Origin of the sequence: Mucilaginibacter xinganensis, assembly GCF_002257585.1 — a bacterium.
Classification (GTDB): domain Bacteria; phylum Bacteroidota; class Bacteroidia; order Sphingobacteriales; family Sphingobacteriaceae; genus Mucilaginibacter; species Mucilaginibacter xinganensis.
In genome coordinates this window covers 2,652,889-2,703,488 of record NZ_CP022743.1, presented here as the reverse complement: position 1 = coordinate 2,703,488, position 50,600 = coordinate 2,652,889, and the positions used below count along the sequence as shown (strand labels likewise).

The following is a 50,600-nucleotide window of genomic DNA, read 5'->3' as shown; positions in this document are numbered from 1 at the left end:
ATTTGCTGCTGTATAGATAATTCTTCCTGCTTTGATTTTAACAAGTTGGCCGCATTTTTACCTTCAATAGAATCAAGTTCAGCCTGTATTTTTTTTTGCTCTGCAATATTTTTGTTAACCTGTTCTTGTGTTTTAAGATACGGTTCTATTGCCTTTAAATTAGCAAGTTGCTTTTCAAGACTATTTATTAATCCGCTGTTTTTACCGGCATCGGCAGCACTTTGATTATTAACAGCTATTTTATTAAACGCATCAGTTTGTGCCCTTGCTGTAGCTACTGCAACGTTATAAGTATGAATCTTATCGTTTAAATCATCATATTGCTTTTTTAATACGCTTAAATTAGATGCTGCTACAGAAGCACCTCCTTGTCCTGGACCTGAAAAACTTTGACTGAATTGCGCCCCATTTTTGTTGAATTCTTTTGTAGCGTCTTCAAGTTCCTTTTTAACTTTTTGAAGCGGTGCAAGTAAAGCATCAGCTGCTACCTGGTTTTGAACCTGTGATTTATTACTTTCACCTGATAATTGTAAAGCTGCTGTAACTAAGCCTAAAGCTTTTATTGCTTCACCCGCATTTTTATAAGCCTCCGTTAATGCATTTGTTTTAGCAGCAGCGGTATCTATATTAGCAAAGAATTGCGGGAAAGCATTTTGTAGATCTGTTAATTGTGAAGTATAGTCATTACCAGCACTAACTTGCTGTTCTAAAGCTGTGTATAATTCGTTAAGCTTTGCTATTTGGTCACTGTAAATTTCAGATGCTTTTGCCTCTACACGCTGTTGCGCATTAAGAGTTGACAATACATCTTCCAATGCTTGTTTTTGTTCGCGTAATGCCTTTAAATGCTCCGTTGCTGCCTGTGCAGCCGTTTTTTGATGCCTTTCATAAGCAAGTAACCCTCCACCTAACAACGCTACACCTAATATTATTAGGTTAACCGGTGTTAATAACGACGAAAATGCAGCTCCTAATGCAGCTGTACTTATGCCGGATGATGCTGCAACTGTTCCTTCCGCTGCTATTGCACCAGTTGCTACAGTAGTCGCTCCGGCTGCAAATTGGGCGTTTTGAGCATAGTAAAGAAAATCAACAGCTAACAAACCTATTCCTTTGGCAACTCCTGCAAGGTTACTGCTATCGAGTGTTCTTACCACATCCTTCGCAATTTGACGGGCACCAAATAGGTTATTTGATAAAGCTATTATTTGGCCGTTTACATTTTGCAATGAAACTCCCTTAATAGCATTACCCATTTCATCAAATCCAACCTTACCTATATTTTTTGCTTGCTGTAAGCTAATTTCTACCTGCTGTATTTCAGCATTTAAAGCTACTAAGTCTTGAGCAGGTGCGATTAATCGCTGTGAATTAAGATCAGCTAATGCTTGTTTTAAACCAATAACATAGCCATCTGCAACTGCTATTTGTTCAGCAGTTTGTTGAGTTGTTTGTCCTAAAGTTTGCGCTGTTGAATTTGCCCCGGCCAATGCCTGTGAGTATTCTTGTGCATTTATTGCCCCGGATGCGAGTTGTTGATTAAGTGCTGTTACAAATGCTGATTCTCCTTGAACGGATCCTATTAATTGAGGACGGGATAAGTTTTCTGCACTTGGCGTATTTGATGTATCATTTACAAATGACCTATTTACTTTAGGAGTTGAGGCAATAGAAGCATTCAAATCATCTATTTGACCTTTTAATCTTTGAATATCAGCGCTCATGGGGTCATACCCATTTGCAAGCAAAGAATTTATTGCAGATTGGTACGCTGATATTTGTTGAGTTTGATTGCCAATACTATCACCAAATAAAGTAGCGTTTCCCTGTGCAACTAAAAGCTTTTGCCCTAACGTATCTAAGGCTGCAATTCCGTTTTTAAATTGCAGTGAAATGTTCGCATTATTTATGGCATTTGTGAGATTTTCAATGTTGCCAATTGCTCTATCCGTGGCCGCAATTAACCCGGAGTTATCACCTGATATCGAATATTCTAACTGTGGCATATTAATGTAAATATAAAACAAAAAAACCGCCTTATAATAGCGGTCTTTTTTATCAAAATTCTTTCAATAATTCGAGTGCCATTTTTAGCGTTGAAATCATTTGTTTCTCATCTTCCCTATCCATATTTAAAGGCCATATATCGCGAGGGGTATCTTTATCAGGATTACCCATACCGCCGAAATGTTTAATGTAAAACATGATATTTCTTGCAAGGTTGGCATCCCTCTCTTGCTTGCGGTAATAACCCGAAATTATCATGTTGTAATCCCGGTATAAAATTTGGTCTATCTCCCAGGGCTTATAACCAATTTCGTAAAGAATCAGGATTTTTTTGTGGATTGGGATTTTTTTTTAACCTGGGCTTGAATAGGTGCTGGGGTTAATCCCAAAACTTCACTTACCAGGCGACCGTTAATCATTGAGTTTGAGAAGTCTTCCCTTATTTTATTAAACTCTTCGCTGGGGGTAATGTCGCAATAGTTCTCTACTTCGTAAATGGTTACATCAGGGGCCTCTAATCTGTTTAGACGGGCATAATGATTCATTGCACATAATATTGCAACTGCGCTTGCTTTTGCCCGTTTAAATGGCGTGTGTTCGCCTCCACCAACTATTAATTCAATGCAAGTTTCAATTGAGATATCGAGCGCCTCACACATGTCGCCCAAAGCTGGCATACCCCAATGAATACCATGGTCTTTACCGTTTATTTTTATCTTCATCGATGATTTTTAAAGCTTGTTCTAAAGAAGGTTCGCCCTGGACTTGCAGAACGAACCTATTATAATAACACCCACATTCAGCCCAAAGCTTGTAATTGATTAGCCAAGTATTTTTTGAATGGTGACTAATCCGGGCCAGTTCTGCGCGGCGTTGGGGCATTTTTTAGGTTGTTGCTGGTATAAGCGTAAATGTTGGCTCCCCGTTACCTGTAATTGTTACATCGTAAGTTGAAGCGCCGGTAGATGGAGCATTAACTTTTACTGTGGTAAGCAATCCTGCACCTTCAAATAGGAAATCATGATCATAATTTTCCTGCGATGTTAAATCTGCACTTGTTAAAAACTGTGCTTCAACCCGCAAATCACCTGAGATGAATTTTGCCAGTAGGTCATTGTTGTTTTTAGTACCTGTGATACTATCCAAAAATGATTGTGCTGAAAAAGTCAGTTGCCAGTTCTTAGCATCTACGTTTGATGTTTCCCAACTTATTGAAGTTGTGCCATTTGGATTGGGTTTGCAAATTGGATTTTTAGTCAGCGAAGTACCTAATGTTAGATCAGCTGCTGTTTGGCAATTATAGTAATCCCCGTCAAGGGTAATACCGATTAATCTGCCGGGTAAATTAGTTGTGTTTGCCATGATTTTTTATTTTATTTAAAATTTGTTCGTACCGTTCTGATTTTAATAATTCGTGTATCACTGTGAGCTGCTTTCCCCTGCTTTTTACAGTGCCAATGAATGCATATTTTTTATCATCATCCGATTTAAATAAACACTCAACTTTATCGCCCTCAATCAGTTGTCCTGATACATCAAAAATACAATTTATTTTTATGGTTAATATTTGTTTAGAATATCTTTTTTCACCCTCAACAACAAGGTGTTTATCAGCATCAAAAATTGTATCATTTGAGATGCTCCAACCGCCTTCATGTGATATTGCGCAAATGCCTGTCATACGTCAAATATAAAACAAAAAACCTGCAATTTCTTGCAGGCCTTTCGTACCTTTATAACGCTAATTTAAAAGAGTATGACAAAGGTAAACAAAGAAACTATTCTTACTCAAGAATATGTTAAATCATTATTCGATTATCGGGAAGGTTTTTTATACAGAATAAAGCGCCATCCTTTGGATAATAATGGCAAATCAAAAATAGGCGAAAAGGCTGGTTGGGTATCTAAAACACATAGTGGAGAACGCCGTTTAATTAGGATAGGTAAATACGCCTATTATTCGTCAAGACTAATTTTCTTTTATCATAATAATTGTTGGCCTGAAATAGTTGACCATAGGGATCGAGATAAGTTAAATGACAAAATAGAAAATTTAAGAGCCGCATCCAATTGTCAAAACGCCCGAAATGTTAGCAAGCAAAAGAATAAGACCTCTCAATATTTAGGGGTTAATCTTAAAATGTGTAAGACTACAAGAAAGTTGAAAACAACAGGCGAAACAAAAACATGGGTTACATACAGGTGGTGCGCACAAGCGGTTCTCAACAAAAAGAAAATTGCACTTGGTAATTTCGATACAGAGTTAGAGGCAGCAATAGCATATAATAAGCATGCTAAAAAGCATTATGGCGAATTTGCCAATCTTAATAATATTTAAGTAGTAAATCCCCCGCTTTCGTCTACTATGATTGGGTACAAGGCTTCCGATGGCATACTATCAATAAGCAATGAAAAATCCTGATAAGTTGGAGTCAATTTCCCGGTTCCCTGAAGCGTTGCCGTCCAATTAGCTACCCCAGTGCTTGCAGCCGAAATACTTGCTGTATTGAATAAAACTGCGCCACTAAATTTTAACTGTATATCACTTGACGGCCTTGTGCTAAACTCTGCAAACATTGGCAGTTGGTTAATGTACCCTGATTGAATTAAAGCCTTTATATCGCTTCCAACGGCCTCTAAAAGTAAATTACCATTTACCGATACAGTCCATGATCTTAACCCTGCTACAAATTCACCCCAACCACCGCTATCAATTGCGCTGGAGGCTATCATTACCTGATTAAAATTAATTTGGCAGCTGGTTTCACAGGAAACAAAAGCCCCGTTTACCATTAAGCCGATTAAGGATCCTGCTATCATTTTTCAGATGGTTCGTTTAAGAGATGTATTAAATCAGAAACAAGTTCTTTAGCCGCATCTTCTGTTAATGATATTTTGATTCCATCAGCAGATATACGGTAATTAACCCCAAATTTTTGAGTTGAAATATCTTCTTTATCTAAGCATATTACTATTTCCATAATCTATAGTTTTTCAATCCAATGTTGATAGGTTAAAACCCGTCTGTTAATGTAATTGGTTGGTGTGTTTACCGGCAGCGGGATTGATTGCACCTGTACCCGTGATTTTATGGCCCATCCTGGTACTTCTACAGTTTCAGCAACATTTATAATCTGCTGTTCGATATCATCAACTGCCCCGGGATTTGAAAAACCACTGGGTGAAAAATACTGAATGTCAAAAACAATAGATGAGAGCCATCCAAAATTGTCAGACAGGTTAGATGATGCTGTAGGCTTTGCAACTGCTATACGTGTCTTAGTTTGGCTTGTGAGCAATATGTAAGACGTTGGGGTTTGGATATTTTTAGGCACTAAATCAGGAAACACACCAACGCCAGTAGCTATTTGCAAAGCTGTGATATATGCGGTTCTTAAAGGCTTATCTGGTGAGTAAATCATTTTGTTAATTTTTCAAGTTCTTTTTCAACTTCAGGTATTAATTCGGGTATATGCTGCTGAACTGCCGGGTAAAAAAATGGATGTGCTTGTGAATGTCCCTCTCCGTTAACAAAAAACTTCATTGCCTCATCTTTCCATGATTCGGGTAACTCTGCAACATAATCGGCAGCGAATGGACCCGTCCCAAACTCGACGTAACCGCTATAAGGAGCGCCAACAATTACACTGCTTCCTCTATCTGTTTCCAAAATTTCTATGCTTTCAACCAATTTTGAAGTGTTTTCAGGTGCTAAGGCAATAGCAGTTAAAGCGATATTGTTATTCACAGTAAATTCAGCCCTTTTCATGGCTTCTTTACTGCCTTTGGCTAAATCTTGTAACTGTTGTATTGCTTGTTGTGGGGTCATGTTGTGATTATCTTATCAGTTTTTACACATAATAGCTTCCAATAATTAGCCGGTTCATCAAGTTCAGGAATTGCGTTAACTGTAAATATTCCATCAGGTGTTGATAATAACATATCTTTTGCCGGGACAAATCCATTTCTTATAAATCGAATAGTATAATAATAATAGTCATTTAGCAATGTCGCCCCCGCTGATAATATAATATCTCCCATTGGGGAAAATCGCTTTGTTACAGCCTCTCTAATGGCTCTGGTTGAAAGAATAGCTGAATATGATACAATCATACTTCCATCGGCTTGCGTAGCTGTAATCTCTTGTAAAAAGGTCACAGGATAACGAAACCTACCTGGATCTAAATGTGTCTTATTTTCAAACCTTGCTTTACTCATATTGAAGCTGATCTTCTAAGTTGATTAATCATTACCTGGACATCATAAGGAATGGTAGCATCGTAAGCATCTTTATTTTCAAAAAGGTAGGTTATGATTTTATAACAGGCCCCGATTAATGGATGAGGTATTTTAGTAACATCATCATAACCTACAGTTGCATTTATTACAGAATTACGCCATGTTGAGCACTCTACAATGACAGATAAAGTGCGTTGGCATGTTGTGTATATCTGCGCGATTGAGTTGTTTAAAACGCCTGTAATGCTTATTGGGAACAAGGCTATTTCTTGTTTGCAGCTAACCATTGGAATTACAACATCACGCTTGTAAAGGCGATAGTCGGTATATTGCTCAACCATACCGACTGCCGTTTTAATTATCCCGGTGATTTGAGCGTCATAAAAGGTATCATTCAGTACTACTAAGTGATTTTTTGCCTGTTCTAATGATATTACTGAAAGCTCATCCATAATTTTAACTTTTATTAAAAAAAGTCCGGTAACCAGCCGGACTTTTCAATTAACAACCCTATGAAAAACAAAACCGGCTTAGGTAGTTACAGTAAGCTGCAAACGTTTGAACGATTCAGGATAGAAAATCGGCAGTGCTGTACGTCCTTCCAAACGGATAGTAACAACGTTCTTTTCAACGTTATCCTTGTTTTGGTCAAAGTAACCGATCTGCATTGCTTTACGTTGGAAGATAGCTGTACCATGTGCAAAGTCACCTACCAAACCTTCTCCATCAGCAAAAACGTTTGACCAGAAGATTGGTACACCGCCGATACGCATAACGCCCATAGCGTCAAGTATAATCGGGTAAGTGTATTCTTTGGTAGTGCCTTTGTTAATAAAGATTTCCTGCCATGCAACAGGTGATAACACAACTGCGCTGGTAGCACGTTTAAGTTTACGCACTTCGGTAATACCAGCGGTTATTTTATCAATGGTATTTGAAGCTGCGGTTACGCTGCCTTGTGGGAATGATTGGTTTGAAGCCTGATACCATAAACCTAAATGGTTTTCCCCGGTGCCATCGCCTTTGTAGTAAAGCAAATCTTCAGCATCCATATAAGCTTTTGGAAGCTCATAAGCAATCCAGGCGCGGAAACCTACAACGTCATCCAATAACTCATCAGGTACATCCAACAAACCTGCGATTTTATGAACGTTGGCGGTTTTAACAGTTGGGATGTAGTTTACTGATGGTTTTTGCGCTCCAACCGCAACCGTACCAAAGCCTAATCCGGGTGTGCCATCAACAACGTATTGAATGAACTTTATTGCGTTGCTTGTAGTTGGGAACACCGGTATGATGTTACGGGCGTGGAACTCATCGTGACCTGGGCCTACAATTGGTGTGAATTCAGGTGCAACACCACCGGCAGGTACACCCATTGCCTTTATTGTTGCATCAAATTCAGGGTCAAGGTCATCTCCGATCTTAACCTGGAACTTAGATTTTTGACCAGCGAAGAATTCTTTTATCATTGCTTCACCTTCAGGTGTAGAAAGCTTTTCAATGATATGATCACTGAAGCCTTTCATACGAAGCTTGCCTTCGCCTTTTTTGGCGCGTTTCATTGCAACTTCCAGTGCGTCAAGCTTTTCTTTATTTTCAGCAGAAAGCGCGTCAAGTGCTGTTTTATTTTCGGCTTTTAAGGCATCGATAAGCTTTTGGTTTTCGGCCTGTATTTCTGCTTTCATAGCATCGACAGCCACTTTTGCCGAATCGTCAGCTAATTTCTTCGCCTCTTTATCATCATGCTCCTTTTTTTGTTGCATGTAATAATTCTGCTGTGCATGTGTAAGAGCGTCAAATTCGTCTTTTGTTAGAATCTTAAACATCTTTTTAATTTTTAAATAGTGAAATAATAATTTGATTTGACTACCGTACTGCGATCCTGCGGGTTCGGCGTTTCTTTATTTTCGAGAGTGGATTTACCCGGCTCTGAATTTCTTATATTGCCTGTAGCTGGGTTACTCCCAAACACTACTAGGCTACTTTCTCTGACATTTTTTGCCTCTTTTACAATGAAGTAGTAAAGGATATATTCAAAGTCAGCCTTATTTGCTATTTGAGACAAATACTCGTCATAGTTCTTTTTAAGTGTAGCGTCTTCAGGGTCATTGCTATCCATAGCAAAAAGGATAGTAATATATTGCATCCTTACGCTGGCTTCGATATCATCACCGCTTTCAAGCCACTCTTTAGCTTTTGAGTGGATTACCTTGTCTTTAGGCACCTTGTAGATTAGAGCCTCGGTATTTCCATCATACGCTTTGCCTAACATTGCAAAAGGCAGTTCGGCGGTAAACATTTCGATATATTCCTTACGAACTATTACATTATCAATGCATAATTCGTGGTCGGCAACAAGGTAGTTTTGTCCCTGCTGTTCTTTTACCGATTTATTCCAAATGCCGGGAATATGTAAGTCTTCGTGGCTATCTAAAATATTGGTTGTGTTAACAGCAATGTAGTAGTAAGCGCTATCAACTTTTAAAGCCTTAACATGTTGCTTTAATTTATCGATGTCCAGTGACTTACAAGTGACAGCTAAACCCTTTTCACAAGACTTTTGAATTTCAGCCTTTTTGAAAGCTATTAAATCATTATAATTCTTTCGCAGATCAGCAAACAAAGCATCTTTCGAAGCGAATTCTTTTTCAGGGAAATATCTTGATTTTAAAATGCTCATTTGTTGAATGGTTTATTCAAGCCTTTAACCTTTTCATTAATGGCTTTTCGCACTTTTTCAGGGGCATTTTTAACCGCTTTTTTTAGCTTATTTTCCTGTTCTATTTGTTGTTGCTTATCCATTGTTGTAAAAGTAAGGCAAAAGCAAAAATTTTATTGAATAATTCGTTAAACAAAACAGTGTATATTTGTGGTCATGACAGCAATAGAAGTTTTCAATTTAATCACAAGCGAGCCGAAGTGGTATGCTGGATTTACAAGTCCTCAAAATGCTTCGAATATTAAGAAGCGATTTGAGGCAAAAACATTAAAGCAAAAAGTGTTGGAAAAGATGTTTAATTACTACGGTTATCAGCTTAACGAATCATGGGAAAAGAAGTAATTAAAATTGGTATTGCTATTTCAAGCCATAACCGACCAGAAGTGAGCCGGCAAACATTCGACATCCTCGACAAGTTGCGCCCTAAGAATTCTTTAATTGGATTAGTTGATGACGCAAGCATTAATCCACCTTTTGGGTTTAGCAATAGCTACATTAACCAATATAGATTTGAAAGGCATGTAGGCGTTAGTATGGTAAAAAACAAGTGCCTAGAACTGCTCTATAGTGCTTGCTGCACGCACTTCTTTTTATTCGATGATGATTGCCGGCCGGTTTTAGCTAATTGGTGGAAACCTTACATTAATTCCCGGCTTGAGCATGCAACATGGACTTTTGATAGGCCTTTAGTAAGTGAGGTTGAAAATCAGTACCGTGAATTTGAAAAGCCAAACGGATGTATGATGTACTTTACCCGTACGGCAGTAAACACCATCGGCGGATGGGATATGTCATTTACAGGCTATGGTTATGAGCATGTGAACGTGAGCGACCGCGCTTTTAATGCAGGGTTAACGCCTCGTAGGTATGTGGATGTATGGCATAATTCACCATTATTTGAATTAGCTGATTGCCAATCATCATTTACACCGGAAGACCGAGCATGTATCCCCTCAAATTTCAAATTATATCAGGAAAAATATTTAAGTAAAGAATTTAAACCGTTTAAATAACCATGGAAATTAACAATGATGTACCTGAAAATTTCAGCGCTTTAGACGCGGCTGAATTAACCCTTAAAGGGTTTCCCGAAATGAAAAGCATTTTAAAAAGCATTCATACACAGGCTAAAAACGGGCAACGATGTATTAAATTATTTGACATGATAATGCCCTTTAATATTATACAAGAGCTTTTAAAAAAGGGTTTTATTTTAAGCAAACAAGTAGGCATGATGGGTGAAGATATTACTGTTATTTCTTGGTCATGATGATCAGTATCATACACCCAACCAAAAACAGGCAGGAATTAAGTTGGAAAACCTATAATGAATGGATAAGAAAAGCCGATAGCCTTGTAGGTATTCAATACATATTATCCGTAGATACAGATGATAAAATAAATTATGAGCAAACCTTTCTTTGCGATGTTCTGCGTATGAATAACAATTCAGCTATTGAAGCAATTAATAATGCTGCAAAAATTGCTGTTGGTGATTTGATAATTGTAATATCAGATGATTTTTCATGTCCTGAACATTGGGATACTTTGCTTTTAGAGTTACTAAAAGGTAAATCAGACTTCCTTGTTAAAACTAAAGATGGACTGCAAAAAACGCTTATCACCCTTCCAATAATGGACCGTACGTATTACACTCGCTTCGGCTATATCTATCATCCTGATTATTTACACATGCACTGCGATGAGGAAATGACCATTGTCGGGCACATGTTAGGCAGGGTTATTACACTTGACCTTTCGTTTCCGCATAATCACTACACCACTGGTAAAATGGCTATGGATGCTATTAATGTTAAAAACAATTCTACCTGGGCTCATGGTCAAGCAACTTTAGACCGCCGTTCAAAGGATAATTTTGGAATTATTAATCCATTAATTAAAAAGGAATATATACTATGGAAATAATGCTTTCAATATGTATTTGCACTATGCCATCAAGAAGATCAGATTTAAATAATTTGCTTAAATGCTTACAGGCTAACGGGGATGAATTCCCAAATGTTCAAGTTGGCATTAATGATTCAATGGAATACAACATAGGAACTAAGCGTAATATTATGCTTAAAGAAGCTTTAGGTAAGTATGTTGTTTTCATAGACGATGATGATGAAGTATCACCAAACTACGTTTCGCTTATACTTGAAGCATGCAAACAGGATCCTGACTGCATAGGTATTAACGGAACCATCACAACAAACGGGCATGATTTACGCAAATGGTTTATCAGTAAAGAATTCGGAAAATGGTACACTGGACCTGATGGAACATATTATAGGACACCGAATCATATTTCACCTGTTCGACGGGAATTGGCTTTGCAGGCTGGCTTTCCTGAAATAGCTTTTGGCGAAGATGCTGAATACAGTAAGCGTTTAATGCATTTTTTAAGAACTGAAAGCACAATCATTGAACCGATTTATAATTACAAATACATTTCTAATAAATAAGCTTCAACATGGGTAGACCAAAAACAGATATTGCAGGTAAAAAATTTGGTAGGGTTACTGGAATTAAATTTATAGAACTACAGTCTGGCCAGGCATTTTGGTTATGTAAATGTGACTGTGGCAAAGAATTTAACACAAAGTCAACAAGCCTGATAAGAGGTATAACTAAAAGCTGTGGATGTTTTCGAAAAGAATACATGAGTAAATCAAAAACAACCCACGGATACGCCGGTAAAATTAAAGGGACTGAATATATGGCTTGGCATTCTTTAAAAGATAGATGCACCAACCCAAACCACAAGAACTATAATGATTACGGCGGTAGGGGAATAACGGTTTGCCCTACTTGGATTAACTCTTTCGAAACATTTTTAAAAGACATCGGGCTTCGCCCCTCTTCAAATTGTTCTTTAGATCGAATAGATAATTCTAAAGGTTATTCCAAAGAAAATTGCAGATGGGCGACGGTTTTAGAGCAAAATAAAAATAGACGAAATAATGTTTGGATTGAATATAAGGGCAGTCTTAAAATAGCATCTGAATGGGCAAGAATATTAGAATTACCTACAAGTAATTTTGGGGTTATGATGAAAAGAAAAAAATCTATTTACAAAATATTTGAATATTATGAGCAAAAGGGCCGTCGTTTCATTGGCAACTAAAAACTCTCGATACGTTGACGGATTAGCCAGGCTGTCAAATTCCCTACGGGATAACGCCGATGGGATTGATTTTTTAGGATTCATTCACGAGGCTGCAGTTGGCTCTCCCCTTCATGCTGATAACAATTACGCATTCAAAGTTTACGCTATACAAAAAGCTATTGATGCCGGATACACTCAAATACTTTGGCTTGATTGCTCTGTTTACGCGGTCGCTCCAGTGCAGCCAATTTTTGATTTAATCGAAGCTCAGGGATATTGGTTTGAGGGCGCTGGGTGCTGGCTTAATGATTGGTGTAATGATGAAACATTATCCTTTTATGAAATAGACAGCAACTCACAAGTGCCCATGATTCAATCCGGGTTCATGGGCTTTAACTTTGATTCCTATTTAGGTAAACTTCTTTTTACTAACCTGAAATTAGCTGAAAGTGCAGGCTTATTCAATGGTTCATGGGATAATCACAGGCATGATCAAAGCTGTATGTCGGCCATTATCCACAATTATGGTGAAAGATTCAGTCACCAACCGGAATATGTACAATACGCCGGTATTTACGATCAGATTTTAAACGAAAAAATAATTTTTAAATGTATGGGCTTATGATGATAGAAATTAACGACACGCTGGTAAACATCGATAATGTTTGTTCAGCAAAGAGATTCCCAAATGAAAAAATGTTACTTGTAAAATTCCGTGATGGATTAAGTGAAGAAATCAAATTTAAAAATAGGGACGAATTAGAAGTAGGGTATCAAACCCTTAGATTATGTGAAACAGTAATTCATAAAAATAGAAAATCATGAACGAATACAAAGTAACGATTGAGGGATTTGCCCCCGAATTTTTAAAGGCCGACAGGATGGAATATAAAGATGGTTTTGTCTTATTCTATATCGGCGAAGAATTGACAACTGTAGTTTTTGCACCTATATCAGTAGTAAAAAAGTCATGAACTCGTATTCACAAAACCGCGAAGACCTTTTCGTATTGGACTATTTTAAAGGTTTTAAAGGTACTTTACTTGAAATCGGTGCTAATGATGGCCGGACATTGTCAAACTCTCTCCTGCTTATTGAAAACGGATGGAATGCTTATGTTTTAGAACCTGGAAGTGTTTGCGGGGATTTATTCCTGCTTCATAAAGACAATTGTAAAGTGCATGTGTTCAATTACGGTATAGGCGAACGTGATGAAGTAGTTAAATTCTATGAAAGTGGCACACATGTCAGCAATGGTAGTGATAAAGGGCTTGTATCTTCTACTCATTACAATGAGACGTTACGTTGGCGAAAATCAGGCGTTCAGTTTACCGAAAGGGAGATACAATTAGTATCATTCGAAAACTTCTACAATTCAATCGAAAATCCGGTATTTGATTTTATCTCAATCGATGCTGAAGGACACGATTGGACAATACTAAAGCATATTGATTTAAAAGACGTGCGCTGCCTTGTTATTGAGTTTAACGGAGATAATGAACTACAAGCACGCTTCTCAATTTATTGTGCCTCATACGGGCTTAAATTGGCTATTATAAACAATGAAAACTTAATTTTTGTGAGATGAACCCATTATTGTTATTATTAATATTTATGGTTATTGCATCAATAATAGCTCACTTCATGAATAAGCATCCTTTTAAATGATTCACTACATCTAACGCAATTAAAATTTAATATTCACTAAATAAAAAACAAATCATGTATCCACAAACAAACAATTCGACTATTGTCGCTGAAAAACAACAAGAAATGCCTTATCATATAGAAATGGCTGAATCAGCATTCAATGTACTTTCAGGATTAAGCCATAAAGATCAGGTAGAACCTTTTAAATACCTACAAAAGAAGTTAGCAGATGCCCGAATTTTAGCTAATGAAAACATGCAAAAAGAACTTGAAATATATTCTGTAGATGTCAAGGCACACGCTGAGGGAACAAACATTATAGCTTCAGGTTTATAATGGCTGTTCATTACATACAACCTTATGATAAAAATACTCCTCCTAATATTGGGGGGAGTATTAATTCAGCAATAAAGCAATTAAACACGGATCCTGATGATTTCATTTGCCTACTCGATCATGATGTTTTATTCCTACGTCCTGATAGTAAAAAGCAGTTAGAAGAAATACTTGAAACAACTGACTTTCATATTTTGGGAGTGGCTACCAATAGGCTGGCCATTTCACACCAGCTCGTGCCTGGCATGTTCTGTGTTACCGATATAAGGGACCATATAAAGTGCGCTAACGCGATGCATGAAGCTAATTACGGAAATGTATTTGAGATTAACGATATACTTGCGGCTTTCTGTCTATGCTTTAAAGTATCAACTTGGAATAAGTTAGGAGGATTTCATGAAAACTCATTGCAGTTTGACAGCTTATTTTCAGCCGCTGCAAGACGTTCAAAAATGAAGTTGGGTATAATGACAGGCATCTACGTATTTCATGCCTACAGACTAATGTCAGACAATCCAAAACAAGATATTACGCACCTGCTACGGGGTCAGTAGTTGAGGCTGCAGCCGGGGCAGGTGATGTATTAGTTCCATCAAAAACCCTTTTCATTGTGGTCATATTACTTGCAATGTAATGCTCATTCATATAAGCTTCAGAACTTTCCCCGTACTTTAACACTACCCTCATTTCATTTGGAGTTAATACCCCGGCCGGCAGTGCTGAAAGATAAGCAGCAACATCTTTCATGTTAACGGCCATCTCAGGTAATTGGGTATAATCAAATTCCAAATAATCAAATCCGTATCCAGGGGAAAGCATAATTGTAAATGCTTCGCTCATTATATCACAGATAGGTGCTACACCGTCATATATACCCTGCTTAACTGCTGTAGCCTGGTTGTTGCTTGTGCTGGCTTTTTGGTTATGGAATTGCAGAGGCCAATGGAAAGCGCGGTAAATATCTTCTTCGCTTGCTTGAACTAATTCCAACAACTGCAAATCAGCCATAGACATTCCAATTTGTGTAAAGTCCAAACTTATTGAAGACGGGAATAGACGGGCTAATTCATCATTGCTTTTACGGGCTTCGACCATCTTCTCTTTTAATGCCAGCTTTTGATCTGTAGAGAATTGATCTTCTTTATTCTTAGGTGATAGCACACCGAAAGCGCCACCGTTTCTTGCTTGCTTGCTTGCTTGTGTTTTACCCTCTTTAATTGATCGCATTGATTCCAAATAAGCGCGTAAGGCTGATACCCCATACAAATACATCATTGTTCTGTCAAAAGGTGCAGCTGTGCCTGTTTTGATGTGGCAAATTTCATCTTTTTCATACCGGGCTATTTCCGATTGCACGTCAAACATTGAACCTAAAAGTATATAACCTCTTATCGGGTCCATCATGTCTTCCCTGTCAACTGCTATGTTCATGTTAGGGAAGCAATACATTTCTTTTACTTGGCCGCTTGATACTTTAACTGGGTTAACATAAGCATTACCGTTAAGCAGGTATGTTAATACGGTTGACCATAAAAACTGAGTTCCTGTTTGATAAGGATTAGCCATACCAGTTGAAAGCATCTTATCTAAATCAGGCACGTCAACTTCTTCAATGGCCTGCATTTTCATAATGTAGGATTGAACAGGATCCGACTTGAATAATGCCTTTGCTTTTAGTAGCTTCTTTTTGTCTTTAATCTTATACTTTACTATTGGACAATTCAGAACCTTTTTTGTAATGATGTCTGTAACCTCATAAACGGCACCGATTGTTTTGTATATCTCATAGTAATTAGCCGCATCTGGGTTAATGCTTGGTAACGCTGAATTTAAGCCAAGATTAATATATGAAAGTGCATTACTAAATGCTGAAGATTGACTAACTGCTATCTGCTGACTTACGCGCTTTGAGATGGCGTTATTGAAAAGGGAACCGATTAAATCCATTGCAGAAAAATTAATGTTTTTTTATCGGCTTAAAGTTACTATTTATTGACAATAAAAAAGTGTAACCTAAAAGCATTAATATAAGTATGGAATCATTGCATTATGAAGCCTTACGCTGGCTTTACAACACGGAAAGAATTTATTCAGGTATTAACCGACATGATATGAAGTTAGCCCTTAAACATTATGTAGAAACGCATGAACGAACATTACTTGAATGTTGCCCTTTATTTGCTGGTTTAGTTCATGTAACTGCACTGCGGTTATTGGATGAATGCCCGGATTATACTTAATTGAAAATTGGCTCGAAAAATGTTATCAATTAAAAGAAATATCTTTGTATAAAGCAACTCAAAAATTCGGTCATGAGAACCAGGTTACTTTCATTAAAAACGGTAAATGGCAAGTCGGTATTATGCTACGATTTGACATTGAAAATAATGAAAGAAACTATCAAAGAAATTGAATTTGAAATTGATGGCCGTTCCTATACAGTTGAAAAGCGCAGCTGGCTTAATACCTGCAAAGTTTGGGATAATGGTAAAACGTTTTTTATCGTATGCTCAAAGAAAATGAACGCCGGGTATGCAAAGAATGTACTGCTTAAATACTCAATAGAATTAGTTGATAAAAGGCTGGATAATCTAAGCCAATTTAAAAGCAGGTTAATTGCTGAATTGGCTTAAGCCGGTAAGAAACTACAAATGTCACGCGGGAAACGTATTTCATTTAACCAAATAGAATCATCATCTATTTTAGTAATGAATCCCGTACACTTAATTTTAGATGAAATAGCGGTAACCTTATTGCCTATCTCAAATTGGTGGGTTATAGTAACGGTTACATCCGTGGCTTTCTTACCATCGATAATACAATCGCCTAAGTTGAATGATGTTGATTTCATAGATGTTGTTTTAGCAATTTTGTAAAAAATCAGTACAATACGTTACGGGTTGATATACGGTAAAATTATCCTCAATAAAATTAGGCCATGTTGGTTTTTTAATATCACCGTTTTTATCGGTAATTACACCATTGCCTAAGTAAATATAAACACTGCCATTGTTCCACCTTGCGCCTGTTTCGCCTCTGAAAACTAAATATTGGCCTCTTGTAAATTTGTCCATAGGTGGTTAGTTAAAAATAAGGTTTTCAATTTTACAGCTACGGAACCCGCAAGCTTCCAAATCAAAGTAAACCAATACTCCAAAGTTAGTATTTTTTGGCTTTTCGCTGGGTGTGTAGTTTAATGATTCATTACTCCCCTTTGCTTCACGTATTGAACCGTCAACCTTTTTGTATTTGAAGTTAACTACAGCCTCGATACATAGCGCCCATTGAAGCTTAACCACTTTCCAGGAATGCTTTAAAGCTTCTGAAAATGTGTTGAACTGTTTTCTAACAGCCCATGCGATGTTGAATAATCTCTTTTTCATGATATTATTATTGTTTTGACAATTCAAATGTAAAACTATAATTCTACACCACCAAATAAAATGTACTATTTTTTTTCTACATAATTTATTACATTTGTGGCATGGATTATAAAGAGTACTTATTGAAACAGTCGGCTATTAACCTTTCTTACATAGCTGAAAGGATGTGGCCGGGGAATAAATATGCTAAGTCTTATTTAAGCACTAAGCTAAATGACGGGGGAAGGCCGTGGACTGACACAGACAATAATAATGCTGAAAGGGTGATTAATGAACTGGGACTGCAATTATTGCAGGATGCACCTAATATAAATCATCAACAAAGCGTTAAGGTTGTAAATAAAACTGCTGTGAAGTCTCCTATAAAAAAAGAAGTTCCAAAACGTAATCTTCTTAAAGAAATGCAAGATGCAATGAAAGGTGATCATGAAAAGAGTTGAACAAATAAAGTGTATTTATTCTATAAGCTGCCCTATCTCTAATGAGGTTGTTTACGTCGGTGCAACTAAAGATGCTAAGATTCGTTTTTACAATCATTTAAAGGCTTACAGCGATTCATCTTTAGCTAAGTGGGTAAAGTGTTTGCGTATCAATGGATTAGTGCCTATAATTATCCCAATAGAGGAAATAACCCATACCGATGATCTAAAGCGTTCAGAAAGGAAATGGATTAAATATTACCGTTCAAAAAACTTTATACTATTCAATGGGTATTTCAGAAACGGAGAACAATTTATAAAATAGCTACCAGCCGAAATCTACTTCCCGATTAATTTTAAGATTGAACCTTTCCCGCATCATGAACATATCCATTATGTCGGGTGATTGGCCATTTAATTTGGTCTTCATTTCCTTTTTGTCGATGATGCGGAGTTTGCCATCCATGTCAGCTTTATCTCGCTTTATAGCCTTTCTTTCGAACATAAAACGTTGCCTTACTGTCATGGTATCATCGTACATTTTATTGGCAACGCGGTCGCTGATTCTGTATTTTCCCTTGTTAACGTTATCGCCGCTCATGTAGTAGCATTCCGTTTTTAGATTGTAATAATTCGGCTTCACTTCTTTGCCGGCCTCAACTATTTTATTATCAGGAACAGATATTGCAGCACCGCCATTGATGAATGGAACTGCGCCAACTATGAAACCATCGACAAAGCCACCTACACCGTCATTATCATAAGTAATATCGGTGTTTTGAACTTCGTAGGATTTTGCAAACAAGGAAATAGCATCAATAACCTCTTTGCCATCTGATTTATCCATTATCAAAATATCTTCCAAACAATATCCCTCCCAGTAACCAACTATAAACTTATCAGAACCCTTTAAGGCGATGTCAGCGGTGATAAATTTTCCTGTTCGATCTACTTCATACAAATTATTAAAAAGCCCTAAGAACTTATAATAATCGTAAATGTCGTTATCTGATAGAACAACGTTCCAATTGCCATGCAACAGTGAAGCCTGGGTAGCTTTATCCTGTGATAAAAGGTTACCCAAATAAGCCGGATTAACATCAAGCAGCTTTTTATTTTCGTAAATATCTCCGCTGATAAATGTAACTGACTTAACGAATTCTTTAAAATCGACTTTGGTTTTATCCCTGATAGCATCAAAAATAAATGATGCCTTTTCAATTACTTCGTCTTTAGTATCACCCCAAATGTAATTATCCCCGTCGATCACTAAATACCTTAATACCCCGTTTCTTTCCGGTATAGGGAATCCGGTTATAGGGTCAATCCACCATCCTATAAATTCAGCTACCCAACTATCAGGATCCGGGTTAACAGTTGCCCTGACGTAAGGATCAACCCCGCAAACGGACCGGTTACGAGTAAGCATGTAAAAAAACATCTTTTTTGTGAAGTGGGTTAACTCATCGAACTCTATCAATGGTATTTGCGAACCCTGCCAATCATAAATGTTTTTTTCATGCTCCAGGTGTGCGAATTTTAATTTGGCCCCGCTGCTAAAAAACCATTCGGTAGATGTTTCGCGCGGTGTCGTTCCTTTTATTTTATTGTATATCCCTACGGATGTATCCCATAGAGCGCCCTCTGCTTTGATCTGCGGACTTGTACGCCTAAACACAACCGTGCCAAAGCCGGGATTATCTTTATGCCTTAAAGGCTCTAAAAGTAAGGTATATGTTTTACCAACACCTGCAGCTCCCCCACCGATAACTATATCAGCTTTTGAGGAAAGGAATTTAGTTTGGTAACCGGCTTGCGGCTCTATATAACTAATCTCGTCCATTCTCAGGCAATTTAAATATTATTACCTGCGGAATATCTGTAACTATAGTCATTTGGGTAGGTACAAGCCTTATGCCTAATTTATAGAAGTCGCCGGGGTTATCTTTCGCCCATTTCACAAGATTAACTTTCGGGTCATTTTGTAACTCATAAAAAGCATCCGCGAAAACCTCCTTAATTAGCTTATTTGTTTTGTTCGATGCACCCCTCGGACGGCCTTTTGGATTACCACTTTTACCCGCCTCAAATTTATGTCTTGCCATGTTGTAACTGTGCTGTTTTTTACAACAAAAATAGACTAAAAAAATAATTGAAATTTATTTTACTTTTTATTTGCGTATGTAAAACTTTAATTCTACATTTACATCATTAAACAAAACAAATAAAAAGAGCGGCGCAGCTCAATAAACTCTGCGAAAAAAACATGAAAACTCTAACCACTTCTCAATTAGAATCACAAAGAGAAATCCTTTGGTCAAAGTATGACAGTATTGATGCAGCTTGCAAAAACACTTCATCAATTCGTAAGATGAATACTTACATTGCAATGCGCAATAATGTTCAATCTAAAATCCAGGTATTAACCAATGAAATTGATAATCGCTTAGAGGCTGAAACAGTGGGTAAAACTTCTCCAAAAATTTCAATCGAATCAGCAGACATTAAAGGCAATGATGTTATTGTTATTTACACAGTAAATGATGAGTGGTTTGATACAACCTTATCTTACGGTCGTTTACGTGAATTTGCTGCCGGTATGGGCTTAAATGAATATTGTGAAGATGTAGTAAGCTGGGGAGAAATAACTCAACTGACAGGCTCATTTGACTTTGATACATGGTTTACAGAAAACATTGAATACGTAGTCCTAATGTGGCTACGTGTTTACCATGTAGAAAATAAGTTTATAAAAATCACTTATGAACTGGGAAAACTAATTGAAGCAACTAATAATTAATTAATCAACTTAGCCCGGTGATAAGCCGGGTTTTTAAAACTTAAAAAAATGCAAACAGAAACTTACACCAACGAAAACGGAACTGAAATACTGGTTCACTTTGATGACCTTCAAGTTGAACTATTAGACAGATGTGATCATTCAGCCTTTTATAAATGCACTGGGTACGATGCTAACGGAACCGAATATGTCGGAACCGCTGAATTTTGCTGTGGTGAATTTGAAGCTATTACAGACATAGAAGAACTTTAATCAAACCGACCGGCTGTAATGGCTGGGCTTAAAAAACCTTAAAAATGGAAACTTATTATATTGAATACGGAGAATTAGAAATCACTTATGCAATTGAGGGCGATTGTGATGGCAACCACGTTTTTATTAAAAAGATAGAGGCAAACGATATAGGGCCCTTAGATGCAGATGATATTAAGGACATTAAATTTCACTGCGAATCAGACTTTGCAGATAGGCAATTAACTCAGTACAAAAATACCGGCGAAATTATTTAGGCTATGGAAATACTGATTTTATTCTCCCAGCTTGAATATGACAAGTATTTTTTAGCTGCGTACAAGGAAATGCCGTCAAATGAAGAAATTGAGGCGCAATGCTTCGAGTGTTTCACAGACTTGGAATACCATTACTTCAAAGCTTTTGGAAGTGTAGAGAAGAATTCTTACACATATTCCTTACAAAAATATCTGTTAAAATAATTAATAAGTTCTTCCCAGTTAATACCCGGGGGGAAAACATAACTTAAAAAAATCATGAACTTAGAACTTAAACACCTTGCACCTTATTTGCCTTATGGTTTGATGTGTAAAACCATAACCGGCGTAACCGGGAAAATGATTCAATTAAGCGAGTCGTCCGTTTTTTTAGATTGCGAGATTAAATGGAATTCAGGAGCCTTGTATAATTGGATGCTTGAGTGCGATATTAAGCCAATACTAAGACCGATATCTGATTTATACAATCATCCCGCAGATGATGAAATAAAGGACTCATGCAATGGATTTATTGGAGTTAAGTTTTTCCACGTAAACGATACCCCTTATTGTTCGCTTAAGGTTTTATTAAAGCATCACTTTGACATATTCGGCTTAATTGAAGCTGGATTAGCCATTGACATTAACACCCTAAAATAAATATTATGAAAACAGCAGAAGAAATATATAGGCAGGTTCACGCCAAATACGGAGCTTCAGGTGGCAACGCGGATAAATATGATTTAGAAGCGATGGAAGTCTATGCCGAAATAAGGATTAAGGAACTCGAAAACCTTTTAGCTATACATGAAAAACGAAACGAGATAATAAAATTCATTTTTGATATTGATTGGATGGGTACTAAAGAGTTTTGCGAGGCTTATAGCATCCCGGCGCCTATTGCTTTTCAGGACGTTAAAGCATGTGCCCAACAATTTATATTTGTCGACTGCATGCGATGGAAAAAGGCTATTGAAAAGGCTAAAGAGATTGCAAGGGCTAACCCATTACCAACAATTTAAATATATTTACACCCACAATGAGCACACCAAACATAAGCGAAGAATACATCCATCAGCAAAGAGTTGCTTTAGGAGCTAAATTAAAGGCCATACGACTTGAAAGAGGCTTAACCCTTGAACAGGTTGGCGAATTAATTGGAACTGGTAAATCAACTGTAAGCAAGATTGAGGCCGGGACCTGGAACGCTTCTATAAGCTGGTTTATCCTTTTTGCCCATGCACTTGAGTTTGATATTTCCTTTATTTTAAAATAATAGGATCCTGAATTTACCGGAAATAAAATAGCCTTGGCGTTATGTCAGGGCTTTTGCTTTTATTGACGATGGTAATTAGACTTTTATTGCAGGGTTTAAAGTGTAGTAAACTTTATCATGCCCACAAAAACGCATATAGAAGCGCCTTTTTTATTCCGGCAATTTGAAGTATTCACTACTTTCAATACGTGGTTTTAGGTAAGCATATTCTTCGCTACTATGCAGGTTTAAATATTCTTAATTGGTGTAGTGTGTTTTATCTACAGCTGAGTTTACTTCAACCCCTTTTATTTTAGCCCAACCCAATTTAATTATTTCGTCAGGCTGTAATGTTACTGGTTTGTGGTCGGGGGTTAGGTAGGTGAAGGGTAGTAGAATACCGATTGATCGCAGGTAGTCAATACAAGCATAAGGCTTCATATCAATTTGCCCCGATATATCTTCATCCATTTCGTACATTGAAAAATTGATGTGGGTGCAATCTATATTGAAACGTTGCTTAATATTTTTGTGGCTAACTGCAATATATGGAAATCCAGTTATTTTAAAATCCCTTGTGACTACCATATTTCGGTATCTGTTAAATGGATTTTCACCAACTATGGCTGCAATATTTACACATTCATCATCCGTCAATTGATCAACGGTGCGGAGAAGTAAAAACCATTCTTTATCACCATTAAATAAATAACCGCTACTTAAAGTAGTGGCTAAATTTGGTGCCTCTATATGAGATAATACTGTTTGCCCTAAATATTGAGCATTAAATAATGCTTTTGCTTGGTATAAAATCATTGATGTTTTATTTTTCAGCAATAAAAAAAGCCGGTTTGTTTAAAACATCCGGCTTCAAATACATGAAAAAATTACGATTATCTATTTCCCCTCCAGCATCATTTTTTTGAATTTGGTATAATGGGTTCTGATTGCTTCGAGCTTGGCAATTTCATCAAATTGCTTTTTATTACTCGCTTTTATATCATCGTTTATTTTTTCGATTTGTTTCGTGATGCTATCCAAGTAAGGATCACTTACCTTTTCTTTTTTTGCCATTTTGTTAAGTTGTAAATTTTGTTTCCTGATTGGTTGTTATTTTCGATGTGTAAGCTATTAGCTTAAGGCGGTGATGTTTTTATCATAGGGAATGTGTATTTATGTGGTTAAAGTATTTTGATTGATTGTAGGGGCTTATTTTGCGCCAAATTCTTCTTGCATTATTCTTTTTGATTGTTCGGGGGTTAATTCCGGTAAATCCCAAATAGAATCTTCGTAAGCTGAAATTTCATTAGCAAGATTTATTTTTCCCTCGTGATTAGGGTCGTTAGATAAAGCACCTTGTACCTGTTCATAACGGGATATTGCTTTTTGATATTCTTCATCGTTTTTGATTGCTGTCATGTTGATATTTTTTATAATCAAAAGTAACTATTTATCTATTTGTTTAAGCAAAATATTTTGCAATTAAATAAGGTTGATTTCCTGCCCATTTTCTTCAACAAAATTTTGAGCTATTTTTATTGTTTCCGCGGTTGGGTTATTCAATAGGCTTTCGATAATGGCAATCGCCTGCATCAACTTTTCTTCCAGTTCAATTTCTAACATAGCTAAACGCGGTTATAGTTTTCATCCCCAATTCTTCTTACCATTTTAGACATAGCATGATGCAGTAATTCAGTACCGGATATTTTGAAGCTATTGGATATTCTTAGCAGGAAACAAAGCACATCTGCCAGCTCGTCTTTTATCTCAGGTAAATTGTCCAATACTGCATTTTTAAAATGATGCCATTCTTTACTACTATCCAAAGTTCCATCTTTGGTTAATTGCTCCATTAGTTCAGCAAATTCTTTTTCCAATTTTTTAACGTATAAAGGAAACTCTACTGGCTGATAAAAATTATCTGCCATATTGCACATTACTTTTTCGAGTATGTTAAAGTCTTTGTTCATTGTTTTAATTTTTTTAATTACACAAAGCAAAATCCGCTGTTACATCCTTCAAAATCGAATTTCGCATCATTTCCGAATTTTTTATAAGCCAATTTATCTAAATCAGCATCACGTAATGGGATGCACCATTTCAAAAGATAAAAAGGCCCGTATTCTAAATCTTTATAGTTTCTGATAGCCTCATCCAGTTGGCAGCAAAGTTCAAATTCTGCTGGTTGGGTATCCCTCAAATGAATCCAATATAAAATATCATGAAAAGGACAAAATATACAGCTTGATTTTGGAGGCGTTTTTAAGCCAGCTTTTTTGAATGCCTCTATACAGTTAAACCGACTATAATTTACCCACCTATTGCCTGGAGCGGTTATATTTGCATAGATGTCGATTAAAGGATAATGATTGATCCTGAACTTACCAGTATATAGAGCTTTGCATCTACCCAGTTCATCAGTTGATATTCCTTGCCAAACTCTTATTGAATGTCTTTTTAATTGTCTTTGACCCAAACGTTGACGAATGGTTTTTTCAACTGATGCTATTTTAAAATCAAACGTACATTGCCTGTTTAATCCTGTTACTTTTCCTGTTGACGGTGCAATAAACCAAAGGGGGATTCCGGATGTTCTGTCATTGGTTTCATAATTTAAAACATGATCTAAAATATCAACGGTTGAATAAGTTTGTACCTCAATCCCCCTTTCTCTTAAATATGGTTTGAAATATTCGATATAATCATATACTTCAATACTCTCTCTTTTTAGATCAACGAAAACAGAATAATCAGGACGTTCAATTATATCATTAGCCGCCAGTAACAAAATTGTTGACGATTGAACCCCAAAACCAATACTTGCAACATCTAATACGACCTCATTCATACCTCAACCTCCAATCCCAAATACTCATAAGCGGCTACCAATTCTTTATCAGTCATGAATGGCTTTAATATTTCAAATCTGATTAATGCTATACTGTAGGCTCGTGTAAGCTTTTTACGGCTATCCAAATTCGCATCCCAACGGTCGTGGCAATTGCAAGGGCAACCGATAAAGTCGGCTCCCATAAATAAAATATTATCGGGATTTGTGGCAATACTTTCAAAGTAAGCTTTAGGGAAAATATGTGCAGTTACACAGCGTTTGGATTTTTTAGTAACCGCATATAGTGGCTTAAAACAATTATCACAGTTGAAAGGAACTATCTGAGCCAACAAATCAAAAAACGCTGTCATATCGCTTAATTCAGCGCGTTTCTCCGGTGTTTGGGGTTTAGTGCTTATTCCTTGCCTTAATTGCCTTACAGGGCTTAATTCATAGGGATAAACAGGTTCATAATTAAACCCCGTTTGCAGGTTTTCATCATCGCAGATAACTATTTTATTATCCGTTCTTTTTGTTGAGGAAACGAAGACTTCTTTTCCTTGATAAATTACTTTGTTACCGGCTTTGTACTTTACAAAGCCGGGTATTGTTGAGGTGTTCACGTTAGTTTCATGATGGGTAGTTTTAAGTTTTGTTTCCTAATCTTTTTTTAATTTTTAAAGTAGTTCCTTTTTACAAGTACCTACCGTTTCACATTCTCTTTCAAATTCCAATCGCGGCATTGGTGATTTAACAGGATAATATTTAACCGGGTCCATTTTAGACTTTTTGAACTCAAGGTCTTTTATCCTTTCTTCAGCTATTTGTTTTAATACAGGCCCTGGATTTCCATGTTTTAAATAGAAAACCAAGGCGTATTGCTCATCTTCATAGCTATTCATTAGCAACCTATCCGCTTCAATAAAATCAGCTTTCATAATCGATTACCGGCTCCTGAACCGTTATACTCAAAGCATATAGATTATCCATGACCGTTTTTATTTGCTCAATTGGTAAGCCTATAAAGTAGGTAAATACCCGGTGCAGCTCACATGCATAGTCCTGTATAAAGTTGTCATCATTAAATCTGATGTTTACGCGCTGGTTAGTTGACAGGTCTACCTTTATAGCTTGTGCATCGGCTTTAATCCGCTTTGCTTTTTGATTGACAATTGCATTTTTAAAAGTTGTATCAACCAATTCACTTTGATGCTCTACAGCTATCATTTCAGCAAGCACACCCATTATTTGAACCGACTTAATAATGTCGGCTCTTTCTTTTCGGTCATTTGTAGCTTTATCATACCGGTTGTTTTAATTAAAATAGTTCATCAATTGACCACCTACCCATTCACCCATTTGAACCGCTACGGCGTTACCGATAAGCCGGTATGACGACCGTTTATCAGGAAATACAAAATCATCCGGGAAACCCTGCAGTCTCGCATATTCCCGAATAGTAAAAGGGCGTAACCCATGTTCGTTATCTTTGGTTCGCAGCATGCGGGTGCCTAAATCTTTAGAATAATGAGCTACGCATGTGGGCGCTATTGCGTTTACATCTTCCGGGTCAACTATTATCGGCTTATCCCTATACCCGCCGTTAATGCGCTTTAAAACGTAATCAGGCATTTCATAAACCGGGTTCTTTTCTAATATTTCTTTTATCCGCGGCCTCCGGGGTGCTTGTGATGGCGCTTGCATAAAGAAAGGTTTCCGGGTACCTACTAAGATAAGGCGCTTACGTTTTTGTGGCAGCCAGTTACTTGCATCGACCGGGCAAAAAACATTCACGTAATAATCAGGCAGCTTTGTCATAGCTTCCATTACAACCTGAAACTTTTTCATTCCCGGCACATTTTCAACCACGTAGGCGGCAGGCTGCTTAATAGCTACCTGCCTAAAGAAGTGTAAAAACAAATCATCACCGGTTCGGGTGCCGTGTATATCTGCAATGGCGCTGTATTTAGTGCATGGGTATGTCCCAACAATAACATCACAGTCAGGCTGGCTCAAAACTGTTTTATCCTTTATATCCTCATTCAATACGATGTGATTAAAGTAATGAGGGTTAAGCTTCATACAGTCGGTTGCTTCGCTGTCAAGGTCTAATGATTGATTAAGAATTAAACCGGCTTGCTGCAAGCCTAATTCCATCCCTCCAGCGCCGGAGAAAAAACCGTTAACTGTTGGTTTATAAATCATGCTGCATCCCCCGCTTTAATTCCCATTACTCCAAATAATGTTGGAACGCTTTTTTTATGGGCTATTTCTTTGAAATAAATTTGACCGTCTTTCCAGTACTGATAGTTGAGCTCAGTTCCCTCTCCTATTCGCTCCAACTCGTAAGCTATGAGCGGAACTGTACCAATGCCCGAAAACCAATCTTTTACTTTGTCTCCTTTATTTGAATATCGAGTGATAACACGCCTGGTAATATCAATTTGAAGTGGGCATACATGCTTTTCACGCTTCTTCAATGCTTGGGTAGTGTTAAGGGTGTGCATTCGGTTGATGTCATCCCAAACGCCATCATTTGTTGATGCAGGGGCAACGGCCATAAAGCTCGATGGTAGTTTCCCGGCTTTATCCAGTTCCTCACAAATAGCTACATGCTTTTCATGGTCGTAAATGTGTGTTTGGTCGTATTCTTTCCAAATCATAGCTATTTGGCTATGGTCAAGCTGCCTTAATTCTTCAGGGGTTAAATAGCGGTCGCCTGATGATTTCCAAAAAGCATGCGCGTCAAGTTGCCAACGGGCGCGGGTGTATTCATCTTTGCTTTTTGTGACAGGGTTATCAGCGTATGCGTTGCTGGTATCGGACGGCGGTTTGCGGAATACCAATAAGTACTCAGGTGATCCACATCCCATTTTAGTAGCATCCTTACATTGTTCGCTCCAACCCAAACGGTAAGTAGAGCTATTTTCCCTTACTACGTCTGTAGTTATCACATGCTTTCCTAAAAGGAAAAACCCGTGCTTTTCCATATGGGCTACTACCCGGCCGCTGAAATCATTCAGTGATGTGAAGCCCACGCCATTCTGATAACTAAACCGGATCCTGTCTTTTACATGAATGACTGAAACACGCCCTGGCTTCAATGTTCGGTAGGCTTCCGGTGTCAACCAATCTAACTGCTCAAAGAATTCACTATCGCCGTTATTATGGCCCATGTCATGATAGCTACAGCTGTATTCGTATTGGTCACTGAAAGGATAAGAGCTGAATTGTAAATCGATGCTGTTATCAGGTTCGTTTTGGGCTTCTAAAACACAATCATTATAAACATACTTGAAACCATCACCCTCAAATACTTCGCGTTCTACACCGATTGTACGGAGTAGATCATCGGTAATATTTCCATGCAAGCCGTACTTTTTAAGCAATTCAGTTTGAGTGGCAACCATTTCATTATGGTCATTCCATTTACGGAGAAGATCTTTTAAGATTTCCCTTTCAGCATCAGTATGGATGATGTCAATCACTACCCCATATTTTTGCATGAACCTGAAAATACGGTGTATTGCCTGAATGAAGTCTTTGAACTTATAGCCTATGCCAACGAATATGGCTCGGTGGCAATGATGCTGAAAATTACATCCTGAACCTGTGATTGTTGGTTTTGTGGCGCAATACTTATACTCACCTTTTTTGAAACCTTGGATAAGTTGCTCTTTTTTCTCCCTTGTTTGAGAACCGTAAATCGATTTGCATTCAGGTAAAAGCTTTTCTAAGAGTTTGCGCTCATCTTCAAGGTCATGCCATAAAATAAAATGGTCATCCGGACTGTCAGCTATTATCTCAAGTGCTTTGTTTACCCTTGCAGTGATACTATCCCGCTTCTCACGGCTACTTTCTACTACTCCCTTACTTGGATTAGCAAACATAGCTACGTTCCCGTCACGGTCTGCTTTTTGTGTTCTTTCGGATATACTTACTTCGTGGTAATTAACCGTAAGCTCCGGCAGCTGGTAACCGGTGTCATCATGACCTAAATCGGATGGATATTGAATTGTTATGCTCCAGCTTCTGAACCATAACCAAAACTCATATTTTTTATGTTCGTAGAGGGTTAAGTCGCCGGCCGTTGTGCTGTTACGCTGGAACCAGCGCGTTAAGGCCTGGCCCCGATCCATTATGCCTAAGTAGTGAGCATAGTTAAGAATTTCGGTGTAGTCGTTCGGTGCCGGAGTCGCGGTGGCAACCCAACGGAAAGGTATTGCCCGAAATTCACTCATCATGTAATCAGTGGTTTCTGTATCAAGGTTCCTGATTGCGTAACCCTCATCCAATGATGAACCGCCAAAGTGTTTGGGGTCGAAATTACCCTCACGGATCCTTTCGTAATTTGACAGGAATATTTGAGGGGAACCGGTTTCAAGTTCAATTTTAAGTACTTCAGCCTGATTGGTTACGTAGTAAACTTTCAAGCCTAATATTTCAGCCTCATCGTAAAATTCGGTAACTACACCTAATGGTAGGCCTTGAATAAAAGATTGGCCTGTGTGCTTAATACAAAGCTTTGCAAGCCATAATTGAATGCGGGTTTTGCCAAGTCCCCAACTATTGAAGATAGCGCGGCAACCGCCTTCAGCTGCAAATGATATACTGTCCTTTTGATGTGGTTTTAGGTGTTCGCAAAAATCACCTTCAGGAACTTGAAATCCTGTTTTAGGGGTTGATATTATTTTTCTTTTTATACATTCTTCGATGTATGCTTTTGTTTTAGGATTGGTGTATCCGGTAGTTGTCATTTTGGTGTGTTCATGATGTCGTTGTTTTTTTTAGGTTTCCTACTCTTGTTTGTTAATTTTTATTTGCGGTAATTTATTTTAATAAATCTTATAATTCATTTATTTGGGTTAAAAGTTCAGTTAATTCCTTTTTAAAAGCTCTGTGCTCGTTTATTTCTGCAAATAGCTCTTTATCATTATGATGGCGCGGGTCATCAAGTATCTGACCTTTTATTGCTTCCTCGGCCCCGTGGTGATTTATTTTGTATTGTATTAACTTCACCACCTCATCCTTTTTCACCATTCCTTCCCGCCTGTTCCAATGCGATTGTACTTTATCCTTTCTATCGTCAATAAATTGAACATTACAACTTAAACAAGTAATCATCCATCTATGACCATCTTGCCCAAGTATAGGCCCATTTTCGCCCTCATTAGCTCCACAAAATGGGCATGGCTCAATGCCGTTAGCAATCCCTAAATTTTTCGGTGTACCAGTATTTAGTTTAATCATCTTAAAATTTGTTAATTCTCTTTAAATACTTTTTATCGTTACTCAATTCAAAGTCTGCATTCTCATCTATAAAGCTTTTACAGATGTCTAAGAACAGTTTCGGGTCCCGTTTACCTACTGTTTGAATGTCTAACTTTTCTCCAAGCTTCATTTTCCTAAATTTCACATACCAAAGGTTTAAGGTATCTTGAAACTTTACCATCCCTGATGCTGCAAACTTTCGGCTGTTATTTCAATAAATTGAGGATTTACTGATTCAACCAGCTTTACCTTTTCTACTTGCTTCATACCCCCGAATTCTATTAGCTTTTTTTGTGCTATTACTTCCAAAACCGTATCCTCAAGGTAAACCAGGTAGTTTAGTTTTTTAGGCTTTGGCAATAAGGTTATAAGCCCATCATAAAACTTCATTGTTTTTACTATATCACTTGTTACCCCTGCATGCAGCAGCGTTCTTTCCTCATTGGCATAAACAAAAAAGTACCTTTTCATTAAAATGATTCTCCTTTCAGTTCTGTTGGTTCAAAATCAATTTCCCAATCTGTTAAGCGCATATAAGCTGCATTAAGGTCGAGCTGGGCGGTATCACATACACCGTTACGATGCTTTGCAATTATGGCAGATAGCTTACCGACCACACTTTTACCTTCAAACTCTGTTATTCCGTAGTATTCGGGTCTATGCAGGAAGATAACCATGTCCGCATCCTGTTCGATAGATCCTGATTCCCTGATATCAGATAGCATCGGCATTTTATTGGCACGTTCCTCAACCTTACGGCTTAATTGAGATAAAGCGATAACAGGGACTTTCAACTCTTTTGCCACCGCTTTTAACATTCTTGAAATGCTACCTATCTCCTGTTCCCGGTTTCCGTTTCGGTTTCCAGCATCCCCTACCATCAACTGCAGGTAGTCGATTATGATTAATTTAATATCATGCTGCTGCTTTGCCCTTCGGCATTTAGCCCGAAATTCTAAAATGTTAAGTGCCGGGGTATCATCTATGATCAGTGGCGATTTTTTAAGATTACGGGTAAGGCTAATAACCTTTTCTTTATCGTACGGGCTTAAATTCCTTTTTTGAATATCATCTAAGCAAATACCGGCTTCATCTGCAATCATCCTGTTACCCAATTGAACTTCTGACATTTCAAGTGAGAAAAGCAAAACAGGTTTATTTAATTTGATTGCCGGATATTTGGCGCAATGCAATACAAAAGCCGTTTTTCCCATCGCTGGCCGGGCTGCAATTATGATTAAGTCCGTATCCTGCCAACCATTGGTTAATTTATCCAAATTCGTAAGGCCTGTAGGAATACCTGTTAATCCGTTTTTAATCGGGGTGCTTAAAATTTCTATACACTCATCAACCACGTCAGATATTTTACTTTGCTTTTTGCTGTTTTTATGGGATGATAAGTCATAGATATTTTTCTCTACTTGTTCAACCAGTTCCAGTACATCTGTGGTATCTTCATAAGCTGTCTGTATAGCCTCGGTTGAAATTCTTATAACTTCCCTGGCTAAAAACTTTTGAACTATGATACGGGCATTGAATTCGATGTTTGCAGCGCTTGCAACGCGTCTTGTCAGTTCGGTGACATAGAACATGCCTCCAACGCTTTCAAGCTCTCCTGAAGCCCGTAGCGTGGCAATAACGGTTAATTCATCTATGGGTTCGTTTTGCTTTGCAAGTGAAAGCATTACTGAATAAATAATTTGATGATTTGTTTTGTAGAACATCTCCGGCCTCAACATGTCAATAACTGTTGAGATAACATCCATCTCCATTATCGCACCTAAGACAGCTTCTTCAAGTTCGATGGACTGCGGAGGTAATTTTCCTAATCCTGAATAATTTGTTTGATTCCTACTCATCTTGGTTTAAGTGCGCGGGTACGATGATCAATAACAGCCGGTGCCGGCGCTTCCTTTACCTGTGATTCTTTTTTTGAATTGTAGTTGATGTATTTCTCCAGCTTATCTTCCCTTAAAATGAATTCAGGGGTTAGATCATTGAATTTGTTATCAATGTGATGTTGGGTTGCCATAGCGTTTGTGAGCGCATGAAGGATGTCTTCTTTTGAATAAGTCTTTAATCGTTTAGCGAAAACAGGGCGAAGTTTATCAAGGGGTTTGAATTTTGCTTTTCTGATTTTATTAAAGGTTTCAACAAATTCTTCAAAAACATCATATTCTTTATTGTTAAATAAAGAATTATTATCTATAGTATTATTATAGTTAGTTTTTCCTTTTGGGCAATTCAAGTATTGCCGTTTGGGCAATTCCAGTTTTGACGTTTGGGCAATACTGGCTTCATTTAAGAATTTAAGCACATTTCGCTCACAAAGATGAATATGTACTTTAGCTGGCACCTGCATAACCTTAGTCTCTATTAGGTTTTTATCTCTTAATTCCATCAGAACTCTCTTTTGAACTTTATAACTAATTTTAAAAGTGTCCTGTATATCTTCAGCGGTAAAAAAAAACCAATCTTTTTCATCCCTTTTTATTGTTTGTTTTCGATCAGAAAAGTGATAATATTTCTCTATCAGGTCGGTTAACACAACGGCACCCTCTATTCCAAATGCCGAAACAAGGGCTTTATTTATCTGCCAAAAGGCGTCTTGAGTTAATGTATTTCGTAGTGCGTTCATTGGTTAGTTAGGGTTGATATATTAAACCGAATTTACTTTTAGTATTTTTTGCGTTTTAAGCCATCTTTACAAGCTTAATGAGTATTGCATCAGCTTTACTTTCTGTATGCGTCTATAAAGCCTATATGGCGTATTTTAATGCGGTCTTTGTTGCCCATCATATTTAGCATTTTTCTAACAGCATAAATCGTCCAATTTTCACCAATATAATCGGGTAACCTATTGATAGAAATCAAAAATCTTTTGCGTTCAGTTCCTGGCTTTTTTATTGGCTGAAACACTACTGTAAATTCCCTTTTAGGATTAAAATCCAACTCGAAAATTTCTTTTAAATCCATCAGTAATTGTATGGTGCTTTTGGTATATCTAAAGTTGAATTCACTACACTACATAAAGGACATACAGGCCTATTTATTTCCGGGTCAACTGTCCAGTATATTGTTTGCTCGTTACAGAAAATGCAATTCTCCATTTGATATTCTGAAAGCTCTTTTGGCTCCTGGTATATTGGGATGTTCATTTTTCTTGCGTAAAAGGTGTATATCCCTCTGTTTCTCTGTTCATGTAGTTGCAGTTCTTGACAATTGCCGCGACCGCATCAGGATAGTATAATGAAAACTCACGGTAATACCTATGTATTTTGCCATCAATCAATTCAAAGCCCTGTACACGTATTTCACCGCACCTTAGGCATACTGATAGGTTATGTTGGTAACGCAAATTTGGGCCACTACCTGATAAACCAGAAAGGAAACCGTAAGCAGATAAACCGTTTGGTTTGCGGTGGTCACATGATAGTGGATTATAAATTTCTTCGCTCATAATATTATTGATTATTTTAAAACTTTCATTACTACCCCTGCAAGGCTTTTTGAATAGAATACTTCACCGAAAACAGGCTTTAAATAACAGGTTTCATCATCGGTTATATACCCGCATTCAACCATTACATCAGCACATACTTGAACGGCATTATGATAGTCGAACCTACGCATGCTATCCCGTATAAAAGTGAACTCTACATTTAGAGGCATTTTTAGCCCCTCTGACAGACTTTTAAACTTGCGCTTATTATCTATCCATTGAGGGCGTGAAACGAGCCTGTATTCTTTGGTTGTGGCTGAATCTTGCAGTGTATGGAATTCTTTTAATATTCCTTTCGTGTTCATTGGATTATCAGGATCCGGAACATATTTTTTGTACATCCCTATTTCCTTTGAATTCTTTGAACTGGGTACGTTTCCTTTTATGTAAATACCTAAATGGGCGTTTTCTGTTATCCAATTCTCTGCTTGCTTTTGAAGCTGCAATACAGCTTCAGTACGAGCTTTACAAGGGTTCATAGCACGTATGGACACAATCAAATGCTGTGCTTCTGTTGCTTTGTAAAGCTCGGTCTGATTTTCCATAGCTTAGTTGAAAGCTGGTGTGGCGGCAGCGGCCTTTTTAGGCAGCGGCTTTGAAACATTAGGTGAACTAAACAAGGTCATGGCGTTCGACTTGTATTTCAAAAACTCCTGAGCTTCTAAAAGCAATGTTTCTTTATGTTCATCAGCCAGAATACGCAGCGGATAGTTATATCCATCAGGTAGCGTTAATGTTGAGATCACAGGTGATTTTAAATGAATTACTTCACCATCAACAGTGGTTTTAGTGCCGACAATTTGGAAAGAAGTGGTATCGGTTTTTGTGGTGAAAATTATCGCCTCAACTTCAACCCCTGCAAAGCGATCATCTTCTTCAAAAATATGATCATCGAAAAACTCTTTAGTAATAACCTTTCCTAATCTGTCTTTGGGCTCAACCAATTCGGCTCTTACCATAAGGTGAACTTTAAACCGGTCCATTGCCCTGTTAAAATCATCATGGCGTTCCATGTTTGACTTTAGGGGGATTTCTTCATCAACCGGCTTATTGTGATTTAGCGGCTGAAAATTTACCTGGTGTTTAATAATTGTTTTTGCAGAGGACACGAAGATTATACTTCGGATGTCCTTTTTGATTTTAGATGAATCTGTCATGATGAAAATAATTTATCGTTTACTGCCAAATCCCCATGCCTTGAGAGCTATGGGGTTGGCGCGATAGAAACTGGTATCGAACCAATACAGTAGGACGGGCTTTTATCTGCGTACTGTCGGCGTTTCCAACTCGTGGTGAGGCGTTGTGAATCCTTTACGGCTTACGATAACGAGATTTATCGCCTTAACTTCATCTGTGCCTTTCACGTTTCCCCCTGTTACCTTAATTCTATCGTTTATCATGCGCTCAATTGATTAAGTGTTTGAGTCAAACCCTCAAGCTTTGAGTTATCTATTTTTGAGGCTTTGAACTGTAAATTATTTTCGGGTGTATTTAGTATGGCCGTTAGCTTTTCATTCATCATTTCGGCAACATCCCCTATCAGGGATTTAAATTCTTTTTGCCATTCCATATCAGGATAAATGCGAATTATTTTTAATTGAAGCTCAGGTATTCTTACCCGATCATCATAGGCCACAAAATCACAGAATTCAGCACCGGAAATAAAGATGTTAGCCTGTGGTTGGTGTTTGTATTGCTTATCAATTTTGCCAAGTTCTTCAGCGCTTTGACAGGCACATATTTCAACAAACTTTTTACTGTCAGGGCATTTTATTTCTATAATGCCTTTGTGCTTTTTATCTATGATAATGTTTCCGTCATTCGTCCCGCCAAATATTGAATTGTAGGCTATAAAGCAGCTGTCAGTTACTTCATGGCCGGTTATCTGAACATACCTTTCCCTTGCGTATTGCTCCTCTGCCAAGCCTCTTAAAATAGCTTCCGTTTCAGGCACCTTTTTACATTCCCTTGTAAGGTGTTCGGCTATCTTCTCATAGATGTAGGTTTCGGCACCTTCTGAAAACCGTTCGCTCTTACTTCGGGGCTTCACAAATATCTTATGAATCTCCGAAGATGTTAAACGACCGAGCCGCGCCTCATCCCATTCAGTAGTATGAGGCTGTATGAATTGGATTTCTTCCATTACTTAACTTTTTTGGTAACAGGCTTTTTGGAGATAGCTTTTTTTGCAGGTGGAGTATAAAGCGGAAGGTTAGCAATCTTCTCTACTTCGGAAGGATCTGTTATTTCTCTTTTAGGTATTGAAGCTTTGATATCTCCAATTTTGCCCAGTAATTTTTTACGCTCACTTTCAGCACCCTGTTTAATATCAATTTGCCTATCCTCTTGGTAATCCCTTACAGCCTTATTGGTCAGTGCCTGGGCTTGCATTCTCGCTTGATCAATATCTAATTGAGTAACTCCATCAGGGTTTTCCAGCGACATTGATACTTCAAAGTTTGAATAATTAAAGCTCTGCATTACCCGTACAGATGCAGTTGTAATTTTGGTATTTGATTGAGTTTCCATTATTGGTTTTTTGTTTTATAATCCAAGTGCTTTGTTAATTGCTGATTGAGCATCATTGTAAGCCCGGTAATGGTTTACCGTTCCAACTTTCCATTTAATAAGGTTTTGTAAAGCATCTAATAATTCCGGTGCAGCGGCTATTAGATTTGCATTGGCTAATTGTTCAGACCCTTCATTTATGATTCCAGCCCATTCTTCTGCAGTAGCCCATAGAATTACTGTTTTTGTAGGCTTACCATTTTGATAGGCATCAATTCCAGGCTTATGCCCTTCAACAACATGGGTTACTCCCCATGGTCCAGGTGTTCCTTTAAAATCTTCCATATTTTTAATTTTCTATTGGTTTTATTTCCTTAATAACTGGTTGGTAATTTTCCCATGTATGGTAATTGGTTCTTACCTGCATTTTGTGGCACCTTACACATTTTCTTTGGTAGTATAGAGGGCGGCGCCAATCGTGCCCGAACATTAGGCAAATCAGTTTTATCAGGGTTGATTTCATTTTACTATAGGTTTTTGCCGGGAAAACCTCAAGCCTTGCGAGCGTTGAGGTGGTTATCGGCGATGGTTATTTTTAAGCTGGCACTTCGTCCAATAATTCTTTCAAAAGCGATAATTCCCTTATCAGCGTAGCCTTCCTTTGTTCAGATTCTTCTTTAGCTTTAGTATGGTATTCAGAATGGTAGGCAAGTTGTTTTTCGTGGTATTCAATATTGGTATTTTCGGCATTGATCGCAGTTTCAACTGCTTCTAATAATGTTTCCATTTTGTTCATGATCTTAAGTGTTTATAATATGGTTAAGCTGCTGCAAGGTTTCCTTTACGATCAACCAGGTAAAGCGGATTGCCATTTAAAAAAACCTTAACTTTTGTTTTAGTAGATAATGCTATTTCTTTTGCCCTTTGAATAGCCCGTAGGCTTTCTACTGTGGTGAATTGAGAGTTTTCAACCGAGTAGATTTCTCTTACAGTTCCTTGCATGATAATTTGAGATTTTGAGTGAAAAAAAATTGATTAGTTTTCTTTGTACTTTTCGAGGTAAGCGATTCGCTTATTGATAATATATTGGCTTGCTTCCTCGTTTTCTTTTGACCTTTTTAAAAGGTCTTCAAGGGCTTTATTTTCCTGCTTTGCCTCTATGTAAAGGGTTATGGTTATGTAAGTGCATACCCCGCATATTATCAGCACAATACAGCATGCGATAATGGTTAATAGAATCCCGCTATTCATTTCTTAAAAGCCCTTTCTATTATTTTAGCACAATGCCAAATGAAAAATACAAGGGCTACAAAAAATAGGGTTGCCATCAGGTATTGAAGTAAACTATACATGGCTAACACCCTTTCCATGATTTAAGTAATCCCTTACAACTGCTTCAAGGTTATCCTGCAGGTATTCAAAATCACTACGGTTGTCGGTTTCTTCAGCTACCCGGTAGAATTCATTAACAAACTCTAATAAAGCCTTTACAGGCACTTTTGAGGTTACTGTATCCCATTCTTCAATGTTTTCATCAAAGTAGCTTACGCTTACATTCTTTCCCTCTATTGTGGCTTCCTCCACATAATAAAAGGGCTTGGCACTGTACACTACGGTTAGCGTTGCCATTGTTTCAATTTTTGTTGCTAAATTTGTGCTCATCTTAATTTTGATATTTAATGATTGGCCCTGTTCGTTGCGGGGCCTTTCTTGTTTATGATTGTTTCTGTTTTCTAACTCTCTCGTTGTTTTCCAAAGTGATTTTGATAACTAAAGCCTCAATAAACCTGCGATCCTTACAGCGCTTTATTGTTTTTGGCTTGATTACTTCATCAAAAGCAGAGTGAACGATTTGCATAGCTTAAATTTTAGCTGGCTGCCTGGATGTCTTTTAATCGCCATACGCGGGTTTGCTTGTTTTCATCCCGGTCGGTACGGATCGTGAATTGCTTGATTGTATCTGAGTGGACACGTGTAATTGTGTTTGCCCAACTCTTACGATCTTCATTTTCGATTGGCAAGCTTCCTCCAACTTCCAATTCATTAAGTTGTTCAGCTCTGCTTTTTGGCATTTGGATTGTTTCCATTGTTGATTATATTTAATTATGTTTGCTTATATAACATGACAAATGTAATATTACATTTTACAAATGCAAAATAAAATGTAAAATATTTTACATAAAATTTATCAACACATTTTACCAATGGAAAAAGAGGGTGAAAACCTTAAAAAAAAGCTTAAAGGCGCTGGTATTGAGATCAATTCCGTAGCTGACAAGCTAAAAATGACAAGACAAAACCTTGGGCATCATCTAAGGAGAGAACCTTTAAATGCTATTTTCAGAGAAAAACTACTATCAGCCTATCCAAATGTTTTTACAAATGAAAAACGAAGCGATAATATTTTACATGTGGAAAATAAACCTCAAAATCAGGAATCCAATGTAAAAAACCCCAGAATAGAAGCCGAACCTTTATATCTCGCTTCAGACCCGAACGATTATAATAATGATGGCTCCAAGTTTGAACATAGGGAAGATGGTATAATCAGAATGCGTATTAAAGTTATTGCCGGGCAAAAGGCCCGCGGCGGTTATTTGAGAGGGTTTCAGGATCCTGAATTTTATGAAGATTTGAGAACTATATCAATTGATGTTGAAAAGGAATTCCGGGGCCACTATATGGCTTTTGAAATTGTAGGTGATAGCATGATGACCACAGAAGAAAGTTTACTTCACATGTTAGCGCTGCCGGGATGGCTGGCTATAGCAAGAGAGCTTCCTCATCATCATTGGAAAAACAAACTTCATATTAACAAAGTAAAGCACTGGGTAATAGTTCATGAAACAGACGGTATTTTGATAAAAAATATAGTTGACCATGATGTTGAAAAAGGACTTATTACCATTCACTCAATTAATCCAAAATATGAAGATGAAATATTAAAACTATCTGATATAGCTCAGTTATTTGCTGTACATCATTTTATGGTTAAACCTTAATAATAAATTATAAAACAATGAAAAACCTATTCTTTATCTATTTAGCAATTTGCTTATGTGTTATCTCTTGCAAAAAAGATACTTCTAAAAAGTCTGTGATAAATAACGTTACATTTAAATTCTATCCAGGATCGCATCCTTCTACCATTTTAATCACAAACCTTTTAACAGGAGATATAAAAAAATACGATAATCAAAAAGACTCGTTGATAATTAATACTACTGTTAATATTGGAGATAAAATTCAACCAGAAATGATGGGGAATATGAGTTTTGCAGATGATAGGTATATAATATCAGTATATGCAAATGGTAAATTAATTGCTAAAGATGGCGTTCACGGGCCGTCTAATGATGGTAATTATGATGTTAAAATACTAGTTACGTTCACAGCTAATAATTTTAAATAGCAATGAAAGTATTGATTATGTTGGTTGGAATTATTTTATTTTTTAAAACTGCCAATGGTCAAAATATATTTCCTACTGAAGTGATTAGCATTAAAGATATGCCATTTAGAAATATTAATTCAAAAAAGATAATCGGAACTATTCATGCTGGGGATACGGTTTACTTAAAGAACATTAGGATTGCCCCATATTACTATATTGAATTTCACGGTAAAGATGTTTTAATAAATTCTAAGGATTTAGACAGTGCAAAAAACTTAGATTATGCTGTAAATTATCTGCATAATCAGGTAAAGCTTATTTCAAAATTAATTAAGAAGTATGGCAAGAAATATGGCCCGTTGGTAGTGGCAAAAGATATTACAATTGGAATGACTGAAGATATGATTTTGGATATAAAAGATGGTAAATACCCTACAATAATTAATTCAAGTCACTATTCATTCGGAGATGAATCGCAATGGGTATATAGGGATGATTTTCTACCAAGCGCTACAGAATACTACTATTTCAGAAATGGTAGATTAACATCATGGCAGGATTAGGTTAAATACAATATTTGCCACTGCCAATCCACTGCCAAAACGTATTTTTTTATATATGAAACAAAATAAAAAACCGCTTAAAAACGCTTTAAACGAGGTTTTAGAGGATAGCACGATTTTTCGAATCCCTCCGGCTCCACTGATTTCACTATCAAATGACCAAAAAGCCTACAAATCGTATGATTTGCAGGCTTTTTTGGTTAAAAAGCGCGCTAAAACGACCATTATTTACAGTTATTCTGGTGAGTGATTCGGTGAGTTAGCGTTCTTAAAATGCCACTCACCGAATAGCGTATAATCAATTGATTTACAATAAGTTAAAAAAAAATGAACATCTTGCGCAAAAGTATCTGCAAAGCTAATTTTGTCACCTTTTTTTTAACAAAATTATGCAGTCAAATTTCAGCTTACTTTTTCAACTCAAAAAACCCAAAAATTACGAATCGGGCCCGATACCAATTTACGCAAGAATAACTGTAAATGGCTATAGATCAAAACTTTCCGCCAACTGTGAAGTTGACCCTCTGGAGTGGAATATTGCTGCCGGTCGGATGAAAGAAACTAAGGAGAACGTCAAATCCCCAAACACTTACCTTGATCAATTCAGGGCAAATATGTATGCCGCTCAGCAGGCGCTCAATCAAAAAGAAGAAAAATTAACTACCCAACGCCTAAAAGATACCTATTTAGGCAAAGAGCAAAAGGCGAGGTTTATGCTCGAGATTTTCAAAGAACGTAACCGTCAAGTAAATGCATTGATAGGAAACGAATTTTCCGCCGGCACTGCTACCAGATATGAAACATCACTAAAACACACGCAGAATTTCATCATGTGTAAATATCGGGTGGCCGACGATTGGTTAAATTTTTGTTAAGCCTCGCCAATTATGATTAATTTCATCATGATTTATAATTATTTTATTGCTTCCCGCTTTAATATGTAGGACGTTTCTCTTTCTAAGGAGTTAGGACTTTGATTAATTGGTGCAGTGTAAGTGCTCCTCAGTACGCCTATGTTTTTATTTTTTCCGTTCTTCAATTTTAAGGATCTCGGGCGAGATCAAAACATAATCATATTTCTCGATGACCTGATAAGCATCCCTTGATAGGGAGTTATCGTATCGGACCTTTAATGGCCTGAGATCAAGCAAAACCCATTTGTCCTTATCATACAATTTTAAAAACACGCTCGGGTTCTCTTTTTCATCGCTGACAAAATCATCCACTAACTTAGCATTTTCAAAAGTATATCGTACCATTAAATATACGTTGGCGAACCCAGTTTTATTGTGTTGGGCAAGTTCGTAAACAGCGTTGCCGATATCATACAAGTTGGTTTGCAAATTCATTCCTTTAGCTAAATGATTGTTTCCCATTTTAAAAAACACTTTTTCGTTTTTAGATGCATGATCATAATATTTAAAGAAATTATTCTTCATCAAAATGGCACGGCCTGCGTTGTCATTGTTGCGGTAAATTTCTTTAGAGATATTAACCGCGTTCAAAACGGTTTTATATCGCCTTTGGGGGATGACGTTCCTAAAGCTATCTAAAAGCTGCGTACTCGGGTACCACCACCTGGCTTGTAAGCTATCGTAAACGGCTTTATAGCGTTGTCGTAAATTATTCGATTGCGCATAGTAAACTTTGCCAAGGCAGTAAGGAAAACTCATTTGAAATTCCTGATCGATCCCCCAGATGGTAAAATTAAATTTATTGGCGGCAAGCAGCATCTGGGCGTCTTCCCGGGTGCTGAAAAACGGGAAAGTACCGATTTGCGGATACCCGTCTCTGTACAGCTGTTCTAATGTATCTGCCGGGCTTTCAGCACGCGAGATCCGCATTAATTCTGATGCTGCAAAAGGGCCTGTTTCAACGCACCATTTCTTATAACCGTGTTTGCTGGCGCTTGCCAGGGCACAAGCTGTTAATTGGGAAAGTAAGGGAGAATTATGATATTCACCCCAGGCAACAAACTGGTTATCGGCAAACAAATTTTCTAGAGTATCCCAGCCTTTGCCAACCGGCTGCTGCCCGTTAAAGGTAAAATAGCTGGTGTTAGCTGCGATACACTTGTTCAATTTATCCGCGTCGGTAAGGGTTTTCTTTGTCTGGCTGAAGCTTAAATTCGATGCCAGAAGTACTACTAATAAAAGGTTTTTTTTCATTTGCTTTAATATTGATCAGGGTTATTGAAAGAGAGGGTGATGCGATTTATGCTTAAGCCATTTGAGGGCGGCGATTACCTTCAGGTCGTTTTTTAAATTATCAAAATCATCACCCGCTATCAGCTCGTCATCGGGTTTAACGTCATCGGCGTACACGTGTCCGTTCCGATCGGCTTCTACTGCTGTAGCTACAAATACACCTATCTCATTGGTGTATTGAAAGGAAGTATTAGAAGTGGTATATCCACCGGTATTTTCACCGATAAACCAGGTGTTTCCCCGGCCTTTAAAGGAGATGGCCAGTGCCTCACCCGAACTGCAGGTATAAGGGCCTATCAATACCACAACTTTTAAATTGTATAATGCTTTACCCCGCCGGTTGATGGTACATACCGTATCCGACCCGCTATATACCTTATCAACAGCGTTGCTGCTCTTAACATTCCAGCTTTCTTCTTTATTTGTCCCGGGGAAAATAAATGCGCCTAATTTACCGGGTTCAAATAAATTGGTTAAGCCACCTATCATGGCATACATATCACCGCCGGGGTTTAACCGCAAATCGATGACCAGGCCTTTTAATTTTGCCGGATCAAGCGCCGCCAGCGAATCCCTGATCTGCCTGGCTATTTCGTTAACCGCGCCATGGTGCGTGGGGTTATTATCCGGGATGAGCAGGTATCCATAGCCTTTTTCGAGTGTTTCCTTTTTTAGTTGATACCCCTCCTTTATCTTCTTTATCAGTATGGCGTGTGTTGTTTTATCCAGCGGTTTATTGTTTCCCTGCCAGCCGTAGTATCTATTGTTATAGGTAATAAAGCCATGGTAGTCACCCAATAATTGATAAAGTAGCTGAACGGCAGGTAAAGCTTCTTTAATGGTGCCTGCGTTTGCAGCTTTAAAACGCACACTGTCTGCTATTTTTTTCCAGTTGGCCTGGCTGCTGAAAAGTGAGTTATTCTTGCTGAATTGCAACAGTGTATCTATCAGGTGGCGTGCGCTATCTGCCTGCTGTGCCTTAACCGTTCCATTATTTAACACAAATGCAAATAGTATTACAAATCGTAAAAGGTTTATAGTTTTCATTATCGTTATTTTTTTGTACGGTACAAATATGCCCAGGCTATCCCGCCTGCTAAATTTTGTTATCCCAAAGCCCCAAAGTATTATCCCAAAGCCGCTTTGAAGCGCTATATCATTTTAGTAGCCGATGTAAAAGCTTTGGTATAACGAAAAGGCCTGTTGGGATAATAAAACCTTAGTGTTAGCTGCTGTTGATATATATTTGGATCATGAAAAGAAATCGGGTAGCCATTTACTATCTGTTGGCATGGGCCTGTTATACGCTTTACCTGTATATTGATAACATAGCCAATAGCAGGGGTTCCCAGCCTTATGTATGGTCGAACCTTTTAGCCAGTTTTGTTGAATTTTCTTTCTGTTTCTTTTTTGTCTATCCGAGGTTTTTAAAGTTAAAGAAGCTTCCGCTGCTTATTTCAGGGCTGATCATAGCCGATGGCTTATTTGTCGGTTGCCGCTACCTGATTGAAGAAGTGATCTATTTATGGTTGCTTGGATATGGCAATTACGATCCATCCGTAAAGTTGCTTTACTATATCAGTGATAACTGGTGGCGGGCCATGCAGCCCATTTTATTCAGCTTTATTGCCTGGGCACTAATGGATACTTACCATAAGGAACAGGAAACAGAACAATTGAAACAGGAAAAAATACGTGCAGAGCTGCTGTTTTTAAAAACACAGATAAACCCCCATTTTTTATACAATACGCTCAATTACTTATATTCGTTAGCTTACCCTGTATCAGAAAAGGTGGCTGATGCTATCATTAAACTTTCGCAGCTCATGCGCTACATGCTCAATAACAGTATTGATGGCATGCTTAACCTGCAACAGGAAATTGAGTATTTAGAAAATTATATCGAGATCTATCGCCTGCGTTTTGAGGAGGACTTTTTTGTTGAATTTAAAACAACCGGCAATTTTAACGAAAAAAAGGTTGCGTCACTGATACTGATACCTTTTGTAGAAAACGCCTTTAAACACGGGGTGGTTAATGATGCACAAAGGCCGGTAAAGATATTGATCAGCACAACAGGTCAGTTGCTCTCCATGGTGGTAAGTAATAAGATCAGTCATAGCCAAAAGGACACTTCCAGCGGTATCGGACTGCTGAATATCAAACGCCGGCTGGAATTAATCTATCCGGACGGTTTTGAACTATTAATCAGCAATAACGGTGAAACTTACAAAGCAACGCTGAATATCAGATTAACTGACAGTAATAATTAACGTTAATAAGAAAAAATGATACGCTGCCTTGCCGTTGACGACGAAGCTTACGCTACCAAAATGATAGCCGATTATATCGCTAAAGTACCTTATCTGGAACTTGCAGGTATTACCACCAACGCAATTGAGGCGCTAAGCAGGATTCAAAGTGGAGATATAGACCTGGTTTTTCTAGATATCCAGATGCCGGAACTCACCGGCATCCAGTTCTTAAAACTTTGTGGCAATAAATGTAAAGTGATTTTAACCACCGCCTATTCCCAGTATGCGCTTGATGGTTTTGAAAATGACGTAATAGATTACCTTTTAAAACCAATTGCTTTCGATCGGTTTTTAAAAGCTGCACAAAAAGCCTTCAATCAGATCACTGCAGCACGAAGCTTCGCCACAGGCTTTCCGGACAGAACGCCGCCAATTGTGCCCCACACAGAACCGCATTATATGTTTATTAAAGGAGAAAATAAAAACAAATTCCTCAAAATAGATTTCAACGAGATATTGTACATTGAAGGCCTTAAAAACTATGTTTCCATTTTTACTTCATCGCAAAGACTGGTGACCTATCAAAGCTTGCGCGACCTGAGTGAGCAGCTACCTCAGCCTCCGTTTTACAGGGTGCATAAATCATATATTGTTTCGATAGATAAGATCAGGATGATTGATGGTCATACCCTTTTTATAGGCGAGCAAGCTATACCGATCGGTGAAACCTACCGTACTAGTTTTTTCAAAAAAATCAGGGATTTTGAATAAGAAACTTGAGATCAAATTATAGTTTGGCGGTAATATCGCGTAGGGATTTTACTTTCAGGGGACGAACGATTTTTGAGAATTTTAAGTGCTTAACTATAAAACATCAGCAAGCAACTGATAATGAGGCGTTATGAAATATACACTTGTCTATTTCGAAAAAAGTTCACCTTTCTAATGTTTAAGCGGCCAGGAATGCCCCCTAAATTGGGGTTGTGAAAGCGTTATTTATTTTGTGATAGTAGATGTAGGAAATGGTTAAAATTCCCAAAAATATCAACGGAAAAAAAGCGAGGCCTACCAAGCCTTCAACTGCAAAGTAACTTATTGACGCAAATAAAAAGTCAAATGCAAAGCCTGCGTAAGCCCATTCTTTTAACCGTTTCGGAATTTGGGGGATTATCAAAACTATTGTACCTAAAACTTTAAATACTACCAATGCATTTCCAAAGTAGGCCGGGTAACCCAGGTGCCTGATCCCTTCTTTTGCAGGTTCTGTTTGTGAAGTAAGCGCGGGCATTACCCCTTCAAAAAGGAAAATTATAATTGTAGTTGTCCAAAAAATGATTTTATCTTTTTTCATTTCCGTAAGTTTAAATTGTGCGTTAATTTATAAATTAATTTTTGTTTACGTTGCAGCTCAGCAGCCAATGGTTCCCAAATTTGTCTGTAAGGTCGCCAAATAATGCTCCCCAGAAAGATTCTTCAATTGGATGATCTTTTTTACCGGCATTTGAAAGTTTTGTATATAAGTTTCTAATTTCTTCTTCGGTACCACATTCAAGTGAAAGTGAAACATTGTTTCCTTTTATAAGCCCTGCTTGTGGGGTCATGTCTGAACCCAGCAACACAATTGACCCGTTATTGAGCGTTGCATGTAAAATACAGTCCTTCATTTGTTCCGGCATTTTACCGGACAATGGTGATTCACCAACGGTTTGTAATGAAAGTTCGCCACCCAAACATTCTTTGTAAAATGTCATTGCCTCGCGGCAGTTGCCGTTAAATGTAAGATAAGAATTGATCTGTGCCATTTCCATTTTTTTTACCCCTTAATTGAATTAACAATACAAAGATGTTTGGTTGTTTAAAAAAAATGGATGTGTAAAAAAGACAACAAATGGGTGATTTACGACAAACTTAGTTTTACCTTTACCAGATACTTAAATTTTATTCCAAATGAAGAGCGTTAGTATTCTTGTTCCTGAAAGCTCGGTGCTGCAAGCCATAGCCGACCCTCAGTATCTATTTTCTGTGGTTAATGAATTTATGGTAGTGAATGGCAAAAAGCCTTTATTTGATGTGCAATTGGTTGGTTTGACGAAAGAGATAAAACTCAATGGGGGTTTATTTTCGGTAAACCCATCGCAACTTTTAAAAGATGTTAAGAAAACTGACCTGGTTATAATTCCCGCTTTATTTGGCAGCATGAAAAATGCCATTGCTCAAAATCAAAAACTTTTACCCTGGATAAATGACCAGTATAATAAAGGTGCAGAAGTTGCCTCACTTTGTGTTGGCGCATTTTTATTGGCTTCTACAGGCTTGCTTAATGGCAAAAAATGTTCAACGCACTGGGGTTTTCAAAATGAGTTTCGGGAAATGTTTCCCGATGTTGAAGTAATTGATGGCAGTATTGTTACGGAAGAACACCGTATTTATTCGAGCGGAGGCGCCAACTCTTACTGGAATTTGCTTTTGTATTTAGTTGAAAAATACACCGACAGGCAAACCGCCATATTAGCATCTAAATATTTTGCTATTGATATTGACAGGGAAAGCCAGTCTGCTTTTTCCATGTTCCAGGGCCAGAAAAACCATAACGACGAAGCGATTAAACAAAGCCAGGAATTTATTGAAAAAAATATCCGGGAAAGAATAACTATTGATGAACTGGCCGATTTGGCTTTATTAGGCCGAAGAAGTTTTGAACGACGGTTTAAGGTTGCTACAAATAATTCAGTTTTGGAATATATTAACCGGGTAAAGATTGAAACCGCCAAAAGAAGTTTTGAAACAAGCCGTAAAAATATAAATGAAGTTATGTACGATGTCGGTTACTCCGACACCAAAGCGTTTCGTACTATATTTAAAAAAATCACCGGCCTCACCCCTATCGAATATCGGAACAAGTACAATAAAATGTCTTTTGCGAATTAATTTTTATGCCATGAATAACGGCATTAGAAAAGCTATTTAGTATCGCACGAGGCATAGATTCCATAATTAGCAACCAAATTTCATCTATCTCCAACAGTTCATTACTGGAAGCCCCAACACCTGAATTTTGGTTGTCATTATAACGACTTTGATAATGATCGCTTAGTTTTTTAAGTTGGTCCTCATATTTATCAAGGCCGTAATCCCTTATCTTTTTAGGATTCTAATAATCAATTCCGATAATTTATTGTTGTTCAATACTTCAAAATTCAGGCAATGATAATAGCCTATTAATAAAAATATTAACTTTCATCCATTTCCAACAGCAAATTAGCTATCAATGCGGTCCAACCGGTTTGGTGGGAAGCACCCAGGCCCTGGCCGGTATCTCCATTAAAAAACTCATAAAATAAATGGTGTTCTTTAAAATATTCGTCTGCCCATTGTTCCTGGGTGCTGGAATGATACTGGTACGCCCCCTCCTCATTCTTTTCAAAAATATTTAACAGCCTTTTGGTAAGCTCATTGGCTATTTGTTTAAGCGTTAGTTTATTGCCAGACCGTGCCGGAAACTCATACGTATAGGAATCGCCATAATACTCATAATATTTTCTCAGCGCATTTATTATCAAATAATTAATGGGCAGCCATATTGGCCCGCGCCAGTTGGAATTGCCGCCAAACATAGAGCTTGAGCTTTCACCGGGTTCATATTGGATGCTGTATTCGCTTCCTTTATAGCCAAATATAAAAGGCTTGTCCCGGTAACATTTCGACAATGAACGGATCCCGTAATCCGATAAAAACTCATCCTCGTCTAAAAGCCTTTTCAACAGTTGTTCAAGGCGGTCGCCAACCATAATGGCAAATAAGTAGTTACCATCTTTGTTTTTGGTTTCAATATCAGAAATTACCTTTGTTAAATCGGGCCTGGTGCGTTTAATACTGCCCAGCCTGGCATTAAATTCGTTCAGTTTTTTAAACAGGTCCACGTTCATTATTTCTACGGCCAGCAAAGGAATAATGCCAACAAGCGAACGAACTTTTAATCGCTGGTTGGTGCCGTTTTCAAATTGGATAGCATCATAGTAAAATGCGTCTTCTTCGTCCCACAAAGCCATATCCCTTTTGCCTATATGGTGCATGGCCCAGCCTATATTTAAAAAGTGGCGAAAAAATTTAGCTGCCGATTCTTCATAAGCCAGGTTGTGTTGTGCCAGTTCCAGCGAAATGCGCAGCATATTAATGGAGTACATCGCCATCCAGCTGGTTGCATCTGCCTGCTGCAGCCTGGTAATACCGGGCGGCATGTGGTTCCTGTCGAAAACGCCGATATTATCCAGACCAAGAAAACCACCTTCAAATATATCGGTGCCATTCGCGTCTTTTTGATTTACCCACCAGGTAAAGTTCATCAATAGCTTTTGAAACGACCTTTCCAGGAAATCCCAGTCGGGGATACCCGTCTTCTTTTTGTCGGCCTCGTACACATACCAAACACTCCAGGCATGAACGGGCGGGTTTACATCGCTGAAATTCCATTCGTAGGCAGGTATTTGCCCGTTGGGATGCATATAATATTCCCTGAGGATTACCAGCAATTGCTGTTTTGCAAACTCCGGATCGATATGTACAAAGGTAGCTGCATGGAAAGCCAGGTCCCAGGCTGCAAACCAGGGATATTCCCATTTATCCGGCATTGATATAATATTTCGGCAGGTAAGGTGCTGCCAGTCATAATTACGCTGAAAGTTGCGCGGTAATTGTTTTTCATGGGGTTCGCCAAACAGCCATTTAAATACGTCGAAGTAATAAAACTGCTTACCCCATAATAGTCCCCCCAACGCACTTCGCAATAAACCTTTTTGTTTGCCCGATAAAGCAGCCGGTGCCAGCTTATTGTAATAGCTGTCTGTTTCTGACAGGCGTATTTCAAAAATTTCGTCAAAATCCGCCCAGGGGGCTTCCATCTGCACCGTGCTTAGCCTTACCTTAAAGGTTTTAAATGATCCCGGCGCCACGTCTGCTTTTAGCCAAATGGCAGCTTTTGTCCCTTTTTTTTCAGGGTTTATTGTTTTTTGATCATTAATTACGTAGTTATTAATACCATCTTTTACAAAAGCGGTTTCATTAGTTTTATGAAAAATACGCTCGCTGTTGGTTTCATTTTCACAAAAAAGTTGTTCGCCACCATCATGGTAAAAATAGTAAGTGCCATTCCGGCTTGAATTTGTCTGCAAACAATTGTTTGAGATCGACCTAATTTCAGGGCTGTTATAACGGGGGTTGTGCCGCCAGAAGTTGCGGAACCATAATTGTGGCAGTACATGAATGGCAGCCGTTTCAGGTCCCCGGTTGTGTATTGTAATTTGCATCAAAATATCTTTCGTGCCTGCTTTTGCATATTCAATAACACAGTCAAAATAGCGGTTATCCTTAAAAACGGTAGTATCGAGTATTTCAAATTCGGGGGTTAAACGGTCCCTTTCGTTTTTTTGCAGCAGTTCCATATATGGAAAAGCAGCCTGCGGATACTTATAAAGGAACTTACAATAAGAGTGCGTGGGCGACGAGTCGAGATGAAAATAGAGTTCTTTTACATCTTCACCATGGTTCCCTTCCTGGTTTGTTAATCCAAAAAGTCTTTCCTTCAAAATAGTATCCTTACCATTCCAAAATACAGGTGCCAGGCACAATACCTGTTCAATATCACAAAAGCCTGCAATGCCGT

Annotated in this window: 84 protein-coding genes (2 of these 84 only partly in view); 31 read left to right on the top strand and 53 right to left on the bottom strand. The window is 37.8% G+C overall.

Going from position 1 to position 50,600, the window contains the following annotated elements:
• The 5 genes from MuYL_RS11850 to MuYL_RS11825 all read right to left on the bottom strand — a co-directional run.
• Positions 1-2,006: the start of a coiled-coil domain-containing protein gene (locus MuYL_RS11850; RefSeq protein WP_094570780.1), read on the bottom strand. 2,008 nt of this gene lie to the left of the window's left edge; the window shows 2,006 of its 4,014 coding nt (coding positions 1-2,006); it begins with the start codon at positions 2,004-2,006; its stop codon lies beyond the left edge, outside the window.
• A gap of 52 nt (positions 2,007-2,058) precedes the next feature.
• Positions 2,059-2,265, bottom strand: coding sequence for a hypothetical protein (locus MuYL_RS11845; protein ID WP_094570779.1), 207 nt, complete (start codon positions 2,263-2,265; stop codon positions 2,059-2,061).
• A 62-nt stretch (positions 2,266-2,327) separates the two neighbouring features.
• Positions 2,328-2,729, bottom strand: a complete 402-nt coding sequence (locus MuYL_RS11840) for a hypothetical protein (RefSeq protein WP_094570778.1) — start codon at positions 2,727-2,729, stop codon at positions 2,328-2,330.
• Between the two features lie 163 nt (positions 2,730-2,892).
• Entirely contained in the window at positions 2,893-3,369 is a 477-nt protein-coding gene (locus tag MuYL_RS11830) for a hypothetical protein (RefSeq protein WP_094570776.1), read from the bottom strand.
• Positions 3,353-3,688 carry a hypothetical protein gene (locus MuYL_RS11825; protein ID WP_094570775.1) on the bottom strand — a complete coding sequence of 112 codons (336 nt, stop codon included), beginning with the start codon at positions 3,686-3,688 and terminating at the stop codon, positions 3,353-3,355. The genes MuYL_RS11830 and MuYL_RS11825 overlap by 17 nt, the downstream gene beginning before the upstream one ends.
• A gap of 75 nt (positions 3,689-3,763) precedes the next feature.
• On the opposite strand from MuYL_RS11825, the gene MuYL_RS11820 reads away from it, so the two are divergent.
• A complete protein-coding gene (locus tag MuYL_RS11820) occupies positions 3,764-4,345 on the top strand; it encodes an HNH endonuclease (RefSeq protein ID WP_094570774.1) in 582 nt (193 codons plus the stop codon).
• Here the strand turns inward: MuYL_RS11820 and MuYL_RS11815 are convergent.
• The 9 genes from MuYL_RS11815 to MuYL_RS23760 form a co-directional block, all read right to left on the bottom strand.
• The gene (locus MuYL_RS11815; protein WP_094570773.1) at positions 4,342-4,827 is read right to left on the bottom strand and encodes a phage tail tube protein; all 486 of its coding nucleotides are present in this window, start codon (positions 4,825-4,827) and stop codon (positions 4,342-4,344) included. The two genes, MuYL_RS11820 and MuYL_RS11815, sit on opposite strands and share 4 nt — an antisense overlap.
• A complete protein-coding gene (locus MuYL_RS23215; RefSeq protein ID WP_157740802.1) occupies positions 4,824-4,988 on the bottom strand; it encodes a hypothetical protein in 165 nt (54 codons plus the stop codon). The genes MuYL_RS11815 and MuYL_RS23215 overlap by 4 nt, the downstream gene beginning before the upstream one ends.
• Positions 4,989-4,991: 3 nt before the next feature.
• The gene (locus MuYL_RS11810; protein ID WP_094570772.1) at positions 4,992-5,429 is read right to left on the bottom strand and encodes a hypothetical protein; all 438 of its coding nucleotides are present in this window, start codon (positions 5,427-5,429) and stop codon (positions 4,992-4,994) included.
• Positions 5,426-5,836, bottom strand: a complete 411-nt coding sequence (locus tag MuYL_RS11805; protein ID WP_094570771.1) for an HK97-gp10 family putative phage morphogenesis protein — start codon at positions 5,834-5,836, stop codon at positions 5,426-5,428. Before MuYL_RS11805 ends, MuYL_RS11810 begins: the two co-directional genes overlap by 4 nt.
• On the bottom strand, positions 5,833-6,225 hold the full coding sequence (locus MuYL_RS11800) for a phage head completion protein (RefSeq protein WP_094570770.1): 393 nt from the start codon (positions 6,223-6,225) through the stop codon (positions 5,833-5,835). Before MuYL_RS11800 ends, MuYL_RS11805 begins: the two co-directional genes overlap by 4 nt.
• Positions 6,222-6,698, bottom strand: a complete 477-nt coding sequence (locus MuYL_RS11795; protein ID WP_094570769.1) for a head-tail connector protein — start codon at positions 6,696-6,698, stop codon at positions 6,222-6,224. The genes MuYL_RS11800 and MuYL_RS11795 overlap by 4 nt, the downstream gene beginning before the upstream one ends.
• A 78-nt stretch (positions 6,699-6,776) precedes the next feature.
• Positions 6,777-8,075: a phage major capsid protein gene (locus tag MuYL_RS11790; protein ID WP_094570768.1), complete on the bottom strand. Its 1,299-nt coding sequence runs from the start codon at positions 8,073-8,075 to the stop codon at positions 6,777-6,779.
• A gap of 11 nt (positions 8,076-8,086) precedes the next feature.
• Complete coding sequence (locus MuYL_RS11785) at positions 8,087-8,929, bottom strand: hypothetical protein (RefSeq protein WP_094570767.1); 843 nt, start codon at positions 8,927-8,929, stop codon at positions 8,087-8,089.
• On the bottom strand, positions 8,926-9,051 hold the full coding sequence (locus tag MuYL_RS23760) for a hypothetical protein (protein WP_262493637.1): 126 nt from the start codon (positions 9,049-9,051) through the stop codon (positions 8,926-8,928). The genes MuYL_RS11785 and MuYL_RS23760 overlap by 4 nt, the downstream gene beginning before the upstream one ends.
• Before the next feature lie 73 nt (positions 9,052-9,124).
• Here MuYL_RS23760 and MuYL_RS11780 point away from each other — a divergent pair, with 73 nt between their 5' ends.
• The 12 genes from MuYL_RS11780 to MuYL_RS11730 all read left to right on the top strand — a co-directional run bounded on the left by MuYL_RS11780 (position 9,125) and on the right by MuYL_RS11730 (position 14,620).
• Positions 9,125-9,310: a hypothetical protein gene (locus tag MuYL_RS11780; RefSeq protein ID WP_094570766.1), complete on the top strand. Its 186-nt coding sequence runs from the start codon at positions 9,125-9,127 to the stop codon at positions 9,308-9,310.
• Positions 9,295-9,981, top strand: a complete 687-nt coding sequence (locus MuYL_RS11775) for a hypothetical protein (RefSeq protein WP_094570765.1) — start codon at positions 9,295-9,297, stop codon at positions 9,979-9,981. Before MuYL_RS11780 ends, MuYL_RS11775 begins: the two co-directional genes overlap by 16 nt.
• A gap of 2 nt (positions 9,982-9,983) precedes the next feature.
• Complete coding sequence (locus MuYL_RS11770) at positions 9,984-10,238, top strand: hypothetical protein (RefSeq protein ID WP_094570764.1); 255 nt, start codon at positions 9,984-9,986, stop codon at positions 10,236-10,238.
• Complete coding sequence (locus tag MuYL_RS11765) at positions 10,235-10,894, top strand: glycosyltransferase family protein (RefSeq protein WP_157740800.1); 660 nt, start codon at positions 10,235-10,237, stop codon at positions 10,892-10,894. Before MuYL_RS11770 ends, MuYL_RS11765 begins: the two co-directional genes overlap by 4 nt.
• A gap of 23 nt (positions 10,895-10,917) precedes the next feature.
• Complete coding sequence (locus tag MuYL_RS11760) at positions 10,918-11,436, top strand: glycosyltransferase family 2 protein (RefSeq protein ID WP_157740798.1); 519 nt, start codon at positions 10,918-10,920, stop codon at positions 11,434-11,436.
• An 8-nt stretch (positions 11,437-11,444) separates the two neighbouring features.
• Positions 11,445-12,098 carry a hypothetical protein gene (locus MuYL_RS11755; RefSeq protein ID WP_094570761.1) on the top strand — a complete coding sequence of 218 codons (654 nt, stop codon included), beginning with the start codon at positions 11,445-11,447 and terminating at the stop codon, positions 12,096-12,098.
• Positions 12,064-12,705, top strand: coding sequence for a hypothetical protein (locus tag MuYL_RS11750; RefSeq protein ID WP_157740796.1), 642 nt, complete (start codon positions 12,064-12,066; stop codon positions 12,703-12,705). The genes MuYL_RS11755 and MuYL_RS11750 overlap by 35 nt, the downstream gene beginning before the upstream one ends.
• Positions 12,702-12,905 (top strand): hypothetical protein, encoded by a 204-nt coding sequence (locus MuYL_RS11745; RefSeq protein WP_094570759.1) that lies wholly within the window; start codon positions 12,702-12,704, stop codon positions 12,903-12,905. The genes MuYL_RS11750 and MuYL_RS11745 overlap by 4 nt, the downstream gene beginning before the upstream one ends.
• The gene (locus tag MuYL_RS23210; protein WP_157740794.1) at positions 12,902-13,054 is read left to right on the top strand and encodes a hypothetical protein; all 153 of its coding nucleotides are present in this window, start codon (positions 12,902-12,904) and stop codon (positions 13,052-13,054) included. Before MuYL_RS11745 ends, MuYL_RS23210 begins: the two co-directional genes overlap by 4 nt.
• Positions 13,051-13,668, top strand: coding sequence for an FkbM family methyltransferase (locus tag MuYL_RS11740; RefSeq protein WP_094570758.1), 618 nt, complete (start codon positions 13,051-13,053; stop codon positions 13,666-13,668). Before MuYL_RS23210 ends, MuYL_RS11740 begins: the two co-directional genes overlap by 4 nt.
• Positions 13,669-13,802: 134 nt before the next feature.
• The gene (locus MuYL_RS11735; RefSeq protein ID WP_094570757.1) at positions 13,803-14,066 is read left to right on the top strand and encodes a hypothetical protein; all 264 of its coding nucleotides are present in this window, start codon (positions 13,803-13,805) and stop codon (positions 14,064-14,066) included.
• Entirely contained in the window at positions 14,066-14,620 is a 555-nt protein-coding gene (locus tag MuYL_RS11730; RefSeq protein ID WP_094570756.1) for a hypothetical protein, read from the top strand. Before MuYL_RS11735 ends, MuYL_RS11730 begins: the two co-directional genes overlap by 1 nt.
• Here the strand turns inward: MuYL_RS11730 and MuYL_RS11725 are convergent.
• Complete coding sequence (locus tag MuYL_RS11725) at positions 14,595-16,013, bottom strand: phage portal protein (protein ID WP_094570755.1); 1,419 nt, start codon at positions 16,011-16,013, stop codon at positions 14,595-14,597. The two genes, MuYL_RS11730 and MuYL_RS11725, sit on opposite strands and share 26 nt — an antisense overlap.
• Positions 16,014-16,378: 365 nt before the next feature.
• On the opposite strand from MuYL_RS11725, the gene MuYL_RS11715 reads away from it, so the two are divergent.
• Positions 16,379-16,699, top strand: coding sequence for a hypothetical protein (locus MuYL_RS11715; RefSeq protein ID WP_157740792.1), 321 nt, complete (start codon positions 16,379-16,381; stop codon positions 16,697-16,699).
• Here MuYL_RS11715 and MuYL_RS11710 read toward each other — a convergent pair.
• From MuYL_RS11710 to MuYL_RS11700, 3 genes are read right to left on the bottom strand one after another with little or no spacing between them, the layout of a single operon-like run.
• The gene (locus MuYL_RS11710; RefSeq protein WP_094570752.1) at positions 16,696-16,917 is read right to left on the bottom strand and encodes a hypothetical protein; all 222 of its coding nucleotides are present in this window, start codon (positions 16,915-16,917) and stop codon (positions 16,696-16,698) included. The two genes, MuYL_RS11715 and MuYL_RS11710, sit on opposite strands and share 4 nt — an antisense overlap.
• Before the next feature lie 10 nt (positions 16,918-16,927).
• On the bottom strand, positions 16,928-17,140 hold the full coding sequence (locus MuYL_RS11705; protein ID WP_094570751.1) for a hypothetical protein: 213 nt from the start codon (positions 17,138-17,140) through the stop codon (positions 16,928-16,930).
• 6 nt (positions 17,141-17,146) lie between these two features.
• The gene (locus MuYL_RS11700; protein ID WP_094570750.1) at positions 17,147-17,449 is read right to left on the bottom strand and encodes an SH3 beta-barrel fold-containing protein; all 303 of its coding nucleotides are present in this window, start codon (positions 17,447-17,449) and stop codon (positions 17,147-17,149) included.
• A 101-nt stretch (positions 17,450-17,550) separates the two neighbouring features.
• Here MuYL_RS11700 and MuYL_RS11695 point away from each other — a divergent pair, with 101 nt between their 5' ends.
• The gene (locus MuYL_RS11695; RefSeq protein WP_094570749.1) at positions 17,551-17,889 is read left to right on the top strand and encodes a hypothetical protein; all 339 of its coding nucleotides are present in this window, start codon (positions 17,551-17,553) and stop codon (positions 17,887-17,889) included.
• Positions 17,876-18,193 carry a GIY-YIG nuclease family protein gene (locus MuYL_RS11690; protein WP_094570748.1) on the top strand — a complete coding sequence of 106 codons (318 nt, stop codon included), beginning with the start codon at positions 17,876-17,878 and terminating at the stop codon, positions 18,191-18,193. Before MuYL_RS11695 ends, MuYL_RS11690 begins: the two co-directional genes overlap by 14 nt.
• On the opposite strand, the gene MuYL_RS11685 is transcribed toward MuYL_RS11690, so the two are convergent.
• Both MuYL_RS11685 and MuYL_RS11680 read right to left on the bottom strand, forming a co-directional pair.
• The gene (locus MuYL_RS11685; protein ID WP_094570747.1) at positions 18,194-19,711 is read right to left on the bottom strand and encodes a terminase large subunit domain-containing protein; all 1,518 of its coding nucleotides are present in this window, start codon (positions 19,709-19,711) and stop codon (positions 18,194-18,196) included.
• Positions 19,698-19,973, bottom strand: a complete 276-nt coding sequence (locus tag MuYL_RS11680; protein ID WP_094570746.1) for a DUF5681 domain-containing protein — start codon at positions 19,971-19,973, stop codon at positions 19,698-19,700. Before MuYL_RS11680 ends, MuYL_RS11685 begins: the two co-directional genes overlap by 14 nt.
• A 161-nt stretch (positions 19,974-20,134) precedes the next feature.
• Here MuYL_RS11680 and MuYL_RS11675 point away from each other — a divergent pair, with 161 nt between their 5' ends.
• From MuYL_RS11675 to MuYL_RS11645, 6 genes are all read left to right on the top strand, one after another.
• A complete protein-coding gene (locus tag MuYL_RS11675; RefSeq protein ID WP_157740790.1) occupies positions 20,135-20,668 on the top strand; it encodes a hypothetical protein in 534 nt (177 codons plus the stop codon).
• Positions 20,669-20,716: 48 nt separating this feature from the next.
• On the top strand, positions 20,717-20,920 hold the full coding sequence (locus MuYL_RS11670) for a hypothetical protein (protein ID WP_094570744.1): 204 nt from the start codon (positions 20,717-20,719) through the stop codon (positions 20,918-20,920).
• Between the two features lie 44 nt (positions 20,921-20,964).
• Positions 20,965-21,177, top strand: coding sequence for a hypothetical protein (locus tag MuYL_RS11665; RefSeq protein ID WP_094570743.1), 213 nt, complete (start codon positions 20,965-20,967; stop codon positions 21,175-21,177).
• Between the two features lie 258 nt (positions 21,178-21,435).
• Positions 21,436-21,816: a hypothetical protein gene (locus MuYL_RS11655; protein ID WP_094570741.1), complete on the top strand. Its 381-nt coding sequence runs from the start codon at positions 21,436-21,438 to the stop codon at positions 21,814-21,816.
• Between the two features lie 5 nt (positions 21,817-21,821).
• Positions 21,822-22,178 (top strand): hypothetical protein, encoded by a 357-nt coding sequence (locus MuYL_RS11650; RefSeq protein ID WP_094570740.1) that lies wholly within the window; start codon positions 21,822-21,824, stop codon positions 22,176-22,178.
• 17 nt (positions 22,179-22,195) lie between these two features.
• Entirely contained in the window at positions 22,196-22,432 is a 237-nt protein-coding gene (locus tag MuYL_RS11645) for a helix-turn-helix domain-containing protein (RefSeq protein WP_094570739.1), read from the top strand.
• Positions 22,433-22,669: 237 nt separating this feature from the next.
• Here MuYL_RS11645 and MuYL_RS11640 read toward each other — a convergent pair whose 3' ends face one another.
• From MuYL_RS11640 to MuYL_RS11570, 16 genes are all read right to left on the bottom strand, one after another.
• Positions 22,670-23,227, bottom strand: coding sequence for a hypothetical protein (locus MuYL_RS11640; RefSeq protein ID WP_157740788.1), 558 nt, complete (start codon positions 23,225-23,227; stop codon positions 22,670-22,672).
• An 81-nt stretch (positions 23,228-23,308) separates the two neighbouring features.
• The gene (locus tag MuYL_RS23205; protein ID WP_157740786.1) at positions 23,309-23,485 is read right to left on the bottom strand and encodes a hypothetical protein; all 177 of its coding nucleotides are present in this window, start codon (positions 23,483-23,485) and stop codon (positions 23,309-23,311) included.
• Between the two features lie 135 nt (positions 23,486-23,620).
• Positions 23,621-23,830 (bottom strand): hypothetical protein, encoded by a 210-nt coding sequence (locus tag MuYL_RS11635; RefSeq protein WP_094570737.1) that lies wholly within the window; start codon positions 23,828-23,830, stop codon positions 23,621-23,623.
• A 63-nt stretch (positions 23,831-23,893) separates the two neighbouring features.
• Positions 23,894-24,034 (bottom strand): hypothetical protein, encoded by a 141-nt coding sequence (locus MuYL_RS23200; protein WP_157740784.1) that lies wholly within the window; start codon positions 24,032-24,034, stop codon positions 23,894-23,896.
• Between the two features lie 2 nt (positions 24,035-24,036).
• The gene (locus MuYL_RS11630; RefSeq protein WP_094570736.1) at positions 24,037-24,381 is read right to left on the bottom strand and encodes a MazG nucleotide pyrophosphohydrolase domain-containing protein; all 345 of its coding nucleotides are present in this window, start codon (positions 24,379-24,381) and stop codon (positions 24,037-24,039) included.
• A gap of 17 nt (positions 24,382-24,398) precedes the next feature.
• The gene (locus MuYL_RS11625) at positions 24,399-25,259 is read right to left on the bottom strand and encodes a hypothetical protein (protein WP_094570735.1); all 861 of its coding nucleotides are present in this window, start codon (positions 25,257-25,259) and stop codon (positions 24,399-24,401) included.
• Complete coding sequence (locus tag MuYL_RS11620; protein ID WP_094570734.1) at positions 25,256-25,864, bottom strand: hypothetical protein; 609 nt, start codon at positions 25,862-25,864, stop codon at positions 25,256-25,258. Before MuYL_RS11620 ends, MuYL_RS11625 begins: the two co-directional genes overlap by 4 nt.
• 54 nt (positions 25,865-25,918) lie before the next feature.
• The gene (locus tag MuYL_RS11615; protein ID WP_094570733.1) at positions 25,919-26,179 is read right to left on the bottom strand and encodes a hypothetical protein; all 261 of its coding nucleotides are present in this window, start codon (positions 26,177-26,179) and stop codon (positions 25,919-25,921) included.
• Complete coding sequence (locus MuYL_RS11610; protein WP_094570732.1) at positions 26,169-26,486, bottom strand: hypothetical protein; 318 nt, start codon at positions 26,484-26,486, stop codon at positions 26,169-26,171. The genes MuYL_RS11615 and MuYL_RS11610 overlap by 11 nt, the downstream gene beginning before the upstream one ends.
• Positions 26,487-26,555: 69 nt before the next feature.
• On the bottom strand, positions 26,556-27,446 hold the full coding sequence (locus MuYL_RS11605) for a DNA cytosine methyltransferase (RefSeq protein WP_094570731.1): 891 nt from the start codon (positions 27,444-27,446) through the stop codon (positions 26,556-26,558).
• Positions 27,443-29,998, bottom strand: a complete 2,556-nt coding sequence (locus tag MuYL_RS11600; protein ID WP_094570730.1) for a DNA methyltransferase — start codon at positions 29,996-29,998, stop codon at positions 27,443-27,445. The genes MuYL_RS11605 and MuYL_RS11600 overlap by 4 nt, the downstream gene beginning before the upstream one ends.
• A gap of 88 nt (positions 29,999-30,086) precedes the next feature.
• Positions 30,087-30,491, bottom strand: coding sequence for a hypothetical protein (locus MuYL_RS11595; RefSeq protein WP_094570729.1), 405 nt, complete (start codon positions 30,489-30,491; stop codon positions 30,087-30,089).
• Positions 30,492-30,686: 195 nt separating this feature from the next.
• Positions 30,687-30,983 carry a GIY-YIG nuclease family protein gene (locus tag MuYL_RS11585; RefSeq protein WP_094570727.1) on the bottom strand — a complete coding sequence of 99 codons (297 nt, stop codon included), beginning with the start codon at positions 30,981-30,983 and terminating at the stop codon, positions 30,687-30,689.
• A complete protein-coding gene (dnaB, locus tag MuYL_RS11580; RefSeq protein WP_094570726.1) occupies positions 30,983-32,371 on the bottom strand; it encodes a replicative DNA helicase in 1,389 nt (462 codons plus the stop codon). Before dnaB ends, MuYL_RS11585 begins: the two co-directional genes overlap by 1 nt.
• The gene (locus MuYL_RS11575) at positions 32,368-33,150 is read right to left on the bottom strand and encodes a hypothetical protein (protein WP_094570725.1); all 783 of its coding nucleotides are present in this window, start codon (positions 33,148-33,150) and stop codon (positions 32,368-32,370) included. Before MuYL_RS11575 ends, dnaB begins: the two co-directional genes overlap by 4 nt.
• Before the next feature lie 95 nt (positions 33,151-33,245).
• The gene (locus MuYL_RS11570; RefSeq protein ID WP_094570724.1) at positions 33,246-33,488 is read right to left on the bottom strand and encodes a hypothetical protein; all 243 of its coding nucleotides are present in this window, start codon (positions 33,486-33,488) and stop codon (positions 33,246-33,248) included.
• Between the two features lie 273 nt (positions 33,489-33,761).
• Between MuYL_RS11570 and MuYL_RS11565 the strand changes: the two genes are divergently transcribed.
• Positions 33,762-33,974: a hypothetical protein gene (locus tag MuYL_RS11565; RefSeq protein ID WP_094570723.1), complete on the top strand. Its 213-nt coding sequence runs from the start codon at positions 33,762-33,764 to the stop codon at positions 33,972-33,974.
• A 9-nt stretch (positions 33,975-33,983) separates the two neighbouring features.
• On the opposite strand, the gene MuYL_RS11560 is transcribed toward MuYL_RS11565, so the two are convergent.
• The 12 genes from MuYL_RS11560 to MuYL_RS11510 form a co-directional block, all read right to left on the bottom strand.
• On the bottom strand, positions 33,984-34,559 hold the full coding sequence (locus MuYL_RS11560; RefSeq protein ID WP_094570722.1) for a hypothetical protein: 576 nt from the start codon (positions 34,557-34,559) through the stop codon (positions 33,984-33,986).
• A gap of 3 nt (positions 34,560-34,562) precedes the next feature.
• A complete protein-coding gene (locus MuYL_RS11555; protein WP_094570721.1) occupies positions 34,563-35,171 on the bottom strand; it encodes a hypothetical protein in 609 nt (202 codons plus the stop codon).
• A gap of 102 nt (positions 35,172-35,273) precedes the next feature.
• Entirely contained in the window at positions 35,274-35,414 is a 141-nt protein-coding gene (locus tag MuYL_RS23195) for a hypothetical protein (protein ID WP_157740782.1), read from the bottom strand.
• Positions 35,411-36,157 (bottom strand): YqaJ viral recombinase family protein, encoded by a 747-nt coding sequence (locus tag MuYL_RS11550; protein WP_094570720.1) that lies wholly within the window; start codon positions 36,155-36,157, stop codon positions 35,411-35,413. The genes MuYL_RS23195 and MuYL_RS11550 overlap by 4 nt, the downstream gene beginning before the upstream one ends.
• Positions 36,157-36,543 (bottom strand): hypothetical protein, encoded by a 387-nt coding sequence (locus MuYL_RS11545; protein WP_094570719.1) that lies wholly within the window; start codon positions 36,541-36,543, stop codon positions 36,157-36,159. Before MuYL_RS11545 ends, MuYL_RS11550 begins: the two co-directional genes overlap by 1 nt.
• A gap of 15 nt (positions 36,544-36,558) precedes the next feature.
• On the bottom strand, positions 36,559-36,867 hold the full coding sequence (locus MuYL_RS11540; protein ID WP_094570718.1) for a hypothetical protein: 309 nt from the start codon (positions 36,865-36,867) through the stop codon (positions 36,559-36,561).
• 4 nt (positions 36,868-36,871) lie between these two features.
• Entirely contained in the window at positions 36,872-37,045 is a 174-nt protein-coding gene (locus MuYL_RS23865) for a DUF1660 family phage protein (RefSeq protein WP_094570717.1), read from the bottom strand.
• Between the two features lie 72 nt (positions 37,046-37,117).
• Positions 37,118-37,309, bottom strand: coding sequence for a hypothetical protein (locus MuYL_RS11530; protein ID WP_157740780.1), 192 nt, complete (start codon positions 37,307-37,309; stop codon positions 37,118-37,120).
• Between the two features lie 32 nt (positions 37,310-37,341).
• A complete protein-coding gene (locus MuYL_RS11525) occupies positions 37,342-37,524 on the bottom strand; it encodes a hypothetical protein (RefSeq protein ID WP_094570715.1) in 183 nt (60 codons plus the stop codon).
• A 33-nt stretch (positions 37,525-37,557) separates the two neighbouring features.
• Positions 37,558-37,773, bottom strand: coding sequence for a hypothetical protein (locus tag MuYL_RS11520; RefSeq protein WP_094570714.1), 216 nt, complete (start codon positions 37,771-37,773; stop codon positions 37,558-37,560).
• A gap of 93 nt (positions 37,774-37,866) precedes the next feature.
• Positions 37,867-38,184: a hypothetical protein gene (locus MuYL_RS11515; RefSeq protein ID WP_094570713.1), complete on the bottom strand. Its 318-nt coding sequence runs from the start codon at positions 38,182-38,184 to the stop codon at positions 37,867-37,869.
• Positions 38,185-38,390: 206 nt separating this feature from the next.
• Positions 38,391-38,609, bottom strand: coding sequence for a hypothetical protein (locus tag MuYL_RS11510; protein ID WP_094570712.1), 219 nt, complete (start codon positions 38,607-38,609; stop codon positions 38,391-38,393).
• A 117-nt stretch (positions 38,610-38,726) separates the two neighbouring features.
• Here MuYL_RS11510 and MuYL_RS11505 point away from each other — a divergent pair, with 117 nt between their 5' ends.
• The 5 genes from MuYL_RS11505 (at position 38,727) to MuYL_RS11485 (ending at position 41,354) form a co-directional block, all read left to right on the top strand.
• Positions 38,727-39,524, top strand: coding sequence for a hypothetical protein (locus MuYL_RS11505; RefSeq protein ID WP_094570711.1), 798 nt, complete (start codon positions 38,727-38,729; stop codon positions 39,522-39,524).
• Positions 39,525-39,541: 17 nt separating this feature from the next.
• Positions 39,542-39,934 (top strand): hypothetical protein, encoded by a 393-nt coding sequence (locus MuYL_RS11500; protein ID WP_094570710.1) that lies wholly within the window; start codon positions 39,542-39,544, stop codon positions 39,932-39,934.
• Between the two features lie 2 nt (positions 39,935-39,936).
• On the top strand, positions 39,937-40,479 hold the full coding sequence (locus tag MuYL_RS11495; RefSeq protein ID WP_094570709.1) for a hypothetical protein: 543 nt from the start codon (positions 39,937-39,939) through the stop codon (positions 40,477-40,479).
• A 55-nt stretch (positions 40,480-40,534) separates the two neighbouring features.
• Positions 40,535-40,729, top strand: a complete 195-nt coding sequence (locus MuYL_RS11490) for a hypothetical protein (RefSeq protein WP_094570708.1) — start codon at positions 40,535-40,537, stop codon at positions 40,727-40,729.
• Positions 40,730-40,868: 139 nt separating this feature from the next.
• Positions 40,869-41,354, top strand: coding sequence for an Arm DNA-binding domain-containing protein (locus tag MuYL_RS11485; RefSeq protein ID WP_094570707.1), 486 nt, complete (start codon positions 40,869-40,871; stop codon positions 41,352-41,354).
• A 144-nt stretch (positions 41,355-41,498) separates the two neighbouring features.
• Here the strand turns inward: MuYL_RS11485 and MuYL_RS11480 are convergent, their stop codons facing one another.
• Together MuYL_RS11480 and MuYL_RS11475 are read right to left on the bottom strand one after the other, a co-directional pair.
• Positions 41,499-42,647, bottom strand: coding sequence for a hypothetical protein (locus MuYL_RS11480; RefSeq protein ID WP_094570706.1), 1,149 nt, complete (start codon positions 42,645-42,647; stop codon positions 41,499-41,501).
• Between the two features lie 21 nt (positions 42,648-42,668).
• A complete protein-coding gene (locus tag MuYL_RS11475) occupies positions 42,669-43,733 on the bottom strand; it encodes a S41 family peptidase (RefSeq protein ID WP_094570705.1) in 1,065 nt (354 codons plus the stop codon).
• 206 nt (positions 43,734-43,939) lie between these two features.
• Between MuYL_RS11475 and MuYL_RS11470 the strand changes: the two genes are divergently transcribed.
• Together MuYL_RS11470 and MuYL_RS11465 are read left to right on the top strand one after the other, a co-directional pair.
• Entirely contained in the window at positions 43,940-44,959 is a 1,020-nt protein-coding gene (locus tag MuYL_RS11470) for a sensor histidine kinase (RefSeq protein ID WP_094570704.1), read from the top strand.
• 15 nt (positions 44,960-44,974) lie between these two features.
• Complete coding sequence (locus MuYL_RS11465) at positions 44,975-45,712, top strand: LytR/AlgR family response regulator transcription factor (protein WP_094570703.1); 738 nt, start codon at positions 44,975-44,977, stop codon at positions 45,710-45,712.
• A gap of 199 nt (positions 45,713-45,911) precedes the next feature.
• On the opposite strand, the gene MuYL_RS11460 is transcribed toward MuYL_RS11465, so the two are convergent.
• Together MuYL_RS11460 and MuYL_RS11455 are read right to left on the bottom strand one after the other, a co-directional pair.
• Positions 45,912-46,292: a DoxX family protein gene (locus tag MuYL_RS11460; RefSeq protein ID WP_094570702.1), complete on the bottom strand. Its 381-nt coding sequence runs from the start codon at positions 46,290-46,292 to the stop codon at positions 45,912-45,914.
• Positions 46,293-46,326: 34 nt separating this feature from the next.
• Positions 46,327-46,743 carry a VOC family protein gene (locus tag MuYL_RS11455; RefSeq protein ID WP_094572919.1) on the bottom strand — a complete coding sequence of 139 codons (417 nt, stop codon included), beginning with the start codon at positions 46,741-46,743 and terminating at the stop codon, positions 46,327-46,329.
• A gap of 145 nt (positions 46,744-46,888) precedes the next feature.
• Here MuYL_RS11455 and MuYL_RS11450 point away from each other — a divergent pair, with 145 nt between their 5' ends.
• A complete protein-coding gene (locus tag MuYL_RS11450) occupies positions 46,889-47,869 on the top strand; it encodes a GlxA family transcriptional regulator (RefSeq protein WP_094570701.1) in 981 nt (326 codons plus the stop codon).
• Positions 47,870-48,171: 302 nt separating this feature from the next.
• Here MuYL_RS11450 and MuYL_RS11445 read toward each other — a convergent pair whose 3' ends face one another.
• Positions 48,172-50,600, bottom strand: partial view of an MGH1-like glycoside hydrolase domain-containing protein gene (locus MuYL_RS11445; RefSeq protein ID WP_094570700.1) — the 3' portion only. It continues 175 nt past the right edge of the window; only the last 2,429 of its 2,604 coding nucleotides appear in the window; its start codon lies off the right edge, out of view; the stop codon is at positions 48,172-48,174.

What these genes read in the sequence shown, in the direction of transcription:
- MuYL_RS11760 (WP_157740798.1), top strand. Translation starts at nt 10,918, where the DNA reads ATGCCATCAAGAAGATCAGATTTAAATAATTTGCTTAAATGCTTACAG.
- MuYL_RS11520 (WP_094570714.1), bottom strand. Translation starts at nt 37,773, where the DNA reads ATGAATAGCGGGATTCTATTAACCATTATCGCATGCTGTATTGTGCTG.
- MuYL_RS11500 (WP_094570710.1), top strand. Translation starts at nt 39,542, where the DNA reads ATGAAAAACCTATTCTTTATCTATTTAGCAATTTGCTTATGTGTTATC.
- MuYL_RS11845 (WP_094570779.1), bottom strand. Translation starts at nt 2,265, where the DNA reads ATGATAATTTCGGGTTATTACCGCAAGCAAGAGAGGGATGCCAACCTT.
- MuYL_RS11540 (WP_094570718.1), bottom strand. Translation starts at nt 36,867, where the DNA reads ATGGAAGATTTTAAAGGAACACCTGGACCATGGGGAGTAACCCATGTT.
- MuYL_RS11740 (WP_094570758.1), top strand. Translation starts at nt 13,051, where the DNA reads ATGAACTCGTATTCACAAAACCGCGAAGACCTTTTCGTATTGGACTAT.
- MuYL_RS11670 (WP_094570744.1), top strand. Translation starts at nt 20,717, where the DNA reads ATGCAAACAGAAACTTACACCAACGAAAACGGAACTGAAATACTGGTT.
- MuYL_RS11555 (WP_094570721.1), bottom strand. Translation starts at nt 35,171, where the DNA reads ATGACAGATTCATCTAAAATCAAAAAGGACATCCGAAGTATAATCTTC.
- MuYL_RS11465 (WP_094570703.1), top strand. Translation starts at nt 44,975, where the DNA reads ATGATACGCTGCCTTGCCGTTGACGACGAAGCTTACGCTACCAAAATG.
- MuYL_RS11455 (WP_094572919.1), bottom strand. Translation starts at nt 46,743, where the DNA reads ATGGCACAGATCAATTCTTATCTTACATTTAACGGCAACTGCCGCGAG.
- MuYL_RS11650 (WP_094570740.1), top strand. Translation starts at nt 21,822, where the DNA reads ATGAAAACAGCAGAAGAAATATATAGGCAGGTTCACGCCAAATACGGA.
- MuYL_RS11735 (WP_094570757.1), top strand. Translation starts at nt 13,803, where the DNA reads ATGTATCCACAAACAAACAATTCGACTATTGTCGCTGAAAAACAACAA.
- MuYL_RS11665 (WP_094570743.1), top strand. Translation starts at nt 20,965, where the DNA reads ATGGAAACTTATTATATTGAATACGGAGAATTAGAAATCACTTATGCA.
- MuYL_RS11595 (WP_094570729.1), bottom strand. Translation starts at nt 30,491, where the DNA reads ATGATTAAACTAAATACTGGTACACCGAAAAATTTAGGGATTGCTAAC.
- MuYL_RS11755 (WP_094570761.1), top strand. Translation starts at nt 11,445, where the DNA reads ATGGGTAGACCAAAAACAGATATTGCAGGTAAAAAATTTGGTAGGGTT.
- MuYL_RS11780 (WP_094570766.1), top strand. Translation starts at nt 9,125, where the DNA reads ATGACAGCAATAGAAGTTTTCAATTTAATCACAAGCGAGCCGAAGTGG.
- MuYL_RS11705 (WP_094570751.1), bottom strand. Translation starts at nt 17,140, where the DNA reads ATGGACAAATTTACAAGAGGCCAATATTTAGTTTTCAGAGGCGAAACA.
- MuYL_RS11475 (WP_094570705.1), bottom strand. Translation starts at nt 43,733, where the DNA reads ATGAAAACTATAAACCTTTTACGATTTGTAATACTATTTGCATTTGTG.
- MuYL_RS11460 (WP_094570702.1), bottom strand. Translation starts at nt 46,292, where the DNA reads ATGAAAAAAGATAAAATCATTTTTTGGACAACTACAATTATAATTTTC.
- MuYL_RS11795 (WP_094570769.1), bottom strand. Translation starts at nt 6,698, where the DNA reads ATGGATGAGCTTTCAGTAATATCATTAGAACAGGCAAAAAATCACTTA.
- MuYL_RS11575 (WP_094570725.1), bottom strand. Translation starts at nt 33,150, where the DNA reads ATGAACGCACTACGAAATACATTAACTCAAGACGCCTTTTGGCAGATA.
- MuYL_RS11765 (WP_157740800.1), top strand. Translation starts at nt 10,235, where the DNA reads ATGATGATCAGTATCATACACCCAACCAAAAACAGGCAGGAATTAAGT.
- MuYL_RS11485 (WP_094570707.1), top strand. Translation starts at nt 40,869, where the DNA reads ATGCAGTCAAATTTCAGCTTACTTTTTCAACTCAAAAAACCCAAAAAT.
- dnaB (WP_094570726.1), bottom strand. Translation starts at nt 32,371, where the DNA reads ATGAGTAGGAATCAAACAAATTATTCAGGATTAGGAAAATTACCTCCG.
- MuYL_RS11800 (WP_094570770.1), bottom strand. Translation starts at nt 6,225, where the DNA reads ATGAGTAAAGCAAGGTTTGAAAATAAGACACATTTAGATCCAGGTAGG.
- MuYL_RS11450 (WP_094570701.1), top strand. Translation starts at nt 46,889, where the DNA reads ATGAAGAGCGTTAGTATTCTTGTTCCTGAAAGCTCGGTGCTGCAAGCC.
- MuYL_RS11700 (WP_094570750.1), bottom strand. Translation starts at nt 17,449, where the DNA reads ATGAAAAAGAGATTATTCAACATCGCATGGGCTGTTAGAAAACAGTTC.
- MuYL_RS11825 (WP_094570775.1), bottom strand. Translation starts at nt 3,688, where the DNA reads ATGACAGGCATTTGCGCAATATCACATGAAGGCGGTTGGAGCATCTCA.
- MuYL_RS11545 (WP_094570719.1), bottom strand. Translation starts at nt 36,543, where the DNA reads ATGGAAACTCAATCAAATACCAAAATTACAACTGCATCTGTACGGGTA.
- MuYL_RS11560 (WP_094570722.1), bottom strand. Translation starts at nt 34,559, where the DNA reads ATGGAAAATCAGACCGAGCTTTACAAAGCAACAGAAGCACAGCATTTG.
- MuYL_RS23205 (WP_157740786.1), bottom strand. Translation starts at nt 23,485, where the DNA reads ATGGCAAAAAAAGAAAAGGTAAGTGATCCTTACTTGGATAGCATCACG.
- MuYL_RS23215 (WP_157740802.1), bottom strand. Translation starts at nt 4,988, where the DNA reads ATGGAAATAGTAATATGCTTAGATAAAGAAGATATTTCAACTCAAAAA.
- MuYL_RS11640 (WP_157740788.1), bottom strand. Translation starts at nt 23,227, where the DNA reads ATGATTTTATACCAAGCAAAAGCATTATTTAATGCTCAATATTTAGGG.
- MuYL_RS11550 (WP_094570720.1), bottom strand. Translation starts at nt 36,157, where the DNA reads ATGGAAGAAATCCAATTCATACAGCCTCATACTACTGAATGGGATGAG.
- MuYL_RS11515 (WP_094570713.1), bottom strand. Translation starts at nt 38,184, where the DNA reads ATGAGCACAAATTTAGCAACAAAAATTGAAACAATGGCAACGCTAACC.
- MuYL_RS11725 (WP_094570755.1), bottom strand. Translation starts at nt 16,013, where the DNA reads ATGGATTTAATCGGTTCCCTTTTCAATAACGCCATCTCAAAGCGCGTA.
- MuYL_RS11495 (WP_094570709.1), top strand. Translation starts at nt 39,937, where the DNA reads ATGAAAGTATTGATTATGTTGGTTGGAATTATTTTATTTTTTAAAACT.
- MuYL_RS11690 (WP_094570748.1), top strand. Translation starts at nt 17,876, where the DNA reads ATGAAAAGAGTTGAACAAATAAAGTGTATTTATTCTATAAGCTGCCCT.
- MuYL_RS11630 (WP_094570736.1), bottom strand. Translation starts at nt 24,381, where the DNA reads ATGAACAAAGACTTTAACATACTCGAAAAAGTAATGTGCAATATGGCA.
- MuYL_RS23865 (WP_094570717.1), bottom strand. Translation starts at nt 37,045, where the DNA reads ATGAAATCAACCCTGATAAAACTGATTTGCCTAATGTTCGGGCACGAT.
- MuYL_RS11830 (WP_094570776.1), bottom strand. Translation starts at nt 3,369, where the DNA reads ATGGCAAACACAACTAATTTACCCGGCAGATTAATCGGTATTACCCTT.
- MuYL_RS11820 (WP_094570774.1), top strand. Translation starts at nt 3,764, where the DNA reads ATGACAAAGGTAAACAAAGAAACTATTCTTACTCAAGAATATGTTAAA.
- MuYL_RS11785 (WP_094570767.1), bottom strand. Translation starts at nt 8,929, where the DNA reads ATGAGCATTTTAAAATCAAGATATTTCCCTGAAAAAGAATTCGCTTCG.
- MuYL_RS23200 (WP_157740784.1), bottom strand. Translation starts at nt 24,034, where the DNA reads ATGTTAGAAATTGAACTGGAAGAAAAGTTGATGCAGGCGATTGCCATT.
- MuYL_RS11770 (WP_094570764.1), top strand. Translation starts at nt 9,984, where the DNA reads ATGGAAATTAACAATGATGTACCTGAAAATTTCAGCGCTTTAGACGCG.
- MuYL_RS11490 (WP_094570708.1), top strand. Translation starts at nt 40,535, where the DNA reads ATGAAACAAAATAAAAAACCGCTTAAAAACGCTTTAAACGAGGTTTTA.
- MuYL_RS11525 (WP_094570715.1), bottom strand. Translation starts at nt 37,524, where the DNA reads ATGCAAGGAACTGTAAGAGAAATCTACTCGGTTGAAAACTCTCAATTC.
- MuYL_RS11685 (WP_094570747.1), bottom strand. Translation starts at nt 19,711, where the DNA reads ATGGACGAGATTAGTTATATAGAGCCGCAAGCCGGTTACCAAACTAAA.
- MuYL_RS11565 (WP_094570723.1), top strand. Translation starts at nt 33,762, where the DNA reads ATGAAAACTCACGGTAATACCTATGTATTTTGCCATCAATCAATTCAA.
- MuYL_RS11675 (WP_157740790.1), top strand. Translation starts at nt 20,135, where the DNA reads ATGAAAACTCTAACCACTTCTCAATTAGAATCACAAAGAGAAATCCTT.
- MuYL_RS23210 (WP_157740794.1), top strand. Translation starts at nt 12,902, where the DNA reads ATGAACGAATACAAAGTAACGATTGAGGGATTTGCCCCCGAATTTTTA.
- MuYL_RS11615 (WP_094570733.1), bottom strand. Translation starts at nt 26,179, where the DNA reads ATGAAAGCTGATTTTATTGAAGCGGATAGGTTGCTAATGAATAGCTAT.
- MuYL_RS11815 (WP_094570773.1), bottom strand. Translation starts at nt 4,827, where the DNA reads ATGATAGCAGGATCCTTAATCGGCTTAATGGTAAACGGGGCTTTTGTT.
- MuYL_RS11680 (WP_094570746.1), bottom strand. Translation starts at nt 19,973, where the DNA reads ATGGCAAGACATAAATTTGAGGCGGGTAAAAGTGGTAATCCAAAAGGC.
- MuYL_RS11840 (WP_094570778.1), bottom strand. Translation starts at nt 2,729, where the DNA reads ATGAAGATAAAAATAAACGGTAAAGACCATGGTATTCATTGGGGTATG.
- MuYL_RS11645 (WP_094570739.1), top strand. Translation starts at nt 22,196, where the DNA reads ATGAGCACACCAAACATAAGCGAAGAATACATCCATCAGCAAAGAGTT.
- MuYL_RS11810 (WP_094570772.1), bottom strand. Translation starts at nt 5,429, where the DNA reads ATGATTTACTCACCAGATAAGCCTTTAAGAACCGCATATATCACAGCT.
- MuYL_RS11505 (WP_094570711.1), top strand. Translation starts at nt 38,727, where the DNA reads ATGGAAAAAGAGGGTGAAAACCTTAAAAAAAAGCTTAAAGGCGCTGGT.
- MuYL_RS11805 (WP_094570771.1), bottom strand. Translation starts at nt 5,836, where the DNA reads ATGACCCCACAACAAGCAATACAACAGTTACAAGATTTAGCCAAAGGC.
- MuYL_RS23195 (WP_157740782.1), bottom strand. Translation starts at nt 35,414, where the DNA reads ATGATAAACGATAGAATTAAGGTAACAGGGGGAAACGTGAAAGGCACA.
- MuYL_RS11530 (WP_157740780.1), bottom strand. Translation starts at nt 37,309, where the DNA reads ATGGAAACATTATTAGAAGCAGTTGAAACTGCGATCAATGCCGAAAAT.
- MuYL_RS11585 (WP_094570727.1), bottom strand. Translation starts at nt 30,983, where the DNA reads ATGAAAAGGTACTTTTTTGTTTATGCCAATGAGGAAAGAACGCTGCTG.
- MuYL_RS11715 (WP_157740792.1), top strand. Translation starts at nt 16,379, where the DNA reads ATGAGAACCAGGTTACTTTCATTAAAAACGGTAAATGGCAAGTCGGTA.
- MuYL_RS11470 (WP_094570704.1), top strand. Translation starts at nt 43,940, where the DNA reads ATGAAAAGAAATCGGGTAGCCATTTACTATCTGTTGGCATGGGCCTGT.
- MuYL_RS11480 (WP_094570706.1), bottom strand. Translation starts at nt 42,647, where the DNA reads ATGAAAAAAAACCTTTTATTAGTAGTACTTCTGGCATCGAATTTAAGC.
- MuYL_RS11730 (WP_094570756.1), top strand. Translation starts at nt 14,066, where the DNA reads ATGGCTGTTCATTACATACAACCTTATGATAAAAATACTCCTCCTAAT.
- MuYL_RS11625 (WP_094570735.1), bottom strand. Translation starts at nt 25,259, where the DNA reads ATGAATGAGGTCGTATTAGATGTTGCAAGTATTGGTTTTGGGGTTCAA.
- MuYL_RS11605 (WP_094570731.1), bottom strand. Translation starts at nt 27,446, where the DNA reads ATGATTTATAAACCAACAGTTAACGGTTTTTTCTCCGGCGCTGGAGGG.
- MuYL_RS11775 (WP_094570765.1), top strand. Translation starts at nt 9,295, where the DNA reads ATGGGAAAAGAAGTAATTAAAATTGGTATTGCTATTTCAAGCCATAAC.
- MuYL_RS11695 (WP_094570749.1), top strand. Translation starts at nt 17,551, where the DNA reads ATGGATTATAAAGAGTACTTATTGAAACAGTCGGCTATTAACCTTTCT.
- MuYL_RS11570 (WP_094570724.1), bottom strand. Translation starts at nt 33,488, where the DNA reads ATGGATTTAAAAGAAATTTTCGAGTTGGATTTTAATCCTAAAAGGGAA.
- MuYL_RS11600 (WP_094570730.1), bottom strand. Translation starts at nt 29,998, where the DNA reads ATGACAACTACCGGATACACCAATCCTAAAACAAAAGCATACATCGAA.
- MuYL_RS11610 (WP_094570732.1), bottom strand. Translation starts at nt 26,486, where the DNA reads ATGGGTGTGCTTGCTGAAATGATAGCTGTAGAGCATCAAAGTGAATTG.
- MuYL_RS11745 (WP_094570759.1), top strand. Translation starts at nt 12,702, where the DNA reads ATGATGATAGAAATTAACGACACGCTGGTAAACATCGATAATGTTTGT.
- MuYL_RS11750 (WP_157740796.1), top strand. Translation starts at nt 12,064, where the DNA reads ATGAGCAAAAGGGCCGTCGTTTCATTGGCAACTAAAAACTCTCGATAC.
- MuYL_RS11635 (WP_094570737.1), bottom strand. Translation starts at nt 23,830, where the DNA reads ATGACAGCAATCAAAAACGATGAAGAATATCAAAAAGCAATATCCCGT.
- MuYL_RS11790 (WP_094570768.1), bottom strand. Translation starts at nt 8,075, where the DNA reads ATGTTTAAGATTCTAACAAAAGACGAATTTGACGCTCTTACACATGCA.
- MuYL_RS11510 (WP_094570712.1), bottom strand. Translation starts at nt 38,609, where the DNA reads ATGGAAACAATCCAAATGCCAAAAAGCAGAGCTGAACAACTTAATGAA.
- MuYL_RS11655 (WP_094570741.1), top strand. Translation starts at nt 21,436, where the DNA reads ATGAACTTAGAACTTAAACACCTTGCACCTTATTTGCCTTATGGTTTG.
- MuYL_RS23760 (WP_262493637.1), bottom strand. Translation starts at nt 9,051, where the DNA reads ATGGATAAGCAACAACAAATAGAACAGGAAAATAAGCTAAAAAAAGCG.
- MuYL_RS11710 (WP_094570752.1), bottom strand. Translation starts at nt 16,917, where the DNA reads ATGAAATCAACATCATTCAACTTAGGCGATTGTATTATCGATGGTAAG.